This window comes from Bradyrhizobium sp. AUGA SZCCT0158, assembly GCF_018130065.1.
Lineage (GTDB): Bacteria > Pseudomonadota > Alphaproteobacteria > Rhizobiales > Xanthobacteraceae > Bradyrhizobium.
The window spans coordinates 1-57,671 of sequence record NZ_JAFCME010000025.1 but is presented as its reverse complement, the minus strand read 5'-3'; the positions used below and the strand labels follow the sequence as shown (position 1 = coordinate 57,671).

The 57,671-nt window shown below is 63.0% G+C and carries 50 protein-coding genes and 1 pseudogene (1 of these 51 running past the window's edge); 24 read left to right on the top strand and 27 right to left on the bottom strand.

Going from position 1 to position 57,671, the window contains the following annotated elements; all coding sequences use genetic code 11:
• The 8 genes from scpA to JQ574_RS28005 all read right to left on the bottom strand — a co-directional run.
• On the bottom strand, positions 1–156 hold the 5' end (the start) of the coding sequence (gene scpA, locus JQ574_RS28040; protein ID WP_212205336.1) for a methylmalonyl-CoA mutase. It extends 2,001 nt beyond the left edge of the window; only the first 156 of its 2,157 coding nucleotides appear in the window; it begins with the start codon at positions 154–156; the stop codon falls past the left edge of the window.
• Positions 157–201: 45 nt separating this feature from the next.
• Positions 202–666, bottom strand: coding sequence for a GFA family protein (locus JQ574_RS28035; RefSeq protein ID WP_212205338.1), 465 nt, complete (start codon positions 664–666; stop codon positions 202–204).
• Positions 667–668: 2 nt separating this feature from the next.
• Positions 669–2,534, bottom strand: coding sequence for a methylmalonyl-CoA mutase family protein (locus tag JQ574_RS28030; RefSeq protein WP_212205340.1), 1,866 nt, complete (start codon positions 2,532–2,534; stop codon positions 669–671).
• Between the two features lie 111 nt (positions 2,535–2,645).
• Complete coding sequence (gene folK / locus JQ574_RS28025; RefSeq protein ID WP_212205342.1) at positions 2,646–3,143, bottom strand: 2-amino-4-hydroxy-6-hydroxymethyldihydropteridine diphosphokinase; 498 nt, start codon at positions 3,141–3,143, stop codon at positions 2,646–2,648.
• A 1-nt stretch (position 3,144) separates the two neighbouring features.
• Positions 3,145–3,516, bottom strand: a complete 372-nt coding sequence (gene folB / locus JQ574_RS28020) for a dihydroneopterin aldolase (protein ID WP_212205344.1) — start codon at positions 3,514–3,516, stop codon at positions 3,145–3,147.
• Positions 3,513–4,373, bottom strand: coding sequence for a dihydropteroate synthase (folP, locus tag JQ574_RS28015; protein ID WP_212205346.1), 861 nt, complete (start codon positions 4,371–4,373; stop codon positions 3,513–3,515). The genes folB and folP overlap by 4 nt, the downstream gene beginning before the upstream one ends.
• 74 nt (positions 4,374–4,447) lie before the next feature.
• Complete coding sequence (locus tag JQ574_RS28010; protein ID WP_212205348.1) at positions 4,448–4,855, bottom strand: DUF4332 domain-containing protein; 408 nt, start codon at positions 4,853–4,855, stop codon at positions 4,448–4,450.
• 42 nt (positions 4,856–4,897) lie between these two features.
• Positions 4,898–5,263, bottom strand: a complete 366-nt coding sequence (locus JQ574_RS28005; protein ID WP_212205350.1) for a DUF2267 domain-containing protein — start codon at positions 5,261–5,263, stop codon at positions 4,898–4,900.
• Positions 5,264–5,603: 340 nt separating this feature from the next.
• Between JQ574_RS28005 and JQ574_RS28000 the strand changes: the two genes are divergently transcribed.
• The 5 genes and pseudogenes from JQ574_RS28000 to JQ574_RS27980 all read left to right on the top strand — a co-directional run bounded on the left by JQ574_RS28000 (position 5,604) and on the right by JQ574_RS27980 (position 13,182).
• Positions 5,604–7,229: a helicase HerA-like domain-containing protein gene (locus tag JQ574_RS28000; protein ID WP_212205352.1), complete on the top strand. Its 1,626-nt coding sequence runs from the start codon at positions 5,604–5,606 to the stop codon at positions 7,227–7,229.
• Positions 7,230–7,261: 32 nt separating this feature from the next.
• A complete protein-coding gene (locus tag JQ574_RS27995; protein WP_212384092.1) occupies positions 7,262–8,815 on the top strand; it encodes a glycosyltransferase family 39 protein in 1,554 nt (517 codons plus the stop codon).
• Positions 8,816–8,997: 182 nt separating this feature from the next.
• The gene (locus JQ574_RS27990; RefSeq protein WP_212205916.1) at positions 8,998–10,275 is read left to right on the top strand and encodes a glycosyltransferase family 87 protein; all 1,278 of its coding nucleotides are present in this window, start codon (positions 8,998–9,000) and stop codon (positions 10,273–10,275) included.
• On the top strand, positions 10,275–11,678 hold the full coding sequence (locus JQ574_RS27985) for a M20/M25/M40 family metallo-hydrolase (RefSeq protein WP_212205364.1): 1,404 nt from the start codon (positions 10,275–10,277) through the stop codon (positions 11,676–11,678). The genes JQ574_RS27990 and JQ574_RS27985 overlap by 1 nt, the downstream gene beginning before the upstream one ends.
• Before the next feature lie 23 nt (positions 11,679–11,701).
• Positions 11,702–13,182 (top strand): annotated as a pseudogene (locus JQ574_RS27980) (aldehyde dehydrogenase).
• A gap of 171 nt (positions 13,183–13,353) precedes the next feature.
• Here the strand turns inward: JQ574_RS27980 and JQ574_RS27975 are convergent.
• From JQ574_RS27975 to JQ574_RS27965, 3 genes are all read right to left on the bottom strand, one after another.
• Entirely contained in the window at positions 13,354–14,337 is a 984-nt protein-coding gene (locus JQ574_RS27975) for an NAD(P)-dependent oxidoreductase (protein ID WP_212205366.1), read from the bottom strand.
• 39 nt (positions 14,338–14,376) lie between these two features.
• Complete coding sequence (locus JQ574_RS27970; protein WP_212205368.1) at positions 14,377–15,156, bottom strand: class II aldolase/adducin family protein; 780 nt, start codon at positions 15,154–15,156, stop codon at positions 14,377–14,379.
• Positions 15,157–15,267: 111 nt separating this feature from the next.
• Complete coding sequence (locus JQ574_RS27965) at positions 15,268–16,917, bottom strand: glycosyltransferase family 39 protein (protein WP_212205370.1); 1,650 nt, start codon at positions 16,915–16,917, stop codon at positions 15,268–15,270.
• Positions 16,918–17,296: 379 nt separating this feature from the next.
• Here JQ574_RS27965 and JQ574_RS27960 point away from each other — a divergent pair, with 379 nt between their 5' ends.
• Positions 17,297–18,172 (top strand): DUF308 domain-containing protein, encoded by an 876-nt coding sequence (locus JQ574_RS27960; protein WP_312014676.1) that lies wholly within the window; start codon positions 17,297–17,299, stop codon positions 18,170–18,172.
• A gap of 198 nt (positions 18,173–18,370) precedes the next feature.
• Entirely contained in the window at positions 18,371–18,784 is a 414-nt protein-coding gene (locus tag JQ574_RS27955) for a MucR family transcriptional regulator (RefSeq protein WP_192737430.1), read from the top strand.
• A gap of 49 nt (positions 18,785–18,833) precedes the next feature.
• Here JQ574_RS27955 and JQ574_RS27950 read toward each other — a convergent pair whose 3' ends face one another.
• Together JQ574_RS27950 and JQ574_RS27945 are read right to left on the bottom strand one after the other, a co-directional pair.
• Complete coding sequence (locus JQ574_RS27950; protein WP_212205381.1) at positions 18,834–19,262, bottom strand: SufE family protein; 429 nt, start codon at positions 19,260–19,262, stop codon at positions 18,834–18,836.
• Positions 19,263–19,366: 104 nt separating this feature from the next.
• A complete protein-coding gene (locus JQ574_RS27945) occupies positions 19,367–19,798 on the bottom strand; it encodes a DUF5330 domain-containing protein (RefSeq protein ID WP_212205383.1) in 432 nt (143 codons plus the stop codon).
• Between the two features lie 427 nt (positions 19,799–20,225).
• Here JQ574_RS27945 and JQ574_RS27940 point away from each other — a divergent pair, with 427 nt between their 5' ends.
• Positions 20,226–22,070: a PAS domain-containing sensor histidine kinase gene (locus JQ574_RS27940; RefSeq protein WP_212205385.1), complete on the top strand. Its 1,845-nt coding sequence runs from the start codon at positions 20,226–20,228 to the stop codon at positions 22,068–22,070.
• Positions 22,063–22,815, top strand: coding sequence for a peptidoglycan-binding domain-containing protein (locus JQ574_RS27935; RefSeq protein WP_212205387.1), 753 nt, complete (start codon positions 22,063–22,065; stop codon positions 22,813–22,815). The genes JQ574_RS27940 and JQ574_RS27935 overlap by 8 nt, the downstream gene beginning before the upstream one ends.
• Before the next feature lie 9 nt (positions 22,816–22,824).
• Here JQ574_RS27935 and JQ574_RS27930 read toward each other — a convergent pair whose 3' ends face one another.
• The 4 genes from JQ574_RS27930 to JQ574_RS27915 form a co-directional block, all read right to left on the bottom strand.
• Positions 22,825–24,465, bottom strand: coding sequence for a hypothetical protein (locus JQ574_RS27930; RefSeq protein WP_212205389.1), 1,641 nt, complete (start codon positions 24,463–24,465; stop codon positions 22,825–22,827).
• Positions 24,466–24,700: 235 nt separating this feature from the next.
• Positions 24,701–25,783, bottom strand: a complete 1,083-nt coding sequence (locus JQ574_RS27925; RefSeq protein ID WP_212205391.1) for a class I SAM-dependent methyltransferase — start codon at positions 25,781–25,783, stop codon at positions 24,701–24,703.
• 28 nt (positions 25,784–25,811) lie between these two features.
• Positions 25,812–27,923: an alpha/beta hydrolase gene (locus JQ574_RS27920; RefSeq protein ID WP_212205393.1), complete on the bottom strand. Its 2,112-nt coding sequence runs from the start codon at positions 27,921–27,923 to the stop codon at positions 25,812–25,814.
• A gap of 9 nt (positions 27,924–27,932) precedes the next feature.
• On the bottom strand, positions 27,933–28,556 hold the full coding sequence (locus JQ574_RS27915; protein WP_212205401.1) for a TetR/AcrR family transcriptional regulator: 624 nt from the start codon (positions 28,554–28,556) through the stop codon (positions 27,933–27,935).
• A gap of 274 nt (positions 28,557–28,830) precedes the next feature.
• On the opposite strand from JQ574_RS27915, the gene JQ574_RS27910 reads away from it, so the two are divergent.
• A complete protein-coding gene (locus tag JQ574_RS27910) occupies positions 28,831–29,175 on the top strand; it encodes a DUF1491 family protein (protein ID WP_212205403.1) in 345 nt (114 codons plus the stop codon).
• A gap of 70 nt (positions 29,176–29,245) precedes the next feature.
• Here JQ574_RS27910 and JQ574_RS27905 read toward each other — a convergent pair whose 3' ends face one another.
• Positions 29,246–30,220: a DUF2336 domain-containing protein gene (locus JQ574_RS27905; protein WP_212205405.1), complete on the bottom strand. Its 975-nt coding sequence runs from the start codon at positions 30,218–30,220 to the stop codon at positions 29,246–29,248.
• Positions 30,221–30,462: 242 nt separating this feature from the next.
• Here JQ574_RS27905 and JQ574_RS35280 point away from each other — a divergent pair, with 242 nt between their 5' ends.
• Entirely contained in the window at positions 30,463–30,654 is a 192-nt protein-coding gene (locus JQ574_RS35280; protein WP_249119637.1) for a hypothetical protein, read from the top strand.
• A 15-nt stretch (positions 30,655–30,669) separates the two neighbouring features.
• Positions 30,670–31,443 carry a hypothetical protein gene (locus JQ574_RS27900; protein WP_212205407.1) on the top strand — a complete coding sequence of 258 codons (774 nt, stop codon included), beginning with the start codon at positions 30,670–30,672 and terminating at the stop codon, positions 31,441–31,443.
• A 41-nt stretch (positions 31,444–31,484) separates the two neighbouring features.
• On the opposite strand, the gene JQ574_RS27895 is transcribed toward JQ574_RS27900, so the two are convergent.
• From JQ574_RS27895 to JQ574_RS27885, 3 genes are read right to left on the bottom strand one after another with little or no spacing between them, the layout of a single operon-like run.
• A complete protein-coding gene (locus tag JQ574_RS27895; RefSeq protein ID WP_212205409.1) occupies positions 31,485–32,105 on the bottom strand; it encodes a DUF1254 domain-containing protein in 621 nt (206 codons plus the stop codon).
• Positions 32,102–32,680, bottom strand: a complete 579-nt coding sequence (locus JQ574_RS27890; protein ID WP_212205411.1) for a DUF1214 domain-containing protein — start codon at positions 32,678–32,680, stop codon at positions 32,102–32,104. The genes JQ574_RS27895 and JQ574_RS27890 overlap by 4 nt, the downstream gene beginning before the upstream one ends.
• A 27-nt stretch (positions 32,681–32,707) precedes the next feature.
• The gene (locus JQ574_RS27885; protein ID WP_212205414.1) at positions 32,708–34,993 is read right to left on the bottom strand and encodes a transglycosylase domain-containing protein; all 2,286 of its coding nucleotides are present in this window, start codon (positions 34,991–34,993) and stop codon (positions 32,708–32,710) included.
• Positions 34,994–35,299: 306 nt separating this feature from the next.
• Between JQ574_RS27885 and JQ574_RS27880 the strand changes: the two genes are divergently transcribed.
• The 5 genes from JQ574_RS27880 to JQ574_RS27860 all read left to right on the top strand — a co-directional run bounded on the left by JQ574_RS27880 (position 35,300) and on the right by JQ574_RS27860 (position 42,405).
• Entirely contained in the window at positions 35,300–35,818 is a 519-nt protein-coding gene (locus tag JQ574_RS27880) for a YcgN family cysteine cluster protein (protein WP_212205416.1), read from the top strand.
• 104 nt (positions 35,819–35,922) lie between these two features.
• On the top strand, positions 35,923–37,056 hold the full coding sequence (locus JQ574_RS27875) for a patatin-like phospholipase family protein (protein WP_212384091.1): 1,134 nt from the start codon (positions 35,923–35,925) through the stop codon (positions 37,054–37,056).
• Between the two features lie 12 nt (positions 37,057–37,068).
• Positions 37,069–39,057 (top strand): S8 family peptidase, encoded by a 1,989-nt coding sequence (locus tag JQ574_RS27870; RefSeq protein WP_249119635.1) that lies wholly within the window; start codon positions 37,069–37,071, stop codon positions 39,055–39,057.
• A 10-nt stretch (positions 39,058–39,067) separates the two neighbouring features.
• Positions 39,068–40,372, top strand: coding sequence for an MBL fold metallo-hydrolase (locus tag JQ574_RS27865; protein WP_212205426.1), 1,305 nt, complete (start codon positions 39,068–39,070; stop codon positions 40,370–40,372).
• A gap of 449 nt (positions 40,373–40,821) precedes the next feature.
• On the top strand, positions 40,822–42,405 hold the full coding sequence (locus JQ574_RS27860; RefSeq protein WP_212205428.1) for an MDR family MFS transporter: 1,584 nt from the start codon (positions 40,822–40,824) through the stop codon (positions 42,403–42,405).
• Between the two features lie 68 nt (positions 42,406–42,473).
• Here the strand turns inward: JQ574_RS27860 and JQ574_RS27855 are convergent, their stop codons facing one another.
• The 4 genes from JQ574_RS27855 to JQ574_RS27840 form a co-directional block, all read right to left on the bottom strand.
• Entirely contained in the window at positions 42,474–42,863 is a 390-nt protein-coding gene (locus JQ574_RS27855; protein WP_212205435.1) for a response regulator, read from the bottom strand.
• Positions 42,860–48,076: a GAF domain-containing protein gene (locus JQ574_RS27850; RefSeq protein WP_212205437.1), complete on the bottom strand. Its 5,217-nt coding sequence runs from the start codon at positions 48,074–48,076 to the stop codon at positions 42,860–42,862. The genes JQ574_RS27855 and JQ574_RS27850 overlap by 4 nt, the downstream gene beginning before the upstream one ends.
• Before the next feature lie 255 nt (positions 48,077–48,331).
• The gene (locus JQ574_RS27845; protein ID WP_212205439.1) at positions 48,332–49,966 is read right to left on the bottom strand and encodes a thiamine pyrophosphate-requiring protein; all 1,635 of its coding nucleotides are present in this window, start codon (positions 49,964–49,966) and stop codon (positions 48,332–48,334) included.
• Positions 49,967–50,233: 267 nt separating this feature from the next.
• Positions 50,234–50,404, bottom strand: a complete 171-nt coding sequence (locus JQ574_RS27840; RefSeq protein WP_212205441.1) for a hypothetical protein — start codon at positions 50,402–50,404, stop codon at positions 50,234–50,236.
• Between the two features lie 216 nt (positions 50,405–50,620).
• Between JQ574_RS27840 and JQ574_RS27835 the strand changes: the two genes are divergently transcribed.
• Both JQ574_RS27835 and JQ574_RS27830 read left to right on the top strand, forming a co-directional pair.
• The gene (locus JQ574_RS27835) at positions 50,621–50,785 is read left to right on the top strand and encodes a Flp family type IVb pilin (RefSeq protein ID WP_212205443.1); all 165 of its coding nucleotides are present in this window, start codon (positions 50,621–50,623) and stop codon (positions 50,783–50,785) included.
• Positions 50,786–50,806: 21 nt separating this feature from the next.
• Positions 50,807–51,016, top strand: coding sequence for a hypothetical protein (locus JQ574_RS27830; RefSeq protein WP_212205445.1), 210 nt, complete (start codon positions 50,807–50,809; stop codon positions 51,014–51,016).
• Positions 51,017–51,031: 15 nt separating this feature from the next.
• On the opposite strand, the gene JQ574_RS27825 is transcribed toward JQ574_RS27830, so the two are convergent.
• Entirely contained in the window at positions 51,032–51,268 is a 237-nt protein-coding gene (locus tag JQ574_RS27825; RefSeq protein WP_212205447.1) for a hypothetical protein, read from the bottom strand.
• 29 nt (positions 51,269–51,297) lie between these two features.
• Positions 51,298–52,287: a Ku protein gene (locus JQ574_RS27820; protein WP_212205449.1), complete on the bottom strand. Its 990-nt coding sequence runs from the start codon at positions 52,285–52,287 to the stop codon at positions 51,298–51,300.
• A gap of 266 nt (positions 52,288–52,553) precedes the next feature.
• Here JQ574_RS27820 and JQ574_RS27815 point away from each other — a divergent pair, with 266 nt between their 5' ends.
• The 5 genes from JQ574_RS27815 to JQ574_RS27795 all read left to right on the top strand — a co-directional run bounded on the left by JQ574_RS27815 (position 52,554) and on the right by JQ574_RS27795 (position 57,498).
• Entirely contained in the window at positions 52,554–52,706 is a 153-nt protein-coding gene (locus JQ574_RS27815; RefSeq protein ID WP_192734298.1) for a hypothetical protein, read from the top strand.
• Positions 52,707–52,820: 114 nt separating this feature from the next.
• On the top strand, positions 52,821–53,489 hold the full coding sequence (locus JQ574_RS27810) for a metallophosphoesterase (RefSeq protein ID WP_212205451.1): 669 nt from the start codon (positions 52,821–52,823) through the stop codon (positions 53,487–53,489).
• Between the two features lie 285 nt (positions 53,490–53,774).
• Entirely contained in the window at positions 53,775–54,446 is a 672-nt protein-coding gene (locus tag JQ574_RS27805) for a response regulator transcription factor (RefSeq protein ID WP_212205458.1), read from the top strand.
• 104 nt (positions 54,447–54,550) lie between these two features.
• Positions 54,551–55,927, top strand: a complete 1,377-nt coding sequence (locus JQ574_RS27800; protein WP_212205460.1) for a sensor histidine kinase — start codon at positions 54,551–54,553, stop codon at positions 55,925–55,927.
• A 149-nt stretch (positions 55,928–56,076) separates the two neighbouring features.
• Entirely contained in the window at positions 56,077–57,498 is a 1,422-nt protein-coding gene (locus JQ574_RS27795) for a hypothetical protein (protein WP_212205462.1), read from the top strand.
• The last annotated feature ends 173 nt before the right edge of the window (positions 57,499–57,671 follow it).

Genomic DNA, 57,671 nt, shown 5'->3' with positions numbered 1-57,671 from the left:
GGTCTCGAGGAAGTCGATGCCTTCGAGATCGGCCTCGCTGTAGGCGGGCTTGACGAGGATGCCCTCGGGCGTCAGCCACGGCTCGGCGCCGCCGCTAGGCTGCGCTGCGGCGGTGGATTCAAAAGCGATATTCGCGAAGTTCGGTATGCGGGTCATGGGTTACCAATATAGCACTTGTGAAGCGTCGGGGGACGCTACCCCTCAATCGCGGTCCGGATGCTGGTGGCTGACGATACGGCTGAGCACTTCGCTGCCGATACCCTCTCGCGTGCTTTTGCCGGGCAGATCGCCGATCCTGCCGACCCAGGCCAAATGGGACTCGGTTCCCGAGGCGTAGGTTGGAACCACGAGGTCCGGCCGGTCGAAGCTGCCGGTGGTCAGCTCAATAACGTCGGCGTCGATGGCTCGATAGCTGAGGGGCGTCCCGCAGGCCGCGCAGAAGTCGCGCTCGGCAATCGTCGACGAGCGAAAGCTTGCCGGCTTGCCGCGGGTCCACGCAAAGTCGCCGTGCTTGACTTCGGCGAGCGAAATGAAAGGGCCGCCCACGGCCTTCTGGCACATGCGGCAGTGGCACAATCCGATTTTCACCGGGCCCGCATAAACCGCAAAACGCACGGCGCCGCACTGGCAGCCGCCGCTCAAAACAGCTTTTCTCTCCGATGCCATGCTCACTCCATTCGCTTCCAGGCGTCCTGCAACATTGCGAGCGCATCGCCGCCGGCAAAAATGAAGTCGCCGACGCCGGCGGCCCGTAGTGCTGCTTCCTGCTCGCCGGGCCGGCCTGCCAGATAGATATGCCTTGCACCGGCGGCTTGAAGGGCCTGTGCGGCCGCTAGCGCGTGGGCGGCATAGACCTTGTCGGAGGAACAAAGGCACGCCACGTCGGCGCCGGAGGCCTTGAATGCGGCGGCAAGCGTCGCCGGATCGGCAAAGCCCTGCGTATCGATGGCCTCGATGCCGCCGGTCTCGAAGAAGCTTTTTGCAAATGTCGCCCGCGCGGTGAAATCGGCCGGGGTGCCGAGATTGGCGAGGAATATTTTTGGCCGTGCGCCGCCGTTCTTGAGCATATCGTCCGATTTGTCGCGCAACACTTCGAACGGTGCGGCCAGCCGCATCGGCGGCAGCGCATCGAATTTGAACCTGGCTTCGCCATAGGGCGCCAGCGCAATCGGCGTTGCATCCAGCACCGCGGTCTCCGCCTCGTGCAGGTTCGGAAATTCGCTGGCTCCGGTCAGTACGTCGCGGCGCTTGGCGATGTTGGCCTCGCGCACGGCGCGCGTTGCAGCGACCTTGCGCTGGATCAGGTTCTGCTCGAGCGCGGCGAACAGGCCGCCGGCCTTTTCGATCTCCTGGAATAACGACCACGCCGCTTCGCAAAGCTGTCTTGTCAGCGTTTCGATGCCGCCGGAGCCGGCGGCGGGATCGGACACCTTGGCGAGGTTGGATTCTTCCAGCAGCACCAGCTGCGTGTTGCGCGCGGCGCGGCGCGCGAACGGATCGGGCAAGCCCAGCGCCAGCGTATGCGGTAGCACGGTGATGGCGTTGGCGCCGCCGAGGCCGGCGGAGAAGGTTGCCATCGTCGCCCGCAGCATGTTCACGTACGGGTCGCGCTGCGTCAGCATGCGCCAGGCGGTATCGGCCGCGACGAACAATGGTTTGGGCGTGAGGCCGCAGGCCTGTTCGACCCGCGCCCACAACAGCCTGATGGCGCGGAATTTCGCCAGCGTCAGGAACTGATCTGCGTCGGCGGAAAGCCGCGCATAGACCATGCCCTGCGCGTCTTCGAGCGGGATGCCGGCGGTTTCGATCGCGCGCAGATAGGCGACGCCTGCGGCTAGCACAAACGCCAGCTCTTGAACTTCCGATCCGCCGGCATCGTGGATCACGCGCCCGTCGGCAGCCGCCAGCGGACCTTTGAAGCCGAGCGCGGCAAGGCCTTTGATGGCGCTGGTGACCGCGGGCACGATCTCGGACCAGCTATAGGGGCTGGATCCCCACACCGCGCCGGCGCCGAGCGGGTCGAGCCCGAAACGGATATCGCAGGACGCAGGATCGAGCCCCTTGCCCTTGATATATTCCGCGACATGGATGGCCGCCATCCGCGACTGCGGGCCGATCTGAAGCTCAACGCCGATGCCGGCATCGAGATAGATGCCGTCGAGGATCTGCGCCACAGCCTCCGGCGAAGGATCCAGCCCGAAGCCGTAAGCACCATTGGCGCCGGCGAACACGAGGGTGAGCCCGGTCGCGCCATTTTCGAGGTCGTGCAGCGCCTGCGCGTTGGCCGCCTTGGCGTCGGGATGATCGGCCCGCTGCATGATCTGCCAGGGCGCGGCCGCAGGGCGACCTGCGACCGGGGCGGCGCCTTGCGCGCGCGGGTAGATCGGATCGATCTTCAATCCATCGGATGTCTTGCCGACCAGTTTTTCGAACGGCGCGCCCTTCAGCACCCCGTCGACCAGCTTGCGCCAGTCATCGTAATGCGCGGGGGCAAAATCCGCGGCCAATCGCAGCTCGTCAGTGGTCGTGGTCATCGAGAAAGTGGTTCCTTGAATAGTTTCCTTGGGTAGCCTCTTGATTTGGCCGGAAATTGCCACGGGGCGGCCGCCAAGCCAAACGGTTGTTTTAGGCCACCCGGGGCCTGGTCAGGGCTGGTCGAGGTCGGGTAGTCGCAAAATACCGTCGGTCGAAAGCCCCGTCAGCGCGTCCCTGACACGGCGTCCCGCGATGATACGGTCGGGCACGATCTCGGCGAGCGGCGCCAGCACGAAGGCGCGCTCGAACAGCCGGGGATGCGGTAGCGTCAGCTCCGGCTTGTCGATCCTGACGTCGTCATAGGCGATCAGGTCGAGGTCGAGGGTGCGCGGGCCCCAATGCTGTTCGTTGGCGCGGTCGCGGCCGAATTTCTTCTCGATCTTGTGCAGCGTGAACAGCAGCGCATGCGGATCGAGACTGGTGTCGATTTCGATGCAGGCGTTGATGAAGGGCGCCTGCGCTTCGTTGCCCCAGGGCGGCGTGGCGTAATCCGACGACCGCGCCAGCAATGCCGCCTGCGTCATGCCGCAGATGTTGGAGATGGCTTTGCGGAATGTCGCGCGTACGTCGCCGACATTGCCGCCGAGCGCGATCAGCACATCAGCCATGTCAGGGCGACTGCCGTGTGCGCATCAAGACCACGCCGACATCGTCGAAGATCGCGGCGATCGGCGCGTGCGGCTTGTGGACGGTGACCTCGACCGCGTTGATGCGCGGAAACGCGGCCAGGATGGCATCGGCCACGGCGCCGGCCGCACGTTCCAGCAGTTTGTAATTGGTGTTCTTGAACGCCGCCGTCGCGGTCGCGACCACGTTGGAATAGGACACGGTGTCGGACAGGCGATCGGTGCGCGAGGATTCCGACAGGTCGACGGAAAGTTCGAGATCGATCACGAAGCGCTGGCCGACTTCGGTCTCGTGTTCCATCACGCCATGGCGGGCATGGATGACGACGCCGGTGATGAAGATCGTATCGGTCATCTCTGCAGTTCCCCAATGGCGGTTGCGACGCGCAGCGCTTGAACGGTTTCCGCAACATCATGGGCGCGGATGATGCGCGCGCCACCCTTCGCCGCAATCAGATGGGCGGCAATCGAGCCGCCAAGGCGCTGATGCGGTTCCGACGGCGTCACCACGCTGATGAAGCGCTTGCGCGAGGCCCCGACCAGCAGCGGCAGGCCGAAGGATTGCAGCTCATGCAGCCGCGCCAGGGCCGTCATGCTCTGTTCCGGTGTCTTGCCAAAGCCGATGCCGGGGTCGAGCACGAGCTTGCCGGACGAAATACCGGCCTTCGCGGCGATGTCTAGCGATCGCGCGAAGAAGGAGACGATATCCTTCATGATGTCGATGGCGGGATCGGCGCTGTCGCGGTTGTGCATGATGACGACGGGCACTTGGCGCGCCGCGATCAGGCCGGCCATGCCGGCATCGCGCTGCAGCCCCCAGACATCGTTGGCGATGACGGCGCCATGGTCGAGCGCCCAGGCGACGACGGCCGACTTCATGCTGTCGATCGAGACGGGAACCCCAAGCGAAACAACCTCCGGTAGCACCGATTGCAATCGCTTCAACTCTTCTTCTACCGAGATCGGTTCTGATCCGTAGGGTCGGGTCGATTCCGCACCGATGTCGATGATGTCGGCACCTTCGGCGACCATCCGGCGGGCTTGCGCAAGCGCGCTTTCGGGGGCAGCGAACTGTCCGCCATCGGAAAATGAGTCGGGGGTCACGTTCAGCACGCCCATCACGGCCGGGCAGGGCCGTGACAACAGCGCCGTCAGGTCAAAATGACCGGCCGGGCCGGCCGCGGTGGCGGGTCTGGACATGGTTGCGATCATGCGGTCGCTTTGCGCGGTCCGCGCCAGCGAGTCAAGACGCGGGACCCCGCCAGCGTATGTCGGTTGGCCGACTTTTAGTAGCTGATTTTCGGCTGAAGCTTGCGCGCCTGGGCGATCAGTTGCTCGACCGACTTCTCCGAGGGCATGACGCGGACCAGCCTACGCTTGGTATTGACGTCTTTCATGTTCTGGGCGAGCCGCGCCGGGTTACGCAGCGCGAGTTCGCGAACCGTCGGCACGCCGGCAGCGCGCACCAGCCCTACCTTCGCCTTGCCCATCCCGGGAATCCGCATGTAGTCGGAGAAATTGGCCCATTCGAGCAGTTGCTGTTCACTGATCCCGGTCTTCGCGGCGAGCGCCTTGCGTCCTTTGACGGTGCGGGCGGCTTCAAGCAGCGCTTCGGTCGTGCGAATGCCAAGCGATTTGAGTTTCGAGGCAGAATAGGCGGTCAAGCCTTCGATCTCGGATAGGGGATATGTCATGATACTCGATGCAAGAGAATGTGCGCGGCCGAAGGGGGCGATTCAAGCGAACTGGCTTAGCCCCGGTGTCCCCGAAATGATTTCGCCCATTTTGTCCGCTCCGATTTTGTCGCGGCCGAACTTGAAAAGTTCACGCGCCACGTTCTGAATCTCGTTCATGCCCAGACCAAGCGCCATCAGCTTGGTGCCGAGCGCCATCAGCCCGCCGCCCATCAACCTGGAGAGCCCGCTGCTGCTGTTCGAGGCCGCGATCGCAGCCTCGGCGCCTGGAATTTGATCGATCAGAGCCTGAACCTTGTCGGAAGGCCCCTCGTTACGGAGAAAACCCAGAACGATGCCGATGGTTTTTTCAGCGACAACGCTATCGATGCCGGCCTTGCTGGCCAGCTGTCCAATCAATTCGTCCATATTGCCCCGCCCTCAGCCGGTTTGTTACCGGGTCGTACCTTGTGAATTTATCTTGAGCGTCTGCGACCTGAAATACAAGCGATCCGCGCGCGCGAAGGCGATTTCGTCCTAGATCGCTCGTCGAGTGTTGCAGCAATGCAAGAGTGAATGCGGGATTCACGCCATGTTACCGCACTGCGGCCCACGTATTTCTACCGGAGTTAGAGAAAAGTATGAGGCAGGGTGTGCAAGGCCCGGGCTATGTCCTTGTCCATGGACGGTTTCAATCGACCGGCAGGATGCGATATGATGGCATTGCTTGGCGACCAAACTTTCCCGATGCGCGCGAAGAGGCGATGTGATGGCGACCCCCGACAACAAGACAGCCGATACCAATGAGAAGATTTTCATCGGCAAGGGCGAGCAGACAGCGTGGCTGACGCTCGCACTCGCTAATCGGCACGGCCTCGTTACCGGCGCGACCGGGACCGGCAAGACCGTGTCGCTGCAGGTGATGGCGGAAGGGTTTGCCCGCGCCGGTGTTCCGGTTTTCGCAGCCGATATCAAGGGTGACCTGTCCGGGATCTCCGAAGTCGGCGAAGCCAAGGACTTTATCCTGAAGCGCGCGGGCGAAATGGGGCTCAACTTCCAGCCCGATCAGTTCTCGACCGTATTCTGGGACGTGTTTGGCGAGCAGGGCCATCCGGTCCGGGCCACCGTAACGGAAATGGGACCGTTGCTGCTGTCCCGGATGCTCGATTTGAACGACGTCCAGGAGGGCGTCCTCAATGTTGCGTTCCGTGTCGCGGATGAGAACGGACTGACGCTGATCGATCTGAAGGATCTCCGCGCGCTGCTCGATGCCATCGTACCGGCTGGCGGCAAGAAGGCTGCCGATGCGGAAGAAGACCCGTTGGCGCCGATCCGCAAGGCCGCGCAGGGCTTCGGCAACGTCTCAAAGGCGACGGTCGGCACGATTCAGCGCCAGCTGCTGGTGCTGGAGAACCAGGGCGCAGCGAAATTCTTCGGCGAACCGGCGCTGACGCTGAAGGATTTCATGAAGACCGACAGCGATGGCCGCGGCATGGTCAATATCCTCGTCGCGGACAAGCTGATGCAGAGCCCGCGACTCTACTCAACCTTCCTGTTGTGGATGCTGTCGGAACTGTTCGAGGAATTGCCTGAGGCCGGCGACCTGCCGAAGCCGAAACTGGTGTTCTTCTTCGACGAGGCGCATCTGTTGTTCACCGATGCGCCGAAGGCGCTGATGGACAAGATCGAGCAGGTGGTGCGGCTGATCCGCTCCAAGGGCGTCGGTGTTTATTTCGTCACGCAAAATCCGATCGACGTGCCGGACAAGGTGCTCGCGCAATTGGGCAACCGCGTGCAGCACGCGTTGCGCGCGTTCACGCCGCGCGACCAGAAGGCGGTGGCGGCTGCGGCGCAGACGTTCCGGCCCAATCCGAAGCTCGACACCGCACGGGTGATCATGGAGCTCGCCAAGGGCGAGGCGCTGGTGTCGTTCCTCGAAGGCGGCGGCACGCCGACGATGGTCGAGCGGGTGATGATCCGGCCGCCGACGGGACGGATCGGCCCGATCACGCCGGAGGAACGCAAGGCGCTCATGAACAAGAGCCCGGTGAAGGGCAAATACGACACTGCGGTCGATGCTGACTCCGCTTATGAGATGCTGCTGAAGCGCATGGCAGGAACGGCCGCGCCGGCGGATGGATCGGATGACGGCGGTGGTGGCGGTGGAATCCTCGGACAGATCGGCGGGATCGTCGGCACCATCTTCGGCACCAACAACAAGCGCGGCCGGTTGTCGACCGGCCAGGTCATTGCGCGGGATGTCACGCGATCCGTCACTAACAAGGTGATCGGTGGTGTTGTCGCCGATCTCGGCAAATCGGTCGGCGGCTCGCTTGGCAGTTCGATCGGCCGCTCAATTGTGCGCGGCGCACTTGGCGGATTGCTGCGCCGATAAGTCTGGGGCTCACGGGACGCCGAAACGCAATTTTGCACGGCCGCCGGATTGATGGCTTCGGCGACGCGATTGATTGCCGGTTAGGGGACTGGATGGAGCGAAGGGCGAACCAGGCTGACGGCTCGACGGCCGTCACGGAATACGTATGGACGTGGTTCTTGAGTCAGGTCGCGTACGTCCGCGGCGCCAATATTCCAGGCTGGGTTTGGGTCGTGTTGCTTTGGGCGCTCATGGCCTTTCCGGCGGTCTCGCTGCGGGGCACCCATTTCGAAGAGGGAACGGTCATCGGACTCGCGCGAGGCGCCGTCGAGGACGGGCAATGGCTTACGCCCCATCTGTACGGCGTTCGGTATATCGAGCGTCCGGTTCTGCTGTCGTGGATTGCCGCGGCAATCGGCAAGCTCTCGGGTGGCGTTTCGGTTTGGTCGGCGCGCATACCGCATTTGCTGTTTCTGCTCGCCGGCGGGTTGATGGTGTTCCATCTGGTGTTGCCGCACACCCGCAAGGCGCCTGCGGTGTTTGGCGCGCTCTGCTGGTTTGCGTGTCCGATAGTCAGTCAGAAGTTTGTCACTGCCGAGCCTGATGTTACCTTGTCGGTGCTGCTGTTCGGCGGTTTCTTCTTGTGGTGGAAGGGCGTTTCCAGCGGATCCACGTCAATTTTCCGGTGGCTCGCCATCGGTGTTCTGCTGGCGGCGGCGGGCCTCGCCAAGGGTCCCCAGCCCATTACCTATTTTGCGCTGGGCGTTGGTGCGTACCTGCTGGTGAAGCGGCGTTGGAGCGATATTCCGGGTTTTGTCTTCGCCAACGCAATGGCCGGGCTGACCGTTGGGAGCTGGTATTGGATGGTCATGATTCCAGGCGACGTAAAGGGCTGGATCCTCCATTCGCGTTTGTCCGAGGGAATGACGCTGATGCAATGGGTGAGGGATCACCTGGATTTTGTCCTCAGCCTTTTCCTGGTGGAATGGTTGCCGGGTTCTGTGCTGCTGTTTCCGGCAATCGTCGCCCTCGCACGGAACGCCTTCGGTCGAGAGCGCGATCTCATGCTTGCTGCCGTGCTTTATGCGACGGTCGCGTCCATGCTGCTGCTGATCTGGCCCGGGGGTGTGGCGACGCGCTATGCGATGCCTGCCAATTTGGCGCTCGCCGTAGTGGGAGGGATCCTGTTCGACCGGTGGTGGGCCACGCGACCCTGGTTGATTGCCGTCAGCAACACGGTTGTAACCGGGATATCAACCGCCTTGATCGTTCTCGGCTGGATTGTTATCCCGGCCGCTCCGATCGCGTTTAGTCAGTCGAAGACGTCGGCGCAGACCATAGCCGCGGTCAGGGAGGCGATGCAGGGTACGCTCTATGTCACCACCAGTGCCGATTTGAACACGCTGGCATATGTTGCCGCACCTATTCGCATGGTAGGGCTCACGGATATAGCCAACCTGAAGCCGCCCGCCTTTGCGATCCTGAGGGGTTCGGAGGTCGCTGAGATCATCGCGCAAAAACCCGATTTTGCGGCCATTGCCCACGCCACACTGAACAAGGGTCTGCTTACCAGGATTTTCGAGATCAGGGGTAAGCAAGAGCCATGATCGTCCCGAACTGACGTCCCAGATTGTGCAAGTAAGCCTCGCATCGACTGGTCCGCACGTGAACCTGGTTGCTACTGAATGCAGCCGCCGTGCACCGTCTCCCTCCGTGAAAGTGAGTAATCCCCGTGCTTAGATGGCCATCTTTGCGACGTCCGCTGGATGTCCTCTTTATCGTTGTCTGCATCGCCTTGACCGCAGACGTTCTGGTTCCCGAAATCTGGGGCAACGGCAAGACGAAGGACTACGCGCTCTGGTATTGGGCGGGCCAGCAGGTGCTTCACGGTGGCGATCTTTACCTGCGGGTGACGCGAGGGACCCTCGACTTCATCTATCCGCCGCTGTCGGCGCTGCTGTTGGCGATTCCGAGCTACTTCGGCAAGATCCCGCTTTATCTGTGCCTGTCGTTCCTCAACATCGTCGCGTGGTGGATGACGGGGCAGTATTCGCACGCGATGGCGGGGTCGGGTCAAAAGCCCGGTCCTTGGCTGGAAGCGCTGCCGGGCATTGTCACGGTTACCTTCGTGTTCGACATGTTCGACCTCGGGCAGCCCAACCTCGTGCTGCTGGCACTGATGCTGTACGGATTCTGGCTGCTGCGCGATCAGCGCGGATGGATGGCGGGAAGCATGTTTGCGCTCGCCACCGCGATCAAGGTGTTTCCGGTGGCGGTGTTCCCCTATCTGGTCTGGCGCAGGCAGTGGGCGGCCGCCGCCAGCATGCTGGTCTTCCTGATCGTGTTTCTGTTCGTGCTGCCGGCGCCGTTCCGCGGCTTCCAGCACAACGTTGCCGAATTGAAGACCTGGTATCAGGGCATGGTGGGATCGAGCTCGGAAAAGGGGTTCGGCCAGCGTGACGAGCAGAACTGGTCGTGGGTCAATCAGTCCATCATCGCGGTGACACACCGCCTGGCGCGGCCGGTGAACCACAATCAGGAAGATCCGGCCAAACCGGTTCGCACCATGAATATCGCCAACCTCGACTTCAAGACGGCGAACTGGATCGTGCTGGCGGTCTCGCTGGCGATCGGGCTCGGTTACATTGCGGTGATGCCGCCGGCGTCGCGTCGCACCGAACGCTCCGACGCCGAGGAACTCGGCATCCTGTTCTGCCTGATGACGGTCGCCTCACCGCTGGCCCGTCAGTACTATTTCATGTGGCTGTTCTTCCCGATGACAGTTCTCATCCATCGCGCCGCGTATGACCCGCGGCCTGCGGTGAAGGCCGGCACCTGGACGCTTCTGGCCGTCGCAGGCTTGCTCTTGTGTCTGTCGCTGCCGATCTTTCCGACCGACCTGCAGGCTTACGGGAACAATCTGGCCTCGACCGCGCTGCTGGTGGCGGGGCTGGTCTGGCACATGCTGCACCCGCCGAATGCGGACGCTTCCGCCACTTTGCCTCGGTCCACAAGCGGGCTACAAATCGACGCAACAACAATGCCCACAGCCAAGGGGAAACCGTGATGGCCAACGCACAGCTTCAGCCGGTCCTCGACCGCATCGATGCCGATTTCGACAACAGCCTCGAACGGCTGTTTGCGCTGCTGCGGATCAAGTCGATCTCGGCCGATCCCGCCTTTGCCGGCGATTGCAAGGCGGCCGCCGATCACCTGGCCAAGGACATCGCGACGCTCGGTTTTGCGGCGGAGGTGCGGCCGACGGCGGGGCATCCTGCGATCGTCGCCAAGATGAATGGCGGCAAGGGCGGGCGGCCGCACGTGCTGTTCTACGGGCATTATGATGTGCAGCCGGTCGACCCCTTGAACCTGTGGCACCGCCCGCCGTTCGAGCCGGTCGTGACCGACCATGCCGACGGCCGCAAGATCATCGTTGCGCGCGGGGCGGAGGACGACAAGGGACAGCTGATGACCTTCGTCGAAGCCTGCCGCGCGTGGAAATCGGTGACCGGATCGCTGCCGGTCGACGTCACCATCGTGATCGAGGGCGAGGAAGAGGTCGGCTCAAAAAACTTCGTGCCGTTCCTCGAACACAACAAGGCTGACCTGAAAGCGGACTTCGCGCTGGTCTGCGACACCGGCATGTGGGACCAGAATACGCCGGCGATCACGACGTCATTGCGCGGGCTCGTCTATGACGAGGTCAAGATCAAGGCCGCCAACCGCGATCTGCATTCCGGCATCTTCGGCGGCGGTGCGCAGAACCCGATCCGGGTGCTGACCAAAATTCTCGGCGGCCTGTTCGACGACAACGGCCGCATCACCATTCCCGGCTTCTACGACGGCGTGAAGGACCTGCCGCCGGACATCCTCGCGCAATGGAAGAATCTCAATCTGACGCCGGAATCATTCCTGAAGCCGATCGGCCTTTCGATCCCGGCCGGCGAAAAGGACCGCCTCCTGATCGAACAGGTGTCCTCGCGCCCGACCTGCGACATCAACGGCATCGTCGGCGGCTACACCGGCGAGGGCTCCAAGACCGTGATCGCGGCGGAAGCCTCCGCAAAAATTTCGTTCCGCCTGGTGGAGGGACAGAACCCGGACAAGATCCGCAAGGCCTTCCGCGATTATGTGACGGCGCGGCTGCCCGGCGATTGCAAGGCCGAATTCATCGATCACTCCAACGCGCCGGCGATCGCGCTCGACTGGAACATGAAGCCGCTGGCCGCCGCCAAGCGCGCCCTGACCGACGAATGGGGCAAGGAAGCGCTGCTGATCGGCTCCGGCGCCTCGATCCCGATCGTCGCGGACTTCAAGCGCACGCTCGGCCTCGATACCGTCCTGGTCGGCTTCGGCCTCGACGACGACAACATCCATTCGCCGAACGAGAAGTACGACCTCAAGAGTTTCCACAAAGGCATCCGCTCATGGGCGCGGATCCTGGCGGCGTTCGCGGAAGCGGGGACATAACGTTCCATAAATAGGAGGGTCAGATGAAGACCTACCAGCATTTCATTGGCGGCGAGTACGCGAATCCTGTCGGTGGTGAGTGGTTCGAGTCGATCGACCCCTACCGCGGCGCGCCTTGGGCGAAGATCCCTCGCGGCAACAAGGCCGATGTCGACAAGGCGGTAAAGCCGCCAACGACGCGATGTGGCGCGGCCCCTGGTCGACGATGACGGCGTCCGCACGCGGAAAGGCGATGCGGAAGCTTGGCGACCTCGTGGCTGAAAATGCCGAACGCCTCGCGGAGATCGAGGTGCGTGACAACGGCAAGCTCTTGGCGGAGATGCTTGGCCAGCTTCGGTACCATCCGGAATGGTGGTGCTATTTCGGCGGACTCGTCGACAAGCTCGAAGGCGGCCTTGTGCCGATCGATAAGCCGGACACCTTCGCCTACACGACGCGCGAGCCGGTCGGTGTCGTCGCGGCGCTGACGGCCTGGAATTCGCCGCTTCTCTTTGTCGCCTGGAAGTGCGCCGCGGCCCTTGCCGCGGGCTGTGCCGTCATCGTCAAGCCGTCGGAGTTCACGTCCGCCAGCACGCTGGAATTCGCCGCGCTCACGAAGGAGGCCGGCATTCCAGATGGTATCTTCAACGTGGTGACGGGCTTTGGCCCCGAGGTCGGAACGGAGCTGATCTCACATCCTGGCGTCGCCAAGATTACCTTCACCGGTTCGGACGCGACCGGCGCGAAGGTGTACGAGACCGCTGCGCGCAGCTTGAAGCGAGTTTCGCTCGAACTCGGCGGGAAATCACCCAACATTGTCTTCGAGGATGCCGATCTGACCGCCGCTGCCTCGGGCGCGGTCTCCGGCATTTTTGCGGCGACAGGGCAGACCTGTATTGCGGGATCGCGCCTCCTTGTTCAGAATTCGATCAAGGACAAGTTCGTGGAGCGTTTGCTGGAGCTCGCAAGGTCCGCCAAGATCGGCGATCCGATGCAATCGGATACCAATATTGGTCCCATCACCACCCCAGCCCAATACAAGAAGGTGCTCGATTACATTGACGTAGCGAAAGCGGAGGGTGCCCGCTGTCTGCTCGGCGGAAAGCCCGCCTCGGGCGCCGGCATCAAGGGCGGCCAGTTCGTTGAACCGACCATCTTCACCGACGTCGACAATTCCATGCGGATTGCGCGGGAGGAAGTGTTCGGGCCGGTGCTCTCGATCATCGGCTTCGACACTGAGGAAGACGCGATCCGCATTGCGAACGACACGATCTACGGTCTTGCCGCCGGCATATGGACTCAGGATCTGGGACGCGCGGTGCGGGTACCAAAGCTTCTGCGTGCCGGCACCGTTTGGGTGAATACTTACCGGGCGATCAGTTACATGATGCCGTTCGGCGGGATGAAGTATTCGGGTCTCGGCCGCGAGAGTGGCATTCACGCGGTGGGAGAATATCTGGAAACCAAGAGCGTTTGGATATCGACGGCAAAGGGCGCGCCAGCCAATCCATTTGTCATGCGTTGAACGAGGCGCGGTCTACGGCCACGATTGTGTGACGGGCTCGCCAAAACAAAAACGCCGCCCGGAATTGGGCGGCGTTTTGATTCGATAGTGCAGAGGTCGTTGGAAAACACCTTACACGCAATTCCCAAGATTTTCAATTCCGATAACCCGGGCGAATGTCGGCGTGACCCCTCACTCCAGCGGATAGGGCCCGTCGTGGAAGACGCGGTCGTGATAGCCCTTGCTGCCGACCTGCCGCGCGAGCGGGCTGCGGATGTCGTCACCGGTTTGCAGCCGCGCCAGCAGGGTGTGGAAATCATGGCGCGGTTGCCAGCCGAGTTCAGCGCGCGCTTTGGCGTTGACGTAAACCCGGTCGATGCCGGACGCCATCGTCCAGCCGCGCCGTGCATATGCCGCCTCAAAGCCGGGCACGTAACGGCGCAGCACAAGCGGCAAATCGCTGCGCAAGTCCGCGGTATCATTGCGCGAGAACGGCGTCGTGGCGCTGATGATGTATTTCGCGAAACCTGCTGATGGCGCGTGGCTGAGGGCCAGCAGATGCGCGCTGACCACGTCCTCGAGATCGACGCGGCGATGGAGAAATTCGTTGGCCTTGAGGTTGGCGTCGGCATAGCCCTCGCGGACGGAGCGGTTGTCGTCTTCCTCGGGAAAGAAACGCGAGGTGCGCAGGACGATGGCGCCAAGTGAATGGTTGCGGGCAAACAGCTGGCACAGGTCCTCGGCGGCCGCCTTGGTGACGCCGTAGATGTTTTTCGGCACCGGGATGACGTCTTCCGTCACCCAGGCCGCGGGCTCGCCCGGTGGCGGCACCAGCGCGTCACCGAACACGCTCGTGGTGCTGGTATAGACGAACGCCGTGACGCCCGCAGCCGTGGCTTCCTCAAGCAGATTGAGCGTGCCTGTGATGTTGACGTCGACAAAGTCCTGACGGCTGTGGGTCGCCACATGCGGCTTGTGCAGCGTCGCTGCGTGCAGCACGGCCGTGACGCCCTTCATGCATTGTCGCACAACGCCGCGGTCCGTGATCGAGCCCACGAGCTGCGTGAACGCGCCGGGAAGAACGTCGATGCCGAGGACTTCACGCCGCTCAGCCTGCAGGGTACGGACCAGTGCCTCGCCGAGATGTCCGGAACTGCCGGTCACCAGAATAGTCACTTCGCCAGGCCTTTCGCACTGTTCACCCGCGTGCGGGCGTCAGGTCCGGTAGCTCGGGTCGATGCGATCGAGCTTGCGCAGCAGCGGCGGCCACACCAGGTTGGTCGAGCGCATTTCCGCACGGTCGGGATTGCTGAACAATGCGGCGTTCTTGTCGACCACGGCCGCTTCGACCGGGTAGGCGGTCGGCCCGAGCATGCGGGTGCGCACCTGCATCGTGCAGGCCCGCTCCAGATGGTACATGCGCTCGAACGCGGAGGCGACCGAGCGGCCGACGGTGAGCGTGCCGTGATTGCGCAGCAGCATGTGGTTCTTGTTGCCGAGCTCCTTTTGCAGCCGCGGGCGCTCGTCATGGTCCAGCGCAATGCCTTCGTAGTCGTGATAGGCGAGGTCATGGGTGACCAGTTGCGCGGTCTGGTTCATCGGCAGCAGCCCTTCCATGCAGCTCGCCACCGCCGTGCCGTCGGGCGTGTGCAGATGCAGCACGCAGCCGGCGTCCTCGCGCACCTCATGGATCGCCGAATGGATGGTGAAGCCGGCCGGGTTGATGCTGTAGTCGCTCTGGGTGAGCTGGTGGCCGTTGAGGTCGACCTTCACAAGGCTGGAAGCTGTGATCTCGTCGAACATCAGGCCGTAAGGATTGATCAGGAAGTGATGCTCCGGACCGGGTACCCGCGCGGAAATGTGGGTGTCGACGAGATCGTCCCAGCCATACAGTGCGACCAGGCGATAGGCGGCGGCGAGATCGACGCGCTGGTTCCACTCGGCATCGGTCATCCCGGACGGTACTTCCTTGGGGCGAGCTTCGGCTGGCGACATGACCGGTTTCTCCCGTGTGTTGCTGATTTGTTGCGCAAGCTAGCCCTGCGCCCGCACCACAGCAAGGCGCGGCCAGGGCTGGCTGTTATGCCTTTGTGCGCTTGATAAGGGCTACGGCGCCGGAATGGCCAGCAGGGAGGAAATGGCGCGGCCGCGGATGTCGTAGACGCGCGCGAACACGACGTCGTCGCGCTTGATTTCCACCATCACCGGTGCGGTGAGACCCTTGCAATAGAATTCGCCCAGCGTCATCGCGAAGTCGGCGGCGTTGCTGTCCCAGCCGATGGTGAAATCCGGACCGAGCGCGACCTGCGCCGGACGTTGCGGGCCGCACACCGCAACCTTCCACTTGCGCCCGCTCGGCGCGACTTCCTGCCGCTCGACCAGTTCCTCGCGCAGGCCGTCGGAAGCCTGCTTCAGCGCCAGGCCCCAATAATCCAGCATGAAGAAATTGTCGGCGGAGCGGACAGTGCCGGCGATGTGGTTGAAGTGGGTGTATTCGTAAGGATGCAGGCGGATCATTTCGCTGAGCGGCAGCAACAGCCCGAATGCGAACGCCGCAAGGGCTGCGGGTTGCCAGCTGCGGCGGTTTTCCTTCAGCCAGGTCATGCCCCGGCCGAAGGCGACGCCGGCCAGCACCGCCATTGGCGGGATCACGAACACGAAATGCCGGATGCCGTTGTAGAGCGCGGGCCGCTTCACCATCGCGATCACCAGCGGCAGCGTCGCCGCCATCGTGAGGATCAGCATAATGGTCTTGCGGCGGGCCGGCACGTCGGTGCGCGACAGAGACATGAAGGTGCCGATGATGCCGGCGAACAACAGCGCCAGCAGTACTTCGGGGAGCTGCAGCGCGAACAGCGTCGGCAGATACGACCACGGCATGTCCGGCACCGATACCAGGGCGCCGTCGAACATTTCCTTCCAGGGCTTTTCGAAGAAATGCGAGAAATAGGTCAGAGCCTTGAAAGGATGGTCCGGCTCCATGATTGCCCACGGCCACACCAGGCCCATCAGCAGGTAGCCGAACACGAGGCCCGGCAGCAGCACGTAGACCACATGACCAAAGCGATGCACGGCTTCGCGCAGCCCCTGCGTGCGATATTCCTCGATCAACAAGGGAATGAAACCGACGACGGCATAGACCAACGCCAGGCCGCCGAGGATCCGGCAACCGATCGCAAGGCCGGCACCCAGGCCGACGATCAGGATGGTTCGCGGCGAAGGCTGCGGATATTCCTCGGCGAGGCGGACCAGACCCAGGATCAGGATCACCATCGAGACCGCGAATGGTGCGTCCTTCGGGTTCATGAACATGTGGCCATAGAAAGTCGGGCACAGCGCCAGCAGCAACAGCGTCGCGAGCCCGGCCAGCGGACCGCCGACCCGCCGCGCCAGCCGCCACGTCACGGCAAGTCCGATGACACCGACGACGGCGCCGAGCAGGCGGCGTGTTTCGAACAGTTCGAGCGGGATGATCTTGTGCAGCAGTGCCGCCGCCATGTCGAAGCCGCCGCCATACATGTAGAGATTGGCGAACGACAGCGCGCCGATATCCTTGAAACCGGAACCGTACATGCGCAGCAACAGCTCGGCATATTCGGCGTGGGTGTAATCGTCCCAGCCCAGTCCGTAATCACGGAAGGTCAAACCTGCGACCAGGGTGACAGCGGCCAGCACGACCATGGCTAGGTCGTCCCAAGTCCGCTCCATCGAGCGCCGCTCGGGCGTATCGACGGCAGATGTCGTGATGGCTGACATGGCTATTGGCTAACCCGGTGTCCCCTTTGGCCCAGCGTTTGCGCTTTTGAGCCTCTTTTCCCCGGCATCCATATAGCGCAGTTCCATTTTCAAGTAATCGGGAATTGTGGTCTAATTCCCTGATGCAATGCAACAAATTGGCGGTAATTAGTAGGCAGTAGATTTACGGGAGGCGTCTGAATGGCAGCTGAATGCCGCGATCGGCGCCTGAATTTTGCAGAGGGAAGGTTTCCGCCGCCGGGATTTTTGAGGAACCGTTTTTTGAGGAACTCTGTGCAGAATTGCTGGTTGGCGGTGCGCACATTATGACGGTATCGTGGCATAGGCGGTTTGCGAGCATTTCGGGCGCAGCCGGGGGGTTAGTTCGATGATGGTTGGCATGTTGGTCGCGGGTACCGGCCTTGTTTTGGCGGGCCTGCTGGCGATTGGCTACGGGATCACGATCAACGAATTCAGCACCGGCAACACGCTGATCCTCTCCGGCGTGACCGGGTTTTGCACGGGCGCGATCATGCTCGGGCTCTGGGTGGCGGTGCGGGAACTGAGGAACATCGGGCGGCAGCTCGGTGCGAGCGTATCCCAGCCGCGCGGCGAGGCCACGGTACGGCCGGTGCTTCCACCGGGTATGTCACCGGAGGCTGGTTCAGGCGACGGCCTTCCGTTCAAGCTGGAGACCGCCGAGAGTGCCGGCAGCGAGCCCGCCGCACCTGCTGCCGCCTCGCCGTCTCCGCCGCCATGGCAGGGTGAGGTCGCCACGCGCGAGCGCCCGCGTGGCGATCTGCCGCCGGAATCCGAGCCCGCCGAGGCTGCGCCGAAGCCAAAGCGCAATCTGTTGTTTTCGTCGACGTCGCGAAAGGAGCGCGAGCGCGCGCAGGCAAGGACCAGCGAGCCGCTGCCGCCGGATCTGTTGTCGCCGGACCTTCGCCCCAATCCGCCAGCCGCGCCGCCGCCGCCAGTTCCCGCCGAAGCGCAACCGCCATCGTTCGATGATGCCTGGCCGAAACCGGAGCGATCGCGGCCTGGTGAGACCCCGCCGCGTCGCGCGGGCCGGACACCCCCCGCATTTGACGAACCAAACGGCGTCCCGCCGCGCAATGACCAACAGCCGGCCGTAACGGTGCTGAAATCGGGCGTCGTCGACGGCATGGCCTATTCGCTCTATTCGGACGGATCAATCGAGGCCCAGATGCCCGAGGGCATGATGCGCTTTGCTTCCATCGACGAGCTGCGCACGCACCTCGATCAGCGGCCCTGAAGCGCCAATACTTGGCCGGCAAGCCGGCGTGAAAATAAAACGCCGTTGTTCTTGTCAGATTCCGGGTAATTCGGTCATATTCGCAAGTCGTAATAAATTCCCTTTGCGTATAGGCGCGGCCGGATACTTTCAGCACCCTACGCGCTCGCGCGTTCGCGATCCCAGGATCGCGATTGCGATTCCCAGGAAGGTTGAGCCATGACCGATTCCGCCGGCAAGACGCCCGTCGAACTGACCGCCAATATCGTATCGGCCTATCTCAGCAACAATCCGACGCAGGCTTCTGAAATCCCGAGCCTGATCAGCCAGGTTCACGCCGCCCTGCTGCGGGTATCGACCGGCCGGATCGAGACGCCGCTCGAACCGGCAAAGCCGGCCGTGTCCGTCAAGAAATCGATGACCCCGGAGTATCTGATCTGTCTCGAGGACGGCAAACGCTTCAAGTCGCTGAAGCGCCATCTGCGCACGCAATACAACATGACGCCGGAGCAATATCGCGACAAATGGGGCCTTCCGCCCGACTATCCGATGGTCGCGCCGAATTATGCGGTGGCCCGTTCGCAGCTCGCCAAGAAAATGGGCCTCGGCCAGCAGGCGCGGAAGCGGAAATAGCAAAGCGTTTTCGAGCGAAGTGGATACCGGGTCGCGTTAAGAAAACGCGTCAGGAAGCCGTGGCAAGCGCCTCGCGCGCATCGGAGCGGATGCGCTCGACCATCGAGCGCAGACCGTTGGAGCGCTGCGGCGTCAGATGCTCGCGAAATCCGAGTTCGTCGAACAGGGCAATCGCATCCGTCGACAGGATCTGTTGCGGCGTGTGCCCGGAATAGAGCGTCAGCAGGATAGCGATCAGGCCGCGCACGATGTGGGCGTCGCTGTCGCCGAGGTAATTCAGGCGCGGTTCGCTGTTGCCGCTGCGGTCGAGCTGCTTCGAGAGCCAGACCTGGCTGGCGCAGCCGTTGACCTTGTTGGCCGCTGAATGCTCGGCGTCCGGCATCGGCGCCAGTGTGCGGCCGAGTTCGATGACGTACCGGTAGCGGTCGTCCCACTCGTCCAGCAGCTCAAAATTTTCCCTGATCTCGTCGATCGTCATCGTGGCCCGTGTTCCATGCTCCCACCGTCTATATAGGATGCGGGTGGAGCGAAAGCGACGAAAATGGAACCGGTTCCGGGCCTATTTTTCCGCCATTTAATCCTTCAATGCATAGACGTCGTGCCGCGCCACTCGGTTACGAGATCGTCTTGCGTGAGCGTGTCGCCCCGCGCGGTGGCCGCCGGCGTGGCTTCGTCGTCGCCCGCGCCGTCGATCGAGCCGGTGTGATCGGGGGCTTTCTTGTCGGGTTTATCGGACTTGTCGGGCTTGTCGGGCTTGTCGGTGATGATCTGATACAGCTTGCGCGCGCCGTCCTGAGCGCGCTGGCCGATCACGGTCGCGGCCTGGCCGCCGACTTCACAGGCCGTGGGCTGGCGCTTGCAGAACTGCCCCATGTCGGAGACGGCCGCGGTCGCAGCCGACACGGCTTCGGAGGCGCCGATCTGCGGCAGCTTGTCCGATTCAGGCGTCTTTTCTCTGGGCAGCAGCACGAGCACCAGTCCGAGCCAGAACACCATGCGAAGCAGAAAGAACATCTCGCGACCCCGGTCGTTTCTTTTGGTCTTGTTGCGGTTATGTCCGCAGGTTTGCTCCTGACTATCAGCCGTCGATAAATCGCAAGTGTTTGCATTGAAGTAAATTCGCCGAAAATTCGCTGAAAATTCCAATGATTTGATTCGACGTAAATTTTCGATTGATATTCGCGAACAAAAAAAGTGGGCGTGCCGGGGCCGTCCACCATTTCGAAACCATAGATTGATCGCGCCGGAAACCTGTCGTTCACCATCCGCGTCGAATGAGCGTTCCGTAACGGGTTAAAGCTCCGCGAATGCACGGTGTTTGCCACCCGGCCACCGTGCCTTAGCGTTCGCTTAAGTTCGCTCTGACACGGTGGGCCAAAGATAAGGGGGCGTTCCGGCGCGTCTGCAAGCCAACAGACGAACAAGCCGAAGCGCAAAAGCCGTGAGTGTTTTGAGTATCATCCGCGATTGTCTCGATGCGCTGCTGCATCCGTCCGCACGATATGATGCGCTGACGCGCGCGCGCCATCGTGCCTTCATGGCGCCGCGGCTGCTCGGCAGCCTCGCCGCCTTTGCGGCATTCCCGGTCTACCTGGCGATGCGCGGTGCGCCCACGGCTATCGAGGTTGCGGCTTTTGCCTGGCTGATCGCACCCATCCTGCTGTCATGGTTCTTGTCGCGCACCGGTCGTTACGACGGCGCACATATTCTGTCGTCGCTGGCGCTGGCCGGTCTCGTCATGATGGTCGCCGCGAACACCGGAGGCATTGAGTCCTTTGCCGCGGTCGGGCTGGTCGTGGTGCCGCTTGAGGCCGCGCTCTCGGCCTCGCGCCGCGTCGTCGCGTTTGCTTCGGCGCTGGCGTTGTCCTGCGCCGCGCTCTTGATCGCCCTCGGGCATTTCGACCTGTTGCCGGTGCTGGAGCCGAACGCGGCGTTGCGTAGCCTGCTGATGGCGGTTGGAATCGCGGCGGCGACGCTCTATGCCGTCGGTCTCGCCTTTGGCTCGGAATCGCTGGCGCGTACCAGCGTCGCACTGCTCAGTGTCGAGGAAGACCGCTACCGCCTGCTGGCGCTTAACATGAGCGACGTGATTTCACGCCACAGCCGCAACGGCGCGGTGCAGTTCATCTCGCCCGCCGCGGAAACCATGCTGGGCACTTCAGTCACGCGGCTTGCAGGTCACGGCCTGTTCGACCGCGTCCATGTGGCCGATCGTCCGGCCTATCTGACCGCATTGTCGGACGCCGCGCGTGGCGGCGAGGCGCGCAGCGTCGAGTTCCGGCTGCGGCGCGATGTCGTCCGCGGCCAGAGCAACTCCGATTTCATCTGGGTCGAGATGCGCTGCCGGCCGCTCGAGCATGCCTCGCCCGAGGCCGAAGTCGTCGCCGTGATGCGCGACGTCACCGACCGCAAGGTGCAGGAGCAGGCGCTGGAGTTGGCGCGTACCGCCGCCGAACGGGCGGATGCATCCAAGACGCGTTTCCTCGCCACCATGAGCCATGAACTGCGCACGCCGCTCAACGCCATCATCGGGTTCTCCGAGATGATCGTTCAGGAAGATCTGCTGATGATCGACGCGGCGCGGCGCAAGGAATACGCGCAACTGATCAACGATTCCGGGCAGCATCTGCTGTCGGTCGTCAACGGCATTCTCGACATGTCGAAGATGGAGTCCGGCAATTTCGAGATTTCGCCGGAGCCATTTGCGCCGCGTGCCGCATTGCTGCATTGCTGCAACCTGCTGGCCCTGAAAGCGCGCGACAACGGCGTCGATCTCGTCACCCGTGCGCCGGAAGATCTGCCCATGATGACGGGAGACCCACGCGCCTTCAAACAGATCGTGCTGAACCTGGTCGCCAACGCCGTCAAATTCACCGAGCGCGGCGGCCATGTCACCGTCTCGGCTGCGGTCGAGGGCTCGCGCCTGATGCTTCGCGTGACCGATACCGGGGTCGGCATCGCACCCGACGATCTCAAGCGGATCGGCGATCCGTTCTTCCAGGCCGGCAAGACCTATCAGCGCAAGCACGAAGGCACCGGCCTCGGGCTGTCGATCGTGAAGGGCCTGGTCGGATTGCACCATGGCGAGGTGAATGTTCAGAGCAAGGTCGATGAGGGAACCACGGTAACCGTGGTCTTGCCGCTTGCCTTCATGCCGTCGGCGGTGGAATTGAGTTCGCCTTCGAGCCCTTCGAGCCAAGCACCTTCGAGCAATGTAGCGACGCTGAAGCCGGCGCTGCGATCAGGATTACAAGACCAAGCCCATCAGGTGAAGAAAAGTGCCTAAGCGAACGATCGAGGACGACGAGATGCCGCGCCGCCGCCGCGGCGCGAAAGCGGTTGCAGTCGACGCGGAAGAAGAGCGTGGATTTGTGATGCGCATGCTCTTGCGCAGTCCGAAGGACATGCTGGCCGGCGCGCTGGCCGTTGCCGCCATCGGCGCCATCCTCACCAACGCGTTGTTTCTGCAGGCCGGTCGTCATCCGTCGCCGATGTTCGGTTCGGTCGTGAAACTGCCGGCGCCGGCGCCGGTGGCTGCGAACCCGCTGCCCCGTCCGCGCCCGGTAGAACTGGTGCGTTCCGCTGAGCCCCCGGAACCGAAACCCGTCGAGAGCAGAAACGCCGATCCCAAAACCACCGACCCCAAGAGCGCTGACCCCAAAAACACTGACCCCATGACCAATCTGGTGGTCAGGTCGACCGGTTCGGCTCCCGCCGCCGCAGCTTCCAGCACTGCTACTCCGGTGGCCAAACCGAACGGGTCCGTGCCGGCCGCGACGTCCCATGTCGCGAGGCCCCCGGCGCCGGTTCCGGCTTCCGCGCAGTCCGCGGGCGCGCGCCGCGTGGCGTCGGTGCAGCGCGCGCTGACCGAATACGGCTACGGCCAGTTGAAGCCGACCGGCGCCGTCGGTTCGGACACGCAGGCGGCGATCACGAAATTCGAGCGCGACCGCAAACTGCCGGTGACCGGACAGATGTCCGACCGCCTGGTGAAGGAGCTCACCGCGATGACCGGCCGTCCGATCGAGTAGGGACGGGCCTTACGACCCACCCAGCAGGATCTCGGTGACCTCGTCGGAGAATTGTTTTCTCCGCCCGTCGATCAAAATCCATTCCGAGCCGTCCTGATCCGGCTTCGCGCGCGGCATGCCATGGTCGAGCAGGGCGCGCGCACAGCCTGACCAGTCGCCGCCTTCGACCGGCTCGTTGCAAGACGCCCAGGAAAGCGAGCCGCAGGCATTGTCGCCAAAGCCATGTTGCTCGGTCCAGCTGGCCCCATGTTCGAGCAGGAACCGGGTCAATCCAGCATCGCCGCGAAACACCGCAAGATTGAGCGCGGACGCATTCCAGTCGCCGCCGCGCACCGCGATCGGCCAGCCAAGCCTGACCATCAGCCTTACCCCCACATCGTTGCCCTCGGCGGCAAGATCGGGCAGCAGCCGCAACTGCGAGGCCGGAAGCGTTTCGGGAAGGTCGGGCCGCCTGGCGCGGATGCGCCGGGCCTCGGCCTCATCGCCGCAGGCGCAGGCCGCAATGAATGCTTCCTCCTCCGGAATGGGCTCGTCCGCAGCGCTCGCGGCCAAGAGATCGGCGACCTCGCGAAGGCCAAACTGCAAGGCGAGCCGGTAGGCGCTGACGCCATCAGGCGTCGCTGCCAACGGGTTTGCGCCTGCTTCCAGCAGCGTCTCGATACACCGGCGGGATCGCCGCCGCCGGATCGCCCACAGCAGTGGCGATCCCCAATCGGTCAAGGGTGAATTGCGCGCCGGCTCATTCGGATCGCCGCCGTTCTGGAGCAGAAGTTGAAGTGCGACGACATTGTCGAAGTCGAGCGCATGGTAGATCACGTTACTGCCCGCGACACGCGCGCCACGCTCCAGCAGCAGGCGGGTACAAACAAACGTCTCCAGCGAGTGATAGAGGGACTCGCCGTCGTTTGGATCGGCGCCGGCGTCGAGCAGCAGTTTCGTGAGTTCGGGGTCATGGTTGGTTCCGGCGGCGCCGTAAAGCGCCGACAACGGATTGCCGTCGTCAGGTTCGCTGACCGATGCCGGCGGCCAACGATTGCCGATACGCTGATTGGGATCGGCGCCTGCGCCCAGCAGCAAACGGGCACAGCGATGCAGACGCGCGCGGAATTCCGGAACGGACAACAGGCTGGAATGCGTAACGGCGACAAGTGGAGGCAGTTTCAGTGGTCCACCCGGGCGATTGACCCATGCTGCATCCTGCTGCGTAGCCTGTCGCAACGCGTCTTCCGCGCCGATCGCACATGCCAGATAGGGGTTTCCGGCGGCGAGGTCGGGGCTTTCGGCCAGCATCCTCATGGCAACGCGCGGATTGGCGCGATTTGCCGTGCCATTGATGTCGCCGGCATAAATCAGTTGGAGCCAGCGCAGGACACGTTCGTCGCGCTCGCTGCCGATGGCCGATTGCGCTTCGAGATAGCGTCTCAGGTCCTGCCAGGAAGCGAAGCCGTAGTCGCGCGCCACACACGATTGAGCGTCATGGAGCCGGAGATTCAAGGATGCGATCTGGTCGTCGCTGTGCCCTGCGGCTGCCGGAAGGGCGCGGCGAAAGCGGGCAAAAGCGTCGCCATCACGCTGCCGGTAGAGACGGAGCAAATCCTTGGCTTGCTTCTTGAGATGGTCGAGATTTAGTCGATCAGGCGATCGTTCCATTGGAAACCTCCGTGCATGGATCGCCGATGGTCCGCAATACCGGCTGCTGCACAAAGGCTCTAGGTGCTGCTTGGAAGCTGCAAGTGGGTTCGACCCTTCCCGCGGACCCGGGCGCGGCTTGCACCGCAGTTTTGAGAATATGGTTGGTCCGCGCGACGGTCAACCCGCCGTATGCCGGCCGCAGGGATTCCTGCGCCGGTGAACTTGGCCAGGCTTGCAGCCGCCATGCGGGAAACTACGGCCTTGCTTCGAGGATCATGTTGAACGGCGTCTCGGTGGCGCGACGCACGCTCTTGAAGCCACCCTTCAGGATGACTTCGCGGAGCCGTGCTTCGCCGGCCTGCGCGCCCAGCGCCGTGCCGACTTCCTGCGAGAGCGAGGTCGGCACGCAGATCATGGTCGATGCGGCATAGTACAAGCGCCCGACCGGGTTGAGGTTCTGCTCGAGACGATCGCCCGCTATCGGCTCGCAGATCATCCATGTCCCATCGTCCTTCAGGGATTGGCGGATGTGGGCGGCGGCTCCCGCCGGGTCGCCCATGTCGTGCAAGCAGTCGAAACAGGTCACGAGATCGTAGTCCGTGCCGGGATAGTCCTTGGCGAGTCCGACCTCGAAGCGCGTGTTGGCGGAAGTGCCATGGGTTTCGGCATGCGCCTTTGCATCCGCAATCGAGCCGGGATGGAAGTCGTAGCCGACGAATCGGGATTTGGGGAAAGCCTTGGCCATCAGGACCGTCGACCAACCGTGGCCGCAGCCGACGTCCGCGACATTGGCGCCGGCCTCCAGCTTCTTCATCACGTCACCTCCGAGAGCAGGAAGCCACGTCGACACGATGTTGTTGTGATAGCCGGGCCGGAAGAAGCGGGCCACCGCGCAGAACATGCAGCCGGCCTGATCGCCCCAGGCGACACCGCCGCCGGACTTGAACGCGGCCTGAACTTTCGGCTGGTTCTCGAGCATCGCCGCCATCAGATCGAAGCCGCCCATCAGATAGACCGGGCTGTCGGGAATGGCGAACACCATCGCCTGCTCGGGCGGCAGCGCGAATTTCGCCGAGGCAGGATCGTAGGACAAATAGTTGGAACTCGCCTGATTGGACAGCCACTCGCGAAGGTATCGCGGATCGACCTTCGCGGTGCCGGCGAGTTCGTCTGAGGTCATCGGCCCATTGGTGTGTAGCGCCTTGTACAATCCGAGCGCATCGCCCATCCGTACCATGGCGACGCTGGACGCGCCCCCGAGGTCGCCCAGCATCTGGCCGACGAATGCGTTGAGTTTGCCTTCATCAATCCGGGTCGCTTGATTAACGCTCGACATAGCTACCTCCACTGACAATTGATTGCGGTTAGACCAGATCCGCCAGCATGCGGGCGGCACGGACGGCACCGTCGACTTCGACGGATTTGAATTTGGCCGGCGCGCGCAACGCACCAACCATCGCTTCCGCGATCATGTCCGGCGTCGACGTCGCGAATGCCATGCGCGTGCCGGCGCCGTAGCGATCAAGACGATGGGCGACGTGGAAATTCTGCTCGAAGTGGTTCTGAAGCGGGAAATAGAGGAACGGTGTTCCGGCCGCGGTCAACTCCATGCAGGTGGTAAGGCCGCCCTGCACGAGCGCGAGATCGCATGCGGCGAGATGACGGTCGAGGTCGGGTACGAAGGCGCGCATCTCGACGCCGTCGGGCGCGCCGAGCGAGGCCGGATCGATCCGCGGGCCCGCCACCACGATCATGCGCAATTCGGGCAGTCTGGCCCGTGCCATCGGATAGCTCTGCAGGATGCGTTTGATCAGGTGGGTGCCGACGGCGGATCCGCCGACCGTGACGATGCAGACGCGCTCGTCCGGCCGGTAGCCGAGCCGCTCGCGCAACTCCGCGCGGCTGCCGAAAATATGCGGATGTTCGCCGATGATGTAGCCGGCGAAATCGAAATGCCGCGGCACCCAGTCGCGCATCGCCGGCAGGTCCTTGCCGAACGACAACGGGATGATGTCCTCCAGGCTTCCGACGAAAATGGCGCGGTCGCGCACGCCGGGATGCCGCTCGATGTGTTCGATCATTTCGGCGTTGTAGTCGGTGGTCAGAAACGCCTCATGCTCGCCGCCCGACGGCATCGGCACATAGCCGACGAAGTCGGTGAACCAGGCGAGTGCGGCTTTCTTCAGCTCGGGGTGCTCGTGCCAGTAATGATCGATGTCCCAGGCCTCGTCGGCGATGACGAGATCGTAATTGCCCTCGTCGACGGCATCCTGGAAGGTCATGAAATTCGCGATCAGCACCTCGTCCATGTGGCGAAGAGCCTGGAAACAATGCAGGTCGTGCTCGCCCGACTCCATCTCGATATGCCTGGACTCGCTGGCCAGCCGCGCACTCAGCGGATGAACGCGTTCGCCGTTCGCCTCCAAGAGGCGTGTCACGGGATCCTGTGCCAGCCAATCGACCTCCATATCCGGGTGCAGCTTGCGCAGCTCGCGGGCGATCGCGATATCGCGCCGCCCATGCCCGAGGCCGATCGGCGAGGAGAGATAGAGTGCGCGTTTGGCCTTCCTTGTCGTGCGGTTCGATCGGCTTGCGGGGGAGGCGATGGCGAGCCTGCGAGCGAGGAAATCGACAATCAGGGTGTTGGTCTTTGCGGGGATGCGGCCGAGCGGGTTGTGACCGCCGTCCGGAATGGTCACCAGCTCCGCATTCATGACCTCGGCCAGCGATTTCGCGCGTGCATGGCGCTGGATCTGGTCGTTGTCGCCGTGAATGAGCAGCACGGGACAGCAGATCTTGCGGTACATCGCTTCGCTGACATCGAAGCGCGGCGGGATCAGCCGTGCGTCGACGGTGTTGACCAGCACCGGGCCGGTGGTGTCACTGGCCCAGCCGATGCCGTCCTCGATCTGCTTGGTCGAGTGCGGTTCGGTATGGATGTTGCGAATGAAGTGGTCGGCGAAGTCGGGATAATCCGCCAGCCAGTGCTCGCGGTTGTATTTATTCCAGCCGTCGAAGCGCTCCTGTTTGGTGTCGAAATGCTGGTTCGCCAGGTAGGCGTAGTTATCAGGTCCGATACTCGATACCGTCCCGACCAGGATCGCGGCCTTCACACGATCAGGATGATGCGCGGCCAGCACGCTGGCGAGCATGCCGCCAAAGGACAGCCCAACGAGGATTGCCTTTCCCGCGTCGGTGGCGTCCATGACGGCAAGCAGATCCGCTACGTAGTTGTCCCGCGAGTAGGCCGCCACATCCTCAGGACGGTCCGACTTGCCGTTGCCGCGGCCGTCATAGGTGATGCAGCGGAAGCGCTCGCTGAAATACGGCAATTGCGCCTTGTAGATCCGCGAATGGACGATGCACCAGGGCGGCACGAACAGCATGGTTTCCGGGCCAGTGCCGTAGATCTCGTAATAGATCCTGACGCCGTCGCGATCGATAAAACCACTTTCGTCGGGCAGTTTCGCACGCATCGCGTCACCTCATCGATTGGCTGCACCTTCGACGCTGCGAACGAGATCACCGACCCGTCGCAAGGACTGGCGTATCGGCGAGCCTTTCTTCTCGAAACCAAGCAGATAGAGGCTTTCGGCGCCGATGAACGCATTGGCAGCAAAGGCTCCGACCTCCTCGGGCGTCAGCGGGCCGAGGCCGCCAAATTCACGTTCAGCCTTGCGTGCCGCGCCGACGATAAGATCGACCCATCCCATGATCGCGGTGCGAACGACCTGCGCGACCGCCGGGTCGGACCAGCTCGCAGCGATCAGTTCCTGCAGCACGCGCACGTAGCCGGAGGCGATGTCGTCATCGAGATAATCGCAGGCCCGGTCCCATTGCTCCGACAGTTTGAGACTGGTGTCGCCGAACATCGCGTTCTGGCGATCCAGGAGCTGCGCGTTCAAGTACTCGAACAGCGCCAGCACCATCCCTTGCTTGGATCCGAAATGATAATGGATCTGGCTCAACGGAACGCCGGCAGCCGCCGCGACGTCGCGGGTCGACAAGCCCGCGTAGCCGTTCTGGCGCAATACTTTCTTGGCGGCTTCGAGCAGCGTGGTGCTGGTCTCTGCCTTTTTCTCAATTTTCTTGGCTGCGGCGCGCGCCACGATGAAAACTCCCTGGTGCGATCGCGGATCATCGTAATTCGGTCGACCGACCGAGTCAATGTTTTGCTCTCCGGCTCACGATCTTGTGCGGGCTCACGTGCGGCGAGGGCCGAGATGATGACTGGTCGGGAACCGCGACTTTGGAAATCGTGCCGGCTTTGACAAGTGTTTGTTACGATCGCGTTGCGGATAACTTTGCCGACTGCGTGCGCGAGGGAACGCGCCTGGCCATGGCCTCTGGCGTCAGCCTGGACGCTGGCCTATCGTCGAACCTATGCGATTGAAATCATCTATCTGGGTGGCGGCCTATTTGCGCCGTTGCCAAACCGAAGGCGTCTTCGGCGCCGTGCGCCGGCGCGGCGCGGAAGAAGCCGGTGCGGTCTTCATCAAGGTGGCTCACCTCGACGGCAACGCCATGCTGTACGGGCCGGCGCCGCAGACCGTCTATGACGAGAGCCGGCCGACCGAGCGCCTGTTCGTGCCGGCGTCGCCGCAGCCGGTGCCCGAGCAGTCGGTGGAAGAACGTCTCGCCAAGGAAATCAAGTTCGATCCCGACACCTGGATCGTTGAGACCGAGGACCGGGCAGGGCGGCATTTTCTGGAGCTGGCGAAGGCCTGAGGCCGACCTATTCTATCATGGGGTTGTTTTCGAGATTTTGTGCCCGGGCACAAGATCGTTAGGCCGTCGTCTAGCGCTTCGTCCCGTCGGTGCCGGTGCGCACGATTGGCGCGCTTCCGGGCTGTACGGCCGGCCGCGTCTGGGATGGCGCGGAGCGGGCGCGGTTGCGCTCGTCGTCGTAGAGCGCGGCGCGATATTTGGCGCGCGTGACCGCCATGGTCGAGCCGCGCCACGCCGCCAGCATGACCAGCGCGGAGCGTTCGGTCAGCCGGTCGTAGAGCCGCGACAGCCGGTAGACATGGTGCACGGAGACGCCGGATTCGGGATTGAGGAACATCAATATCCGCTGGAACGCCGCGCTCGGCATGTCGAGCGCACGGGCCGCGCAGGCGAGCGGCTCGCCGCCGGGGTCATTCACCACCTGGGTGGCGATCCGCGCCGGCAGGATCAGCGCCTCGCCGATCTCCAGCGCGAAACTGTCGGCGTCCTCGGCAAACGCGGCCATCTCCAGCGTCTCGATCGCACGCTTGGCGCGCGCCGCCGGAATTCGCGCAGAGGCCTTCAGCGGCGTGTCGTTGAGATTGTGCAGGATCTGCGTCCGTTCGCTGGCATTGGCCGCGAAGAACATGTCGCTGATTTCGGCGGCATCGTTGGGCCGCATCGCCAGGCTGGAGGCCATCCGCAGTTCCGCTTCGGTCGGCACCCGGGGGGCCGCTTCAGGCGGGGTGGGCGCAATCGAAGGCGCGAGCGGCACCGTCTGGCCGGGATGGGCGCGCCGCAATCCGAGCTTGTTCATGATCTCGAGGGGGGTCGCCGGATAGATGGCGAGCCGGGCCCGCACGGCCGCGCGGGTGGCGTCGTCGACCTGGTCGATCAGCCTTGAAGTTAACTCGACGAACTGCCGTTCCTCGTCGGCGGAATGCGCGCTGGTCTGGACATAAAGGTCGGTCAGCACGCGCAGCAAGGTGGGGCGGATGTCGACGCCCTCGCGGCGCGAGAGCGACATCAGCCCGTCGAAGCCCGGAAATAATGGTGCTGCGGTCATGTCAGGTAAACGCGACTTGGAGATCCCCTTGGGTGAGCCTACTTGGGGCGCTTTAAGAGTTGGTTAAGGAAAACAACCCCTGAAAAAATGCCGGACTTTTGCGGCTGTTGCGTAAACCACGGCGGCCGATCCGGCGGCTCGCCCCCAAGCGGTAATTAAGATGCCGTTAACCACGTTCTGTTCTGAATGATCGCATGTCGCCGGCCAAATCATGTCCGTGCGGCAACGAGAGAGAACGGAACATGGGCACCATCATTGAATTTCCGGCGGATGCAGCTTCGCGGCGGCCCGCCCCGGATGGCGCTTCGGGCGAGGGCATGGGGACCGTACTGATCCTTCCGGTTATCCGGATCGAGCGTCCAACCGACGAGAGCGGCGGACGCGGACCGGAAGAAGGTACAGCTCCCAGCCGCCGTCGCCGTCGGCGCCCCTGACAACGGACATTTGACATGCCGGAGCTGCGCCATCCGATCCGGACCGCCGGGGTTCGGTCACTCCCGGCTCTTATACTCATCCTGATGGGTTCGGCTCTCGGCGGCTGCAGCGGCGGCGATTTCGGCCGCACCCGCGCCGATTTCCGCAACGACGATATGCATCGCTGGCTGGGCGCCGAGGCCACCGGCAGCGTCGGGCTCAAGCCGTCGCATTTCCAGCTCACCGAAAACGAGCGCCAGCTCCGCGATCTCGCCTATCCCCTGATCGAGCCGCCGCTTTCGCGGCCAGCCTGGAAGAGCGTGTTCGGCGACTACCAGCCGTTGCCTTCGCCATGGCGGCAGAAGGTGGTGTTCGATCGCACCACCTATGGACGCGCCCTGATCGACGAGCCGCACCGCTCGCATACCTCGCGCTATCAGCAATTGATCGAGGACGTGCGCAACGACATCACGCGGTTCGAGCCGTTCTTTGCCTCCGCCATCCGCGTGATCGAACTCGACCGCAAGCGCAGCGCCAGCCTGAAGATGGTCTCGGAGCTGTCGCCGGGCGAACGGGCCGACGCGGTCGCCCGCATGGAAGAGAACACGCTGATCGTGCAATGGGTGCAGCAATGCCTGGAGCGCAGGATCTCGTCCTATCGCTGGGCGCTGGAGCGGCTGGTGATCCATGCGCCTGATGGCATCGCTGCCGATGCCGACCGCCTGATCGGCGAACTCGCCGCCCAAACCGCCAATCCGCCTATTGTCACCAACCCCGTGATCGGGCGTGCGGTCACGGTGAAGGGCTGATGCCTCACACTTGAGCTTGCCGTCCCGCGTGGTCGCGGTGGCTATCGCTTGCCCTTCGGCGCGGGCGCGGGCGCCGGTGCGGGTGGCGGCGGTTCTGGCTGCTTGGGCGGCGGGATTTCGGTCTGCAGCGTGCAGCGCGAGGCCGCCAGCGAAGCCTGGGCCTGCGGCATCAGGCCGGGCTCCGGCGCCAACGCCTTCAGCACGATCAATCCGGTGATGGTCGGGGAGTCGATGATCAGCCGGTCGGCGGCGGTGACTTCCTCATCCTCCGGCAACTGGCCGTGTTGCTCCTCGGTCATCAGGTCGAGTTCGATCACCTTGCGGCCGGCGGAGCGGTCGTTGATGGCGTAGTAAGCAACCTCGTTGCGGGTGTAGAACGACACCGACGTATAGGCCTGGCTGACCGGGACCGTGAGCTTGAGCGGGCCAGTCGACAAATCGTAGCGGCAGATCGCGACCGCGAACGCCGGGTCCATGAACGGCATCGGCGCGTTGTTGGGATCGGCGAGCGCGAGCGGCGTCACGGCGTTGGTCCTGGTCATCGGCGTCAGCCGCGAATAGGCGTCCTGGGTTGCGATGCGCGGCAGCGCCAGCACGCTGACGAGGTGCACCACGCCGCCGAGCAGCACGCCTGCGATGATCGTGAACAACAGCCGGATCATGGGCAGCCCACCGTGGTGATGGAGGGCATCGGCGCGTCGCGCTGCGTGCGCGTCGCGACCCCGACCGGCGTATCGTACAACCGCAGCATCAGCGCGTAACGCTCGATCCCGCCGGTCGGCAGCCAGTTTCCGGCGCGCGAGCGCGAGGCGATGCGGATCTCGAACGCGCCGTCGGAGCCGCGGATGATTTCCTGGCTGGTGAAGCCGTAGCGCTGCAACGAATTCGCCACCAGATGTCCCTTGCGGTCGAACAGCGTCAGCGTCCAGAACCGTGCCGCCGGCGTCACGCCGCTGACCACCACGTCGCAGCGTCCGTCGAGCGGTTTCTTCTTGTCGTCTGTGGTGGCCGAGAAGGCGATGCCGTCGCCGGTGCCGATCGGCAATTCACCGCTGCGTGCAATCGAGGCGCGCGAATAGGGATCGACTTCGGCGGTGCCGCTCTTGGGCCGCGCCGTCCATGAGCCGATCGTGAGCGTGCCCAGATCAGTGCCGCGCGTCGCCGTCAAATAGGTCGAGCCCAGACCGACGACGGTGGCGAGCGCCAACGCGAGCAACGTGATGAAGATCAGCCGCACAGGCCAGTGCTCCGCAAAATCACCGCACTAGTTCTTCCGCTGCGCCGGCGGAGCCTGGTCGCCGGCGGCTGCGACGTAATTGTCGGGGAAGGCCAGCGCGCTCGACGATGTCGTCTTGCCCGGCTTGGCCGGTTCGCTGGCCGACGTCTTGCCCGCGGTCTTGCCGGCTTCGTCGAGCAGCTTCTCGACGCGCACCAGGATGTCGGCGCCGCGCTTGGTGAGCACCGGCGGCGGGCCCGGTTTGGTATCGAGGATCTTCGGCGCGCCATTGGCGGCGACGTTGGCGGGCTGCGCGGCCTGCGGCAGTTTCGTGCCCATGCCGATGCCCGGCACTTCCTTGATCTCGACGCCCTGGTGAGCGACCACCATGACCTCGCGCCAGGTCTGCGCCGGCAGCGAACCGCCGGTCATGCGGTTGGTCGGGGAGTAGTCGTCATTGCCGTACCAGACCGCGCAGGTGAAGTTTCCGGTGAAGCCGACAAACCAGGCGTCGCGATAGGCGTTGGTGGTGCCGGTCTTGCCGGCGGTCGGAATGCCGTCGATGATCGCGCGGCGTGCGGTGCCTTCGCTCACGACGTGGCTCATCATTTCCGACATCTCGGCGGCGACGTTGACGGGAATGGCTTGCAGCTGCTTCTTGCCGTCGCGATCGAAGCGCCAGACCAGATCGCCGGCGCCGGTGCGCACTTCCAGCACCGCATGCGGGATCGGCGCCTTGCCCTTGTTCGGGAAGGTCGCATAGGCCACCGCATGTTCGAGCACGTTGACCTCGTCGGAGCCGATCGGCATCGACGGCGTATCGGGCAGGGGCGCCTTGATGCCGAACCTGCGCGCCACTTCGGTGATCTTGACGCGGCCGGCCTTGGCCGGATTGGGCGACTTGCCGCCGAGCGCGATCGAGAGCTTCACCGGTATGACGTTGATCGAACGCGTGATTGCCTGCGTCAGCGTCATCGGTCCGGAATAGGAGTGGCTGTAGTTCTGCGGACACCAGTTGCCGATGCAGACCGGGCCGTCGACCACGATCGAGGACGGCTTGTAGCCGTTCATCAGCGCGGTGGCGTAAACGTAGGGTTTGAACGACGAACCGGGTTGGCGCATCGCGTCGGTCGCGCGGTTGAACTGGCTCGCGCCATAGTCGCGTCCGCCGACCATGGCGCGCACGCCGCCATCGAGGTCGGCGACGGCAAGGGCCGCCTGGGTCGCATGATAGTCGCGGCCGAACTGGCGGAGCTGGTTCTCGACGGTTGCTTCCGCGGCGCGCTGAACGGTCATGTCGATCGCGGTGCGGACCACGAAGACGCGCTCGGTGTAGGATTTCGGGAACGTGTCGACCAGCTTGCGCATCTCCTCGAACGCCCAGTCGAGATAGTAGTTCGGCGAATTCTCGTCGCGGCGGTCGACGGCGACAGCCGGATTACGCCGCGCGCCGAACACCTGACCTTCGGTCATGAAGCCGGCATCGACCAGGTTGTCCAGCACCACGTTGGCGCGGGCGCGGGCGGCGGGCAGGTTGATGTGCGGCGCGTATTTGGTCGGCGCCTTGAACAGGCCGGCCAGCATCGCGGATTCGGCAAGCGTGACGTCGCGCGCCGACTTGTTGAAATAGAAATGCGCCGCACCGTCGACGCCGAAGGTGCCGCCGCCCATATAGGCGCGGTCGAGATAGAGTTTCAGGATCTCGTTCTTGGTGAGCCGCGTCTCCAGCCATATCGCAAGGAAGGCTTCCTTCACCTTGCGTTCGATGGTGCGCTCGTTGTTCAGGAACAGGTTCTTCGCCAGCTGCTGGGAGATCGACGAACCACCCTGGCGCACGCCGCCGGCCTGCGCGTTGGTGACGAGGGCGCGCGCGGTGCCGGCGATGTCGATGCCGAAATGGTCGTAGAAGCGGCGGTCTTCGGTGGCGAGTGTCGCCTTGATCAGATTGTCCGGAAAGTCCTCCAGCGGGATCGAGTCGTTGTGCTTGATGCCGCGGTTGCCGATCGGATTGCCGTAGCGGTCGAGGAACGACACCGCGAGGTCGGATTTTTTCAGCCAGTCGTCGTCGGCGGTTTCGCGAAACGCGGGAACCGCGAGCGCCAGCATCAGGATCAGGCCGCCGAGACCGATGGTGGCGGCTTCTGAAGCCGGCTCGATGAACACCCAGCGCTTCCAGCCGCCGACATAGAAGCGGTCCATGAAGGTCGAAAAGCGCTCATAGAGTTCGCGCGCGCCCTTGCCGGACGAGAACAACGTCGAGTCGATGCGCGCGTCGAGGTCCAGCATGACGTGCTGGATCTTTGTCTTCCATCGCGCTGGAATGAACTGGCGCACCGGGGCCCTTGGTCGGTTCGTAGGCGCTCTGCGCACGCTTGGCGCTATCGAGACGTCTTGCTTCGATGTTGCGGCAAACCCAAGGCGCTTTTGCGGCTCGCCAGGCGGCCTTCAAGCACGTTGGGGACTCGCGATTGTTCTATCCGAGCGGGGGCCATAAACCAATGGTCTGGCTCACCATTTTGATGGTCAGGACTAACGCTGCCCCCGGCTTTTTATACCGGCTGGAGCGGTCTCACTTGCAAGGCTGCCACCGCACCTCCTAGAAGGGCGCAAGACCGATCCGATCCGGAAAACCCTGAATTTATGACCGCACCGCCCAAGCCCGTTTCCGGCCAGGAGGGATTCTTCTGGAAAACCAAGACGTTGGAAGAGATGTCCAGCGCCGAATGGGAAAGCCTGTGCGACGGCTGCGCGCGCTGCTGCCTGGAAAAGCTCGAAGACGAGGATACCGGCAAGATCTATTTCACCCACGTCTCCTGCAAGCTGCTCGACTCGGGCTCCTGCGCCTGCAAGGACTACCCGAATCGCTCCGCCCAGGTTCCCGACTGCGTCCGGCTGACCCCGGAAAACGTCCGCACCCTGAACTGGCTGCCGCCGAGCTGCGGCTACAAGCTGGTCGCCGAGGGCCGTGACCTCTACTGGTGGCACCCGCTGCTATCAGGTGATCCCAATACCGTGCATGAGGCCGGCGTTTCCGTGCGCGGGCGGGTGCAGGGAACGGAGAACGAGATTGCCGATGAGGATCTCGAAGATCACATCGTGCAATGGCCGGCGCTGTTGCCGAAGCGGGCGCGGCTCAAAAAACGCCCCGTCACCAAATGACGCACGCGCTGGGGCTTCACAACCCAAGGTCGAAGCGCTAGCATGCGAAGATAGTTTTTTTCTGGATTGCATTTTTAAGTAGTTTAGCGCCTGGAAGTGACCGCATGCCTGATGCGCCGGTCGTCGCTATACCAACGGATCCCGAGGTTGCGCAGCTTGAGCCGACCATGGCGCTTTGCCTGTCAGGCGGCGGCTATCGTGCGATGGTATTTCACATCGGCGTGCTCTGGCGTCTTTATGAAACGGGGTTGTTGCGCGATATCAAACGAATATCGAGCGTCTCGGGTGGCTCGATCACGGCCGGCGTTCTGGCGCTGAAATGGCGTGAGCTCAGTTTCAAGCCGAACTCGGTCAAGACCGATTTCATTCCCAAATTCGTTGCACCGCTGCGCGCCTTTGCCGGTGTAACGATCGATGCGGAATCGGTCATTCTGGGTGCGTTGCTGCCGGGCAGCATCGGCGACCGCATCGCGCGCGCGTATGACGAGCATTTGTTCCACGGCAAAACCCTGCAGGACATGCCGGACGAGCCGCGCTTCGTGATCAATGCGACCAACGTGCAATCCGGCGTGCTCTGGCGCTTCATGAAGCCTTACATGCGGGACTATCGCGTCGGCAAGGTTTCGAAGCCGAAGGTCCCGCTGGCGCACGCGGTGGCGGCGTCCTCGGCATTTCCGCCGGTGCTTTCGCCGTTCGAATTGCGCCTCAAAGAGAGTGATTTCGACAAGAAGAGCGGGCTGGACCTGCAGCGGCCGCCGTTCACGACGCGCGTCGTTCTCAGCGATGGCGGCGTCTACGACAATCTGGGACTGGAGACTGCATGGAAGCGGCATCAGACCGTGTTCGTCAGCGACGCCGGCGGCAAAATCGAAGCCGAAGAAGAATCCGAGACCGACTGGCCGCGGCATTCCTATCGTGTGCTGAATCTGATCGATAGCCAGGTACGCTCCTTGCGCAAGCGCCAGGTGATCGAGTCCTACAAATCGGGTGAACGGAACGGTGCCTATTGGGGCATTCGCACCAACATCGCGGACTACAAACTGGCCGACGCTCTGCCGTGTCCTCACGAGCGTACACTGCAGCTTGCGGAAATACCGACGCGCCTGAAGCGGATGGACGACGAGACGCAGGAGCGCCTGATCAACTGGGGTTATGCCGTGTGCGATGCTGCGATACGCAAGCATGTCGCGGCCAAGCAGCCAAAAGCCGAGTTTCCTTACCCGCAATCGCCGATCTAATGCGAGGCACCGATGGCGAAGAAGCAGACGGCAAGCAAGCGAGGCTCGGCACGGAAAGCAATGCCCGAGCAGTTCTCGATTCCTGCCGAACTGGTCGAACACATCCTGCTCGGGCCCACCGATGATCGTCGCGTATTGCAGGACTCACCGTTGTTGGGGGACGTGTGGGCCGCATATGCGCTTGATCCGGGCGTCGTTCAAGATGTCCTCATCACTCCGCACAAGAACACAACGGCCGCCGTGGTGGCCGAGAAAATCCCGCTTGGCCTGAAGTTGCGCGAAAAGGAACGCCAGGCGGAAAAACCGGCACCCTCCGATCGCAAGAAGGAGAGGACCAAGATCGCCTATCTGCAGGGCATCGTGGGCGCCAGATTGTACTTCGACGAGGTGCTGCGAATCCTCGTGCCTTTGACGCAATGGTGGAGTCAACCAAAACTCCAGGAACGCATCTTAAAAATCGACCAGGTCAAGCTGAAGAGGCTGCTTGAGCGCGGCCTCGCTAACTCGGGGGCCGTCAATCAGAACGATCCCGAGAACTTCACGTCGCTTGAAAGATATATCGCGCTGGCCGGATTGATTTACTGGGTGGGCAAGCTAGAGCGCCCGAAAATCTCGCGCGCGTCCTCCACGCCGGTCGAGCGGTTGCCGCCGCTCAAGTTCGAGGATGCGTTCAAAAAATATCAACCGTACATTCCTGAAATCATCGCCGGAATGTTCGCGCTCTACGAGATTATTCAAGCAAACCCCGATGCACTGGAATCGACGAAACACGATGAAGCCGAAGAAGCCGAAGAAGCCAGGAGTAAGGGTTACATTTTCCAGGTTTCGCTGAACCGCCCAGCCACGGCGGCGCTTGATCGATCCGTCCCCGCCGTAAAGGCCGATGCTGCAAATACGTTGTTCAAGGTGGATTGCAAGAACATCGTTTGGGCAGTGCTGGATTCCGGCATCGACGCTCAGCACGAAGCTTTCATGGACAACGGCAAATCGCGCATCCGCAAAACGTTCGACTTTACCAGGATCCGCGAGATCGTAAGCGATGACGAGGGTGATGTTGCGGGACCGGAACTCGCGAAGCTCGCGGCTGCCGCCGGCCTCAAGCCGCAAGACGCAAAAAAATATCTGAAGGAAATCGCCGCAGATGCCAGAGAAAAGCGTCCGATCAATTGGGCCACCATCGAGAAATTGATCACGCTGAAAGCGCCGCCACCGCCGCCGAGCCCGCACGGTACCCATGTCGCAGGCATCATCGGCGCCAACGGAAAAAGCAGTGGTCATCCCGACGGCATGTGCCCGGACATCCGGATCTACGATTTCCGTGTGCTCGGCAAGACGCTTGATGACACCGAGTTCGCGATTATTGCGGCTCTGCAATACATTCGCTATGTCAACGAGCGGCATACCTATACGATCATTCACGGCGCCAATCTCAGCCTTTCCATTCCGCACAACGTTCGCAACTTCGCCTGCGGGCACACGCCGGTCTGCAACGAATGTGAGCGATTGGTGGAGAGCGGGGTGGTGGTGGTCGCTGCAGCGGGCAACCGCGGCTATCAGAAATTCGAACTGACGGACGGCGGCGTGTTCGAAAGCTATGCCGCATTCAGTATCACGGATCCTGGGAACGGAGACAGCGTCATCACGGTGGGATCGACGCATGGAAACTGGCCCCACACCTATGGTGTGAGTTTTTTCTCCAGTCGTGGTCCAACCGGCGACGGCCGCCTCAAGCCGGATCTCGTTGCCCCGGGCGAACGTGTGCAGTCAGCCATTACCGGCGACAACAGCCACAGCGAATGGGGCCCGGATTCGGGAACCAGCATGGCGGCGCCGCATGTTAGCGGGGCGGCCGCGATGCTGCTGGCGCGCTACGAAGAGCTGATCGGACAGCCGCGCCGGGTCAAACGCATTTTGTGCGAAAGCGCGACCGATCTCGGCCGCGAACGAAGTTTTCAGGGGCACGGCATGCTCGACGTCCTGCGAGCCTTTCAGTCCATTTAAGGAGGCATGAATGTTTTTCACGCTGGATGTATTGCGCGCGCGCAAAGGCGATTGCCTGATGCTTCATTATGGCCCGGAGGACGATCCGCGTCTGATCCTGATCGATGGTGGCCCGTCCAACGTCTACAAGCCGCACCTCAAGCCGCGGATCGAACAGGTCCACGAGGCGCGCGGGCTCGACGAGAAGGACCCTCTGCCGGTTGATGTGGTGATGGTGAGCCATGTCGACGACGATCACATCAAGGGAATTCTCGATCTGACCAAGGAGCAACGCGGCAAAAACCCGCCCTTGCGACTGGAGGTAACCAGTCTCTGGCATAACAGTTTCGACGATCTGTTGAATACGAAACCCGGTGAACTGATGGTCGAGACCGCCTCGCTGGGAGGCGGAGCGGCCGGCGAGGGCGGGACTTTCGATTCCGGGACGGTGCTGGCGAGTATCGGGAAATCAGCCTTGGACGATGACGTCGAGGACGAAGAAAAAATGCATGCGTACGAGGTGCTCTCCAGCATTCCGCAGGGCCGGACGCTGCGCGACGACGCCAAGGCGCTCGGCTGGAAACTGAATCACAAGTTCAAGGGTAAGCTGATCCTTGCAAGCAAGGCCTCGAAGCCCGTCACGCTCGATGGCCTGAAGGTGACGGTGGTTGGGCCGCTGCAGCCGGAATTGCTGGCACTGCAGAAAGAGCACGACAAATGGCTGAAGGCTCAGAAAAAGAAGAAATCATCGGAAGCAGCACTGGCGGCTTTCTCGGATGAATCGATCTCGAATCTGTCCAGCATCGTCGTGCTCGTCGAACTGAAGGGCAAGAGCATCCTGCTGACCGGAGACGCCCGCGGCGACAAGACTCTGGACGGGCTGAAGCTGACCGGTATTCTCGGCAAGAGCGGCAAACGGCACGTGAACATCCTGAAGGTTCCACACCACGGCAGCGACAACAACATGGAAACGAGCTTTTTCAAGAAGGTGACCGCCGATCACTATGTCTTTTCCGGCGACGGCGAGCATGGCAACCCGGAACGCAATACGCTGCAAATGCTGCTGGACGCGCGCGGCGCCGACACGGACTATACGATTCATCTGACCTATCCCATCGAAGAGATCGACAAGGGGCGCAAGGCCGACTGGAACAAGGAACAGGCCAAGGAAAAGAAGCGAAAGAAGAAAAACCCCAAGATCGAGGTCAGGGAAAACTGGTCCCCTGCCAAGCACGGCCTGGCTTCCTTCTTCGCGAAGAATCCAAAGCTAAAGGTCGAGATCGTCGATGAAAAGAAGCCGCATTTGATCGATTTGCTTGAGCCGTTGAAGCTTTAGGCCAGGATTGGAAATCTATCGCGGGCCTTTCGGTTCTGATGCAATCAGAACCGGCGTCTTGTTGATCAAAATCTCGTCCATCGCGCCGCTCCTGCAATGAGATGCCGTATATCGCCGGGCTTTTTCGGGTAACCCCGCACGCGATCCCGCCTGAAGGGGATCAGCCCGATAGCCACCGTTGCGGTAGTAAATGTTACACGGAACAACTACAGCGTCGAGTCTTGCGCCCGTTGCGAGACCGCGCCGGATATGGAGGGCAGGCGCAAAAAGCGGCCGAAATCGTAGCGTTTTGCGCAATCCGCCGATCACGTGATTGCGAAGCTGCGCTCTCGGGATGCTCCCATGCGCGCAGGTGCCTGCCGCGAGGGAAGTTTGCGCTCTAAAGTGCAGCTGATATAGCGATTCCATGTCGGCGGCTTTGAGCCGCGAAGAAAAATATTACGTCTCAAATGAACAAGTTCGAACGGCAGCGCGGTCAACCTGCCGACCAAGATACGTTAACCGACGAAATTTCGGCTGAAATCTCGCACATCACGACCGAGGTCATCGATGTCAGCGATGCGCCGCCGATTGCGCCGCGCGCGCCGCTGACCCAGGACGAGGTCCGCACCATCCTGATCAGCCTGATGCTGACGATGTTTCTGGCCGCGCTCGACCAGACCATCGTCGCAACGGCGTTGCCGACCATTGGCCGCCAGTTCGGCGACGTTTCCAATCTCTCCTGGGTGATCACGGCCTACCTCCTGGCATCGACCGCGGTGGCGCCGGTGTTCGGCACGCTGAGCGACATCTACGGCCGCCGCGTCATGATCATTGTCGCCCTCAGCCTGTTCATCGCTGGCTCGATCCTGTGCGCATTGGCGCCGAACATGCCGATACTGATCCTCGCGCGCGGCCTGCAGGGCCTCGGCGGCGGCGGCATCATGCCTGTCGTGCAGACGGTGATCTCCGACGTGGTGAGCCCACGCGAACGCGGCCAGTACCAGGCCTATTTCAGCGGTGTGTGGGTCGCCGCCGGGATCGGCGGGCCGGTCGTCGGCGGGGTGTTCGCGGAACATCTGCACTGGTCGATGATCTTCTGGATCAACGTGCCGCTCGCGCTCGGCGCGCTGGCGCTGCTGCTGCCGAAGATGGGCAAGATCCCGGTGTTCCACCGCCGGCGCAAGGTCGACTGGCTCGGCGGCGTCTTGCTCATGGCGGCTGCGGTCGTGTTCATGCTGGTGCTGACCTGGGGCGGCAACCGTTATCTGTGGCTGTCGCCGACCATCATCGCGATGATCGGCGCGTCAGCCGCGCTGGCGTTCAGCTTCGTCTGGCACGCGCGCAAGGCCGACGAGCCGTTCCTGCCGCTGCCGCTGATGGGCGGAACGGTGGTGCCCTATGCGATGGCCGCCGGCGGCTGTGCGCTCGGCGCCATCACCGGCCTGACCGTCAATCTGCCGCTCTATTACGAGGTGGTCTACCACCTCAGCGCCAGCGAGGCGGGCCTCGCGCTGATTCCGCTCGCCGCGATCTCGACCTGTGGCGCCGCCATCGCCGGACGCACCATGGCGCGCGCCAAACACTACAAGCGTGTCGCGATTATCGGAACGTCGATCGCCGCGATCTCCGGGTGCGCACTGGCGCTCACGACGCTGCCGCTTTGGGGATTGCTGGTGCTGCTGTCGATCTTCGCGCTCGGGCTCGGAACGACGTTTCCGGTCAGCGTGGTCTCGCTGCAGAATTCGGTGGCGCGGCCGCAGATCGGCACCGTCACCGGTGCGATGAATTTCTTCCGATCGCTGATGTCGTCGTTCACGGTCGCGGCCTTCACCGCGATCCTGCTGATGGTGCTGGGGGCGGACATTTCGCTGGTTGGCGAGCACCACGGTCCCCTGAATTCGATCCCCGTCGCCGACATGATCACGGCATTCCGCTACGTATTCGGCGCCGCGGCCGCGCTGATGGCCGGCGCCACGATTTGCATGATCCTGATGGAAGAGCGCCCGCTGGCTGGGCCGGGGACGCCGCCGCCGGCGGAGATGGCGGAGTAGGGCGTTCCAGATTCTTGTTTTGACGCGTTTTCTTCGCGCGAACCTGTGCCACTTCGCTCGAAAACGTTTTAGCCCGCCTGTGCCAGCCGCGTATCGATTTCGTCCCGGAGCAGGGCAAAGTCGATCGGCTTGGTGAGCAGACCTATCGCGCCGCCGGCGATCGCCTTGCGCCTGGTCTCCGCATCGCCATAGGCGGTGATCATGATGACGGGAACGTCGGGCCGGATCTCCTTGACCCTGGGCAGCATCTCGATCCCGGTCATCCCGGGCATGTTGATATCCGACAGGATCAGGATCAGCGAATGCTCGATGGTGGAACCGATGCGGGCGAGCGCATCGGCCGCCGAGCCGGCGAAATCCATCACAAAGCGTTGCGCGCGCAAATCCTTGCGGAATTGCTGGCGAAACAGCGCCTCGATGTCGGGCTCGTCATCGACCACAAGCACCAGAACACTCACGTCGAACCTCGGGTCGTGTTGAGAGGATTGCTGGTCCTCGGCAGAACAATGCGAAACTCGGTAAACTGACCGGGCTCGGTATCGACGTCGATGGTGCCACCATGCTGTTTCACGATGATGTCGTGGCTCATCGACAGGCCAAGCCCGGTGCCTTCGCCCGCGGGTTTTGTGGTGAAGAACGGGTTGAACATCTTGTCCTTTACCTCGGACGGGATGCCTATCCCGTTGTCGCGGATGCGAATCTCGACGGCGTCGCCGAGATCGCGGGTGGCGGCGATCAGCACGGGATCGAACCCGGGCTGGCCGGCCTCGATCCGGCGCCGGTTCACGGCATAGAAGCCGTTCGAGATCAGGTTCAGGAACACGCGGGTGATTTCCTGCGGAAATACCTCGACCATGCCGGCATTGGCGTCGAAGTCGCGCTGCAGTGTGACGTTGAAGTCGGCTCGTTCGGCGCGGGCGCCGTGATAGGCGAGGTTGAGGCTCTCGTCGATCAGCGCGTTGATGTCGGCGGGCCGGTGATCGCCACCTCCCTCGCGCGAATGCAACAGCATGTTCTTGACGATGGAATCGGCGCGCTGGCCGTGCTGGACCACCCTTTGCAGATTGTCCTTGAGCAGGCCGGTCAGTTCATCGACCTCTTCGCGGATCTTGTCGCTGATCTCGGCCGGCTTGAGCACGTCGTTCAGTTCGTCGGTCAGTTCCGCCGAAAGGGCGGCGAAGTTATTGACGAAGTTGAGCGGGTTCTTGATCTCATGCGCAATGCCCGCGGTGAGCTGGCCGAGCGAAGCCAGCTTTTCGGTCTGGATCAGCCGGTCCTGCGCGGTGCGCAGATCGTCGAGCGAAGCAGCCAGTTCCTTGGTGCGAGCCTGAACCTCGTCGAACAACCGCACGTTCTCGATCGCGATCACGGCCTGGTCGGCAAAAGTCTGCACCAGTTCGATCTGACGTTCGGTAAACGGCTTAACCTCCGATCGCGTCAGCGCGAACACTCCGATGGGCACGCCCTCTCTTAGCAAGGGAACGCAGAGGATGGTTCGATAGCCTCCCAGCCTTTGATATTGGCTGGCGCCGTATTCGGGGTCGGCAAGCACGTCGGCAACGTGAAACGTTTTGCCTTCGAGCGCCACACGGGAAGTCACGGCGTAGCGCCCCGGCTTGAACGGATTGGCCTTTGCGAAAATTTCGAGCTCGGGCGGGTTGCCGAAATTGGCCGACCACCGATAGAGATCGCCGTCGCGCTTGAAGATGACGCCCTTGTCGGCGTCGCACAGACGTGCGGCAGATTCAACCAGCGTGTCGAGGACCGTCTGCAAATCGAACGCCGAGCGACTGATGACCTTGAGAACATCTGATGTCGCAGTCTGCTGTTGCAGGGCTTCCGAGAGATCGCGGGTGCGCTGCTGCACCTCTTCAAACAGCCGCACGTTGCCAATAGCGATCACGGCCTGATTGGCAAAGGTCTGCAGCAGCGCGATCTGCTTGTCGTTGAACGGCTGCACTTCGGTGCGCCGAAGCAGGATGGCGCCGATGCTTTCGTTCTCGCGCAGCATCGGCGCACACAAGATGCTGCGAATGCCCAGGCTTCGCGACAATTCCCGCGCTTCCGGAAATTCCGCGCCTTCCTCCGAAAATACGTCGTGCACATGTACCGGCATCCTGTCGACAACCGATCGTCCGGCGACATAGTCGCGGTTGATGGCGCGCTTCTCGCCGAAGACCACGGGTATCGGGCCATGATGCGCTTCGTAGCTAAGCTGATCGCCTTCCTTCAGGTAAACGATGGCATCATTGGCGTCGCAAAGCTCGCAGGCACTCTCCACGATGGCAGCAAGGACGGGAGCGACGTCGGTCGGCGAGGAGGCAATCACCCTCAGAATGTTGCCGCTTCCGGTCTGGTACGTCAGCGCTTCGGAGAGATCGCGGGTTTTGGCTTCCACCTCTTCGAACAGGCGGACGTTCTCGATCGCGATCACGGCCTGGTCGGCAAAGGTCCGAACCAACTCAATCTGCCGGTCGGTAAAGGGCTCCACCCGCTGCCGTCCGAGAATGATGCTGCCGACCACGACCCCCTCGCGCAGCAGAGGCACGCCGAGCATGCTGTGAATCTTTTGAAGCACCACCGTCTCGCGCATGGTGTACTCCGGGTCGGCAGCGATGTCGGCGATGTGGACGACCTGTCTGTCGATCGCGACCCGCCCCGCAACGCTCCCGCGCCCTGCGGGCAATGCGCGACCTCGCATGAACGCGTCATACTCCGGCGAGAAGGAAAAGGTTGCGGCCACCCGGAAAGTGTCGACGTCGCGATTGGCGATCAGCCCGGCATCGGCCTCGCACAGTCGGGTGGCGGATTCGGTAAGCGTATCCAGCACCGTCTGCAGATCGAAGGCCGAGCGGCTGATCACCTTGAGTACGTCGGCGGTCGCAGTCTGCTGCTGCAGGGATTCGCTCAGATCTTCCGTGCGCTGCTTGACCTCATTGAACAGGCGGACATTCTCGATCGCGATCACGGCCTGGTCGGCAAACGTCTTGAGAAGGTCGATCTGGTTGTCGGCGAACCGTCCCGGTTCCGCACGCGAGACGCCAATGGTGCCGATCGCAACGCCTTCGCGCAGCATCGGAACGGAGATGATGCTTCGGTAACCCCGGGCGCGCGCCGTTTCCTTGACGGCTTCGGACACATCCGGTTCGGTTTCGATATCGGAGCGGAACGCGATCCTCCCGGTCAGGGCCACCCGGCTGTGCATTCCGGAGGAAGCAAGCGGGGTCGGGAACGAACTCTGTATCGCCTCATCGCCGGCATGGCTTCCGGCGGTGTGGGCCGCCAGATCAAGCTGGTCGCCGACGACGCGGGTGACCAGCGCCGTCTGGCCGCCGAGCAGCCGCTTGGCACTTTCGGCGATGGCGTCGAACACCGGCTGCACGTCGGTCGGCGATCCGGCGATGACGTTGAGGATCTCCGCCGTCGCGGTCTGCCGCTCCAGCGCTTCCCGCGTCTCGTTGAACAGCCGCGCGTTCTGGATCGCGATGACAGCCTGGTCGGCGAAGCTGCGCAGCAGGCTGCACTCCTTTTCGCTGAACGGCTTCATCGAAGTGCGGCCTACGAAGATCGAGCCAATGGCACGGTCCTCCCACAGCATGGGCGCGAGCGCCATCGAATAGTTCTTGCCGATACGGCGAGCGATCTCGCGCAGCGGCGAAGGCACGTCGGGATCGTTGAATACGTCGGCGTAATGGATCAGGCGGCGCTCGCGGAAGGCTACCTCGCTCGCGGTACCCTCCAGCGGCACCGGGTACAGCGCGCGCACGCGCTCGGCGTTGACGCCGTGGGCCGCGCCGATATGGAGCAGTCCATCGTCGCCTGCGAGGTAGATGAACCGGTCATCGCCGCCAAACAGATGCGCGATGCTGCGCAAGATCTCGTCGAATACGGGCTGGGCATCGGCGACCGAGCTGCTGACGACCCGGAGGATGTCCGCAGACGCCTTTTGCTGCTCCAGCGCCTCCCGCGTCTCGTTGAACAGTCGCACATTTTCCATCGCGATCACCGACTGCGCGGCGAACATTTGCAGCAGCCGGACGTGGGGCTCGTCGAACGAGCCGGGTGCCCGGCGCGTGACCGTGATGATGCCGACGGCCTTGCCCTCGTTCATGAGCGGCGCGAACAGCATGCTGCGATAGCCCCGTGCACGCGCGATGTCGCGTGCGGCCGGCTCGAGTTCGGTATCGACGAGTTCCGCCGGCGCGCCGTCGCGGACCAGCTGGTAGGGCGGGAAGCTGCCAAGCGGCATCGGGAACGAGGATTGTAGCACCGCGTCGCCCGCGGGGTCTGTCGGGGTGAACGCGGACAGATGGATCTGGTCGTCGACGTAGCGAAACATTGCGGTGGAAAATCCGCCGATCAGCCGGTTCGCGCTGGTCACGATGGCCTCGAACACCGGCTGCACGTCCGACGGCGAGCCGGCGATCACCTTGAGGACATCAGCCGTCGCGGTCTGTCGCTCCAGGGCCTGCCTGGTTTCGTTGAACAGGCGTGCGTTCTCGATCGCGATCACCGCCTGGTCGGCGAATGTCTGCAGCAATTGCACGTGGTCGGCGGCAAAGGCGCCCGGCTCCGCGCGGGTCACGCTGATCATGCCGACCGGCACCCCCTGGTTCATCAGGGGTGTGAACAATACACTGCGGAAGCCGCGCAGCCGCGCCAGATCCCGGTTCAACTTCGGGACGTGCGCGGCTTCGCTGTCGGGAAACTGAACGGTCTCGCCATTGCGCACCAGCGCGAAGGTCGGGAATTCCGAGATCGATCTCGGAAACGAGGCCTTCAGGCCTTCATCGGCAGCGGGGCTGGTCGGCGTGTACGCCACCAGATGCAGTTCGTCGCCGAGAAAGCGCAGCACCGTGGCGGAGAACCCGCCGAGCAATCGCTTGGCGCTGGCAGCGATGGCTTCGAACACCGGCTGCGCGTCGGAGGGAGAGGCGGCAATGACCTTGAGGATTTCGGCCGTGGCTGTCTGTCGCTCCAGCGCTTCCCTTGTCTCGCGAAACAGCCGGGTGTTTTCGATGGCGATGGCGGCCTGGTCGGCAAAACTTTGCTGAAGCGCGAGCTCATCCTCGGTGAACGGCGCAAGCTGATCGCGGTAAACGATCAGCGCGCCGATCGCTTTGCCTTCGCACCGCAGCGGTGACCCGGACATCGAGCGCGTGCCGGCCTCGCGAACATATGGCAATCCCGGCCAATCGGCGATTTCAGGGTCGACATTGTCGACATCGGGAACGTGAATCTGGCGGTTCTCGCCCACGATGGTTCCGGGCATATTGCGGCCGCCGATCTTGAGCTGCGTTTCCGGAACGCCGGCGCCGACGCGCTTCGAGCTTTCCCCGAATCGGATGATGTTGGCCCAGCCGTCGCCCTCGGCAATATGGATGGTGGCGCTGGGCGCATCGAACAGGCGGGCGCAGGTTTCGGCGATCTGGTGCAGCGCGTGTTCGGCATCGCCCGATACGCTGGCAATGGTTCGCAGGATATCGGCGCTGGCGTTCTGGCGCTCGCGGGCGATGCTCAGTTCATGGATCAGCCGGCCGTTTTCCGCGTCCGTCGCTGCCTGACGGGCGATATCAGCGTCGTGGGCGGCGAAGCTGGATTCGAGCCTCTGCTCGAGCTCGGCAACCAGTCTGTAGAGATCGGCCACGGCGTCCGGGGGGAGCGCGGTCATTCACTCAATCCATTTCACGGCAAGCCATCTCAGAGCAAGCCATTTCAGAGCAAGCCATTTCAGAGCAAGCCATTTCAGAGCAAGCCATTTCAGAGCAAGCCTTGCAGGCCGATGGCGCCAAGCCATCAGCGCTCGCACCAATGTGGCAGATAATTTCATTCCAGGCGCGGCCAAGCCAGCGCCATCCCGGCCTTTTCTTAAGGCCGGGGTGGCAAAATGTGAAGCAGGCTAATCGGTTATCGGCCGAGTCTGTGATCAGGTTCCGGGCCGGGAGACCTCGGTCTCCTTGCTGGTGATGAATTCCAGCAGCACCGGGATGCCTTCCTTGGTCTTGGCGATGCCGCGCTGGATCGCGGGAATGATGTCTTCCGGCTTGGTCACCCGTTCGCCATAGCCCCCGAAGGCGCGCGCCATCGCGGCGTAGTCGCCGGAAATGTCAGTCGAGCGGTATTTCTCGGTCGAGATCGGCATCACCTTCAGCTCGATCGCCATGGAAAAATTGTTCAACAGGATCGACATGATCGGAATCCGCTCGCGCACGGCGGTCTCGAAATCCATGCCGGTGAAGCCGATCGCGGCATCGCCCCAGACATTGATGCAGAGCTTGTCGGGCTTTGCGAGTTTGGCGCCCATGGCGAGCCCAAGCCCGTAGCCGAGCTGGGTGGTCTTGCCCCAGCCGATATAGGACAACGGCTCGACCGATTTCCAGAACGGCGAGAGCTGGTCGCGCGGACTGCCGGCATCATGGGTGATGATGGTGTTCTTGATGTCGACGGTGTGCTGCAGGTCCCACAAGACGCGGTAGGGACTGAGCGGCGCCTCGTTGTGGGTGAGCTTTGGCATCCATTTCGCCAGCCATTCCTTGTGCGAGGCCGCGATCTCGGCGGCGACAGAGGATGCGTCACGATCGCTGGTGACACTCTTGCCGATTTCTTCCAGCAACGCATCGAGCACCAGGCCGGCATCGCCGACCAGGCCGATCCTGGCCTCGACATCCTTGTTGAGATGGTTGGGGTCCAGCGTCGAATGAATGATGGTCTTGCCCTTCGGCATCGCGATGCCGAACGAGGTTTCGGTGAACGAGCAGCCGATGCCGAAGATCACGTCGGCCTCGCCGAGGAATTTTGGCACCGCGCGGGGCACGGCAAGGCCGCCCGAGCCCAGTGACAGCGGATGCGTCTCCGGAAACGACGATTTTCCGCCAAGGCTCGTGGTGACGGGGATCGCGAGGCGCTCGGCCAGCCGCTTCAGTTGCGGCCAGGCCCTGGCGTAGTGCACGCCCTGGCCGGCGTAGATCACCGGCCGCTTGGCGCCGACCAATAGCGCGGCCGCCTCCTTGATGTGGACGGGATCGGCGCCGTAGCGGGTGCGCAGCACCGGCGTGTAGTTCAGCGGCTCCGGTACGTCTTCGTTCCACATGTCGGCCGGGATTTCGACGATGACAGGCCCACCGCGGCCGTTCTTCAGCTTGGTAAAGGCGCGGCGAAAGATGTTGCAGACTTCAGCCGCGATATTGATCGGCTCGGAGGATTTTGAGAACGCCCGCATCGCCTGGCTGGAGTTGAAGTTTGGGTCGATATTGGCGAGCCGCCGCGCATAACCCATCGGCAGCACCAGCACCGGGACGGATTCGCCGTAACACTGCGCCACACCGCCCATGGCGTTTTCGGCGCCGGGGCCGTGCTGCATGCAGAACGCGCCGATCGAATGGCCCGAGGTGACCCGGGATATCGCATCCGCCATATGGACTCCGATGCGCTCCTGGCGCACCATCACGGGGCGGATATCGGCATTGGCGGCATATTCGATCAGATGATTGACGGGATAGCCGCAGAGGATCTCAATCCCCTCGCGCTTCATGATTTCTGCAATCGCGGCGCCGAGCTTCATCACGGTCTCCCCCTTGTGTGCAGGCCGGTTCGTTCGGCCGATTTCTCACAGTTGGAACAGGAATTTTCCTCACGGTAAAGCGCGGGCGGCGCCTGCCCCGGGAAGTGCTGATATGCGTTTGCCGCCGGACCTCTTGCTACAGACCAATACCGGCGTCAAACCGATGAGTCCGAGGTCCAGCGGTTCCCACTCGATCAGAAACGTGTCGGGCGCTCTTCGCCGCGGCGGCCTCGAAGCCGGCCGCGCCTACGGGCGACGGGAGGGCGACTATCTCGCCTCGTTGCGGCGATGGTTGAACATCGCCGCCATCAGGCCGAGGACATACGCGGTCAGACGGCGATCGTTGCCGGATCGCCTCTCGGCGGTGCGCTGCTCTTCCAACTCATCGTTCAAGAGGCCGATGTAGTTTTTTCCTGGTTCACGCTTCTGCGTGGACATGTGCGCTCGCTCCGGAAGACGCCGATCCGCCGACCATGGCCGGCGCGGCACAATTCAGAGTAAATTTTTGGTACCGTAGGAATACCGGTGCAGTCAGGGCTCCGGCTTAATCAGTCGTTCATCCTGTTCGTCAAAACGCCGTCAATCATTCCAATCTAGGGTTCCATTTGGAGCGTGGCGCGGGAAGAATTCCGGCGGCGTCGACAGGAGTTTTTTATGCGTCGATTGTTGAAGAATTTTTTCCAGGATCAGTCCGGCGCGACCGCGATCGAGTATTGCCTCATTGCGATGGGCATCAGCATCGTGATCGTCGGTGCCGTCAACGGCGTCGGCACTGCGCTCAGCACCAAGTTCGGCACCGTCAGCACATCGCTCAAATAGAACGGGCCGGCAGCGCGCACCATGCAAGAGCTGCTGTTCGGGACCTGGGGTCCACCGATCGCCAGCTTCGGCCGGCAGGTCATCGCCTACAGTCTGCAACATCCGTGGCGCGTATTCGCCGCCATACTGGTTGTGCTCCTGCTCACGGATATCATGTTCCGGAGCAGGCTGTCCGGCGACGGCATTGACGGCTTTGATTTTGGCGGAGGAGATGGCGACGGCGGGGACTAGCGCCGTATGGCGGCGTTACCGGTCGTTTTCATCCGCATATAGCGCACGCATCATTGCGATCCGCGCGAACATCAGCCACCCGCCGCCGGTCTCCGCAGCCCTGATCAAATGCTCGACCGCGGTTTGCCAGCGCGCTTCCTGCTGGTCGGCTTCTGGCAGTTTCATGACGTAGTCGGCGGCGTGCTGCAGCGTCGTGAGCGTGCGGCCGCCGCGCAGTGCGATCGGCTCATCGAACGGCGTCGACCACGGCATCGCGCGTTACCGGCCGAATGCCTGCGCGATCAACTGGCCTTCTTGGTGTGGGCGGAAGTGCGAACCGGCTTCTCGGCCTTCTTCGGCGCTTCCTTGACCGTCTCCTTGGCGGCGCGCTTGCCGCTGCCTGAGATCGGCAGCAGCATTTCGCGCTGGCCGGCGGCTGCCTTGCGCGGCTTCTTGCCTTTGGCTTTGCCGTTTTCCTTGCCGCTTTCCTTGGCTGCGGCAGGAGCGGCCTGTTTCTCGTTGGCGAGGCTGCGTTTCAGCGCGTCCATCAGATTGATGACGTTGCCGCCGGTCTTCGCTGCTGCCTTCGGCGATGTCTTCAGGCCGTTGCGCTTCTGGTTGATCAGGTCGATCAGCGCCTGCTCGTAGCGATCCTCGAACTGCTCGGGTTCGAACGATCCGGATTTTTGCTCGACGATGTGCTTGGCCAGATCCAGCATATCCTTGGTGATCTTCACGTCCTGGATGTCGTCGAAATATTCCTTCTCGCTGCGGACCTCATAGGGGTAGCGCAGCAGGGTTCCCATCAGGCCGTTGTCGAGCGGCTCCAGTGCGATGATGTGTTCACGGTTGGTCAGCACCACGCGGCCGATCGCGACCTTGTCCATGCTGCGGATGGTTTCGCGGATCACCGCGAACGCGTCGTGGCCGACCTTGCCGTCCGGCACGAGATAATAGGGACGGATCACGTAGCGGCTGTCGATATCCGCTCGCGGTACGAACTCATCAATCTCGATGGTGCGGGTCGATTCCAGCGCGAGATCGTCAAGCTCGTCCTTCGACACCTCGATATAGGTGTCGGTGTCGATCTTGTAGCCCTTCATGATGTCTTCGTTGGCGACTTCCTCGCCGGTGTCGGCATCGACCTTGGCATATTTGATGCGATGGCCGGTCTTGCGGTTGATCTGGTTGAACGAGACCTTCTCGGTATCCGAGGTCGCCGGATACAGGGCGACCGGGCAGGTCACGAGGGAAAGGCGCAAGAAGCCCTTCCAGTTGGCGCGGGGGGCCATGGGAAACTCCGAACAGACGCAACAGACGACCGTGAAGAATACCATCGGTAGACCCGGTTTCAAACACGGCGGGGGAGGGAATCTGCCAACGGCGTTAACCGAGACCGAGCGATATGTTCCGGCGTTCGACTGCGACCTGTTACGACCTGACTGCAAAATGCCCTCTGAGAAGCCCCGGAACATCATTTGTCATCATGCGTTGCTTTTGACGGGTGGTGTCGAAGCAATAGCTGGCATTACAGGCACTTAGGCAAATGAGGTCCCCCATGGCAACGCGTCGACATGGCCAGATTATCGAAACTCCGACCGAGGCACGTCAGGCCGAACCCGGCCCGTCGGTGCTGGCGCTCCTGACCGTCTCGACTGGACTGGCGATCCTGATCCTGGGCGTGGTCTGGTTCGTGTTCTTCCGGACGTAAGGGACGGAGCAAAATACAGTCGCCGGCAGCCCGGCCGGACAATGCAAGCCGGTTGCCGGTGGCGTGCGGTTGGAATAGCACCGTGGAGTCCCCTAGCCGGAAATGCGTACGCGGATGAGCTTCACCTACGTCATTCCGGATATTCATGGTCGCGATGATCTTCTGAGCCGCGCGCTTTTGGAGATCGACGCGCATGCGTCCGGCAAAGCCGGCGTCATCGTCACCATCGGCGACTACGTCAACAAGGGCCCGCAGAGCAGGCAGGTGATCGACCGGCTGCTGCCAGGTATCGGCGGCGGCTGGCGCTTTGTTGCGTTGAAGGGCAATCACGACGCGATGATGGTCGAAGGGCTGCGCGATCCGGCGAAACAGGCTTTTTGGCTGGAGCGGGGCGGCGATGCGGCGCTGGCGTCCTATGGCGGCGATCCCGCCGCGGTGCCGCAGGCCCATATCGCGTGGCTCGATCAATTGCGGCTGCTGTATGTCGATGCGCACCGCCTCTATGTGCACGCGGGCGTCGAGGCAGGGACGCCGCTGGAGAAGCAGAGCGAAAAGACCCTGTTATGGAAACGCTACCCGAAGGACGATTCGAGCGGGTTCGGCGAGCTCCACGTCGTGCACGGCCATGACAATGATCCCGACGGCCCGCTGTTGTACGAGGGCCGCACCAATCTCGATACCGCCGCCTGGAAAACCGGGCGGTTGACGGTTGGCGTGTTCGACGATGGCCGGCCGGGCGGCCCGGTCAATTTGATCGTGGTCCGCGGGGCAGACGGCCGTTAGCCGCGCTTTTTGGCCGCTTTGGGCCTCCGATTCGGCAGGCTAGAGCGTTTTCAAGCGAAGTGGACACCGGTTCGCGTGAAGAAGACGCGTCAAAACGAAGATCTAGAGCCCTGTTTCGATTCCATCGGAACGGGGTTTTAGGTGCTGCCTGCGACTGAGGGCCGCGCCGTTGCGGGCCGTCATGACGAAAAAGTAACATGGCGCCGAGTGCCTGTTCATTGGCCGTTCACGCCGATGAGCCTCATCTTGTGGCAGGTTTCGTGAAGCACACCATTGGAGGCCAGCGTGCGCCTGCTTGTCGTCGAGGATGACCCCGATCTCAACCGTCAGCTGACGACGGCGCTGACGGATGCCGGTTATGTGGTCGATCGCGCGTTCGACGGCGAGGAGGGGCACTACCTCGGTGACAGTGAACCCTATGACGCCGTCGTTCTCGACATCGGCCTGCCGAAGATGGACGGCATCTCGGTGCTGGAGTCCTGGCGCCGCAACGGACGGGCGATGCCGGTGTTGATTCTCACCGCCCGCGACCGCTGGAGCGACAAGGTGCAGGGCTTCGACGCCGGCGCCGACGACTATGTCGCAAAGCCGTTTCACCTCGAAGAAGTGCTGGCGCGGATCCGCGCACTGCTCCGCCGTTCGACCGGTCACGCCCAGTCGGAACTGACCTGCGGCCCGGTTTCGCTGGACACCCGCACCGGCCGGGTCAGCGTGTCAGGCAATCCGATCAAGATGACGTCGCACGAATACCGCCTGCTCGCCTATCTCATGCATCATACCGGACGCGTGGTGTCGCGCACCGAACTGGTCGAACATCTCTATGACCAGGATTTTGACCGCGATTCCAATACCATCGAAGTGTTCGTCGGCCGTATCCGCAAGAAGCTCGACGTCGATATCATCCAGACCGTGCGCGGGCTCGGCTATCTCCTGACGCCGCCGGCCCCGGGTACGTGACGACTGGCGCGCGATAAAGGTCTTGAAGAAGTAGCGCGCTTACTCTTTTGTCCGGGCATGATCAGTTCCGAAAGCCGGCCTCTCCTGTTCGGGATCGCGTCCTGATGCGCGGCTCCTCGCTCGCCACACGGTTGTTCCTGTCGGCGACCGCGTGGGTGGTGGTGATCCTTGTCATCACCGGGTTCGTGCTGTCGTCGGTCTATCGCGATGCCACCGAGCGCGCCTTCGACCGCCGCCTGAATCTCTATCTGCGTACCCTGATCGCCGAGGTCGCAACCCCGGACGAGCCGCCCGACCACCCGTTCCAGTCGCTTGGCGAGCCGTTGTTCGAGCTGCCGCTGTCGGGGTGGTACTGGCAGGTCGTGCGCACCGACGGCGACAAGCCCGAAGCGCGGGTGTCGCGTTCGCTGTGGGACAAGAAGCTGCCGAAACTCGAGGAGCACGGTGCCGAATTGACCGCGGCGGGCATCCGTCTCGGCTATGTCGACGGTCCCGAGGGGCAGACTTTGCGGATGGTGGAGCGGCCGGTCGACCTCGGCGCGGACGGCAAATTCCTGATCGGCGTCGCCGGCGATGCCGCCGAGATCTTCGACGAGACGCGCAGCTTCGACTATTACCTCGGCGGCACTTTCGCGGCGCTCGGCATCGTGCTGCTGCTGACCACGATCTTCCAGGTCCGCTTCGGACTTGCGCCGCTCAAGCGCATCTCGGAATCGATCGCCGATATCCGCTCCGGCCGTGCCGAACGGCTGGAGGGCGAGTTCCCGGTCGAGATCGCTCCGCTGGCGCGCGAGACCAATGCGCTGATCGACGCCAACCGGGAAATCGTCGAGCGCGCCCGCACCCATGTCGGCAATCTCGCCCACGCCATCAAGACGCCGCTCTCCGTGATCGTCAACGAGGCCGCCGCGCACCCCGTCGATGCCTTTGCCAGCAAGGTGCTGGAGCAGGCCGACGTGATGCGCGATCAGGTGGCCCACCACCTGGAGCGCGCGCGCATCGCCGCGCGCGTCACCGTGGTCGGCACCGTCACCGAGGTCGCGCCCGCGATGGAGGCATTGCGGCGGACCATGGAAAAGATCCACCGGGATCGCGCCATCACGATCAATCTGAAAGCCGATCCTCGCGCGAAGTTTCGCGGCGAACGCCAGGACCTCGAGGAGATGGCGGGCAACCTGGTCGACAACGCCTGCAAATGGACCGCCACCCAGGTTCTGATCGAGGTGCTGGTCGAGCCGGCGGCGGAGCCAAGCGCCGGGCCGCGGCTGCGGATCATCGTCGATGATGACGGCCGCGGGCTGTCGGCCGACGAGCGCGCGCAGGTCTCGCGGCGCGGACAGCGGCTGGACGAATCCAAGCCGGGCTCTGGTCTCGGGCTCTCGATCGTGGTCGATCTTGCGGCCCTCTATGGCGGCAGCCTTGCGCTCGGCGATGCCCCGATCGGCGGGTTGCGGGCCGAGCTGGTGCTGCCGGGGGTTTGAGCGCGAAAGCGATTGAATCCGGTCCGGGACCCGGCCATGCCGCCCTTGATTTCATCATTCCTAAACGACTTCTTAACGCGCGCACTTTTATGATGGCGGTTGGACGCGCTTTGCCGTCCGGACGACACACGCATATCCACACCGGGCGCATGAGCCAGACATCGACCGAGCGGCTGAGGGACTATCTCGCCCAGCTCCCGCCTCAGGCGCAGGCGCTGCTGATGCGCTCGTTCGAGCGCGCGATCGAGCGCGGCGAGGAAGTCGCGGTCGCCACCCTCGTGCTCGAACAATTGCGCAAGGTGGTGCGCGGAACCGAGGAAGACGACGAAGTGCGGCCGCGGACCGATGATCCGGCGCGCCTGCTGTTTCGCCCGATCGAGCCGTTTCTGGTCGAAAGCAATTTCCCGATGCGGCAGGGCCAGATCCGCCGCACCTCGCTGCTGCCGGTCTGGCAATGGCTGGCCCGGGACGGCGCGCCGGAGCAGGCGCGGGCCTTCGAAGCCGCGCTGGCCGAGATCAGGCAGAGCGGTTCGACCGCTGGCCTCGAATCCGAGACGCGCAAGTTCCAGCTCGCCGCCGCGGAAGCGATCGCCAAGGTCGCGGCGCCGGTGCAGGGCGACGACAGGCAGCGTTCGCTCGCGCGTATCGGCCCGCCCAACGTCGTCGAGGACTTCCTGTCGATCGGGTCGGTCTTGCGCGCGCGCGAGGCGATGGACACGCTGGGCAGCCGGCTTGCCAGCCAGTTGCGGGCGTTGTCGGAATCCCAGATCGCGTCGGTGACCTCGGCGCTCAATGTTCCCTCGCTGCAGACGCCGCAACTCCTGCCGTTCGCGCTGTCGCTGATCATGCAGCGGCTGGCGGCGCCGTGGCAGATCATCCGCCTCGCGATCAAGATGGCGGCTTCCGACGATGAAATTCGTGTCGCCGCGACGCCGTACGGCATCGCCGTCACGCTCGCGCTGCACGATCTGTCCTTTCTCGCGGCCTGCCTGCGCACCGACATCAGGCGCGGCCAGTTCGACAATGTCAGCGAGCAGCTGAAGACGCTGCATGACGGCGTGCGCGGCCTGCGCACGGAGCTCGACCTGCGCAACGATTCCACGTGGGGCAAGCAGCTGACCTCGATCCGCGCCGACATTTCCAATTCGCTGCAGTCGGAAATCGACAGCGTGCCCGGCCGGGTCCGGCGCATCCTGCGCCAGCGCGCCGACAAGGACATTTCGTCGGCTCCCAAAATCGACGCCACGGACGTCGAGGAAACCGCGGCCCTGATCGATTTCGTCGCGGTTTGCCGCACCTATGCCAGCGAACTTGCGATCAACGAGGTCACGTTGCGGACCTATTCCGACCTGCAGCATTATGTCGAGCACTCGACCGAGGCGTTGGTGCAGGCGCTGCGCGGCGGCGACACCAAGGCGCGCGCCTACCGGCAAATGCAGGCCAAGGCGGCGATCCGCTTCTGCGAAGTCCTGTTCGGCCATGATTATGCGTCGCTGATGAGCAGGGCGGCCGAAAATGCCGTCACGGGCGAGCGAAAATCCGCCGAGCGCAAGTCCACCCGCAACGGATAGGACGGCCGGGTCGCCGGTTTTTGAGCCCCAAAGCGGACATCCGCACCTCCTCAAATGCTATCGTCCGATTTCAGCGGATATTCACGATTGCTGGTCCTAAAGCGTGATGGCATTAGGTTCGATAGCCTGAGTTTTTGAGGTAGTTGGCACATTCCTCTGAGGTGAAGGCATCG

Coding starts and splice junctions, on each gene's coding strand:
- JQ574_RS35280 (WP_249119637.1), top strand. CDS start 30,463: ATGGGCACCATCATTGAATTTCCGGCGGATGCAGCTTCGCGGCGGCCC.
- JQ574_RS27800 (WP_212205460.1), top strand. CDS start 54,551: ATGCGCGGCTCCTCGCTCGCCACACGGTTGTTCCTGTCGGCGACCGCG.
- JQ574_RS28030 (WP_212205340.1), bottom strand. CDS start 2,534: ATGACCACGACCACTGACGAGCTGCGATTGGCCGCGGATTTTGCCCCC.
- JQ574_RS27870 (WP_249119635.1), top strand. CDS start 37,069: ATGGCGAAGAAGCAGACGGCAAGCAAGCGAGGCTCGGCACGGAAAGCA.
- JQ574_RS27865 (WP_212205426.1), top strand. CDS start 39,068: ATGTTTTTCACGCTGGATGTATTGCGCGCGCGCAAAGGCGATTGCCTG.
- JQ574_RS27825 (WP_212205447.1), bottom strand. CDS start 51,268: ATGCCGTGGTCGACGCCGTTCGATGAGCCGATCGCACTGCGCGGCGGC.
- folP (WP_212205346.1), bottom strand. CDS start 4,373: ATGATCGCAACCATGTCCAGACCCGCCACCGCGGCCGGCCCGGCCGGT.
- JQ574_RS27965 (WP_212205370.1), bottom strand. CDS start 16,917: ATGTCAGCCATCACGACATCTGCCGTCGATACGCCCGAGCGGCGCTCG.
- JQ574_RS27955 (WP_192737430.1), top strand. CDS start 18,371: ATGACCGATTCCGCCGGCAAGACGCCCGTCGAACTGACCGCCAATATC.
- JQ574_RS27925 (WP_212205391.1), bottom strand. CDS start 25,783: ATGTCGAGCGTTAATCAAGCGACCCGGATTGATGAAGGCAAACTCAAC.
- JQ574_RS27960 (WP_312014676.1), top strand. CDS start 17,297: ATGTTGGTCGCGGGTACCGGCCTTGTTTTGGCGGGCCTGCTGGCGATT.
- JQ574_RS27945 (WP_212205383.1), bottom strand. CDS start 19,798: ATGTTCTTTCTGCTTCGCATGGTGTTCTGGCTCGGACTGGTGCTCGTG.
- JQ574_RS27830 (WP_212205445.1), top strand. CDS start 50,807: ATGCAAGAGCTGCTGTTCGGGACCTGGGGTCCACCGATCGCCAGCTTC.
- JQ574_RS27875 (WP_212384091.1), top strand. CDS start 35,923: ATGCCTGATGCGCCGGTCGTCGCTATACCAACGGATCCCGAGGTTGCG.
- JQ574_RS27880 (WP_212205416.1), top strand. CDS start 35,300: ATGACCGCACCGCCCAAGCCCGTTTCCGGCCAGGAGGGATTCTTCTGG.
- JQ574_RS27835 (WP_212205443.1), top strand. CDS start 50,621: ATGCGTCGATTGTTGAAGAATTTTTTCCAGGATCAGTCCGGCGCGACC.
- JQ574_RS27920 (WP_212205393.1), bottom strand. CDS start 27,923: ATGCGTGCGAAACTGCCCGACGAAAGTGGTTTTATCGATCGCGACGGC.
- JQ574_RS27850 (WP_212205437.1), bottom strand. CDS start 48,076: ATGACCGCGCTCCCCCCGGACGCCGTGGCCGATCTCTACAGACTGGTT.
- JQ574_RS27970 (WP_212205368.1), bottom strand. CDS start 15,156: ATGTCGCCAGCCGAAGCTCGCCCCAAGGAAGTACCGTCCGGGATGACC.
- JQ574_RS28010 (WP_212205348.1), bottom strand. CDS start 4,855: ATGACATATCCCCTATCCGAGATCGAAGGCTTGACCGCCTATTCTGCC.
- JQ574_RS27795 (WP_212205462.1), top strand. CDS start 56,077: ATGAGCCAGACATCGACCGAGCGGCTGAGGGACTATCTCGCCCAGCTC.
- JQ574_RS27900 (WP_212205407.1), top strand. CDS start 30,670: ATGCCGGAGCTGCGCCATCCGATCCGGACCGCCGGGGTTCGGTCACTC.
- JQ574_RS27840 (WP_212205441.1), bottom strand. CDS start 50,404: ATGTCCACGCAGAAGCGTGAACCAGGAAAAAACTACATCGGCCTCTTG.
- JQ574_RS27895 (WP_212205409.1), bottom strand. CDS start 32,105: ATGATCCGGCTGTTGTTCACGATCATCGCAGGCGTGCTGCTCGGCGGC.
- JQ574_RS27810 (WP_212205451.1), top strand. CDS start 52,821: ATGAGCTTCACCTACGTCATTCCGGATATTCATGGTCGCGATGATCTT.
- JQ574_RS27950 (WP_212205381.1), bottom strand. CDS start 19,262: ATGACGATCGACGAGATCAGGGAAAATTTTGAGCTGCTGGACGAGTGG.
- JQ574_RS27845 (WP_212205439.1), bottom strand. CDS start 49,966: ATGAAGCTCGGCGCCGCGATTGCAGAAATCATGAAGCGCGAGGGGATT.
- JQ574_RS27910 (WP_212205403.1), top strand. CDS start 28,831: ATGCGATTGAAATCATCTATCTGGGTGGCGGCCTATTTGCGCCGTTGC.
- JQ574_RS27860 (WP_212205428.1), top strand. CDS start 40,822: ATGAACAAGTTCGAACGGCAGCGCGGTCAACCTGCCGACCAAGATACG.
- JQ574_RS28005 (WP_212205350.1), bottom strand. CDS start 5,263: ATGGACGAATTGATTGGACAGCTGGCCAGCAAGGCCGGCATCGATAGC.
- folB (WP_212205344.1), bottom strand. CDS start 3,516: ATGACCGATACGATCTTCATCACCGGCGTCGTCATCCATGCCCGCCAT.
- JQ574_RS27930 (WP_212205389.1), bottom strand. CDS start 24,465: ATGGAACGATCGCCTGATCGACTAAATCTCGACCATCTCAAGAAGCAA.
- JQ574_RS28035 (WP_212205338.1), bottom strand. CDS start 666: ATGGCATCGGAGAGAAAAGCTGTTTTGAGCGGCGGCTGCCAGTGCGGC.
- JQ574_RS27820 (WP_212205449.1), bottom strand. CDS start 52,287: ATGGCCCCCCGCGCCAACTGGAAGGGCTTCTTGCGCCTTTCCCTCGTG.
- JQ574_RS27905 (WP_212205405.1), bottom strand. CDS start 30,220: ATGACCGCAGCACCATTATTTCCGGGCTTCGACGGGCTGATGTCGCTC.
- JQ574_RS27985 (WP_212205364.1), top strand. CDS start 10,275: ATGGCCAACGCACAGCTTCAGCCGGTCCTCGACCGCATCGATGCCGAT.
- folK (WP_212205342.1), bottom strand. CDS start 3,143: ATGGCTGATGTGCTGATCGCGCTCGGCGGCAATGTCGGCGACGTACGC.
- JQ574_RS28000 (WP_212205352.1), top strand. CDS start 5,604: ATGGCGACCCCCGACAACAAGACAGCCGATACCAATGAGAAGATTTTC.
- JQ574_RS27815 (WP_192734298.1), top strand. CDS start 52,554: ATGGCAACGCGTCGACATGGCCAGATTATCGAAACTCCGACCGAGGCA.